This is a genomic window from Nocardia sp. NPDC004168 (assembly GCF_040610355.1).
Classification (GTDB): Bacteria; Actinomycetota; Actinomycetes; order Mycobacteriales; family Mycobacteriaceae; genus Nocardia; species Nocardia sichangensis.
This window is the reverse complement of sequence record NZ_JBEXME010000004.1, coordinates 343,531-401,201: the sequence shown is the minus strand read 5'-3', so window position 1 is coordinate 401,201 and position 57,671 is coordinate 343,531. Positions and strand designations below refer to the sequence as shown.

Sequence of the window (57,671 nt, the reverse complement as noted above, 5' to 3'; positions counted from 1 at the left end):
TCGGCGCCCGCGTCCAGCCCCACCACGAAATCCACCTCGTCGGTGCGCGCGGTGAGCATCAGCACGGCCAGATCCGCGCCGCGGGCGCGCACCTGACGGCAGACCTCCAGCCCGTCCATGCCGGGTAGGCCGAGATCGAGAATGAGCAGGTCGTGCCCGCCTTCCAGAGCCCGCTGCAGCACGGCGGGGCCGAAACTCTCGACAGTCACCGAGTAGCCCTCGCGGCCGAGCGCGCGCGACAACGGGGCCGCGATGGCATCGTCGTCCTCGGCCAGCAGTACAGCGGTCATACGCCCAGGTTACGGGCTCACCGGTAGCTGCGGCGGTCGTCCCAGCGCTCGTCACGCCCGTCCCGATGGCGTTCGACCTCGAACACTTGGTGGTAGAGCAGCGAATGCACCTGCTGGACCGCGGGGATGTCGTCGTATTCCAGCGGCTCCGAGGAGGACGACTCGATGATCAACGTCCCGGTGCCGAGCAACCGATCGAACAGCCCATGCCGGAACTGCACGCTGGAGATCCGGCTCATCGGGATGTCGATGCCGCTGTGGGTGATGACGCCCTGACGCACCAGCACCCGCCGGTCGGTGACGATGAAATGCGTCGACTTCCAGCTGATAACCGGTACGGCGCAACGCCATAGCAGAATCGCCACATACACCACGAGCACCGTGATGAGCAGCGCCGAGGCGGTGGTGCCCGTGGCCTTCTGCGAAATGAGTCCCCCTGTGAAACCCGCGAGAGCGGTGGCGACGATCAGCGTCACGATCGGCCAGAAGAGCATCTTCCAATGCGGGTGGCGATGCAGCAGCAACCGTTCGTCGGGCGCCAGCACATCCTCGGGATAACCCATGTAGGAACAGTACCGCGTCAAGATGCCCGAACGGCTGACACCGCAGCGCGTCATGCTGCACAATCGGCACCCTGCGTGTGACTATTTCCGCGCAGTGGCTCTCTGTATCGCGCAACGCCCGGCTCACCATCATCGCCGATTCCGACCGTGGAGGAACGCGTGACCAAAGACCTGACCCCGCTGCAGATCCTGGCCGAACTCGAACCCGTCGCCGAAGAGAACCTGAATCGGCACCTGTCCATGGCGAAAGACTGGAACCCGCACGATTATGTGCCGTGGAGCCAGGGCCGCAACTTCGCCGCCCTTGGCGGCGTGGATTGGCAACCGGAGCAATCGCACCTCAGTGAGGTCGCCCGGGTCGCGATGATCACCAACCTGCTCACCGAGGACAACCTGCCCTCCTACCACCGGGAGATCGCGCAGAACTTCTCCGAGGACGGACCGTGGGGCACCTGGGTCGACCGCTGGACCGCCGAGGAGAACCGCCACGGCATCGCCATGCGGGACTACCTGGTCGTCACCCGCGCCGTCGATCCGGTCGCCCTGGAGGAGGCCCGGATGATCCACATGAGCAACGGGGTCCGATCGCCGGACGGGTGGGGCGGGTTCCTGGCGAGCGTCGCCTACGTCACCTTCCAGGAACTGGCCACCCGTGTGTCGCATCGCAACACCGGCAAGGCATGCAACGACGCCGTCGCCGATCGCCTGCTCCAGCGCATCGCCGCCGACGAGAACCTGCACATGATCTTCTATCGCTCCCTGTGCGGCGCGGCGCTGGACCTGGTGCCCGACCAGGCGCTGCCCGCGATCACCAGGATCATCACGAACTTCCTGATGCCAGGCGCCGGGATGCCCAACTTCCGCCGCTACGGCGTGCTGATGGCCAAGCACGGCATCTACGACCTGCGCCAGCACCTGGAAGAGGTCATCGAGCCGGTGCTCAAACAGTGGAACGTCTTCGACCGCTCGGACTTCGGGCCGCGCGGCGAGCAGGCGCGCGACGAACTGGGCACGTTCGTGGAGCAGCTGGCCAAAGACGTGATCAAGTTCGAGGAGCAGCGCGATCGCGCACTCGCCCGGGACGCCGCGCGCGACGTCGCCCAGCACGTCTGAGGCCGCCCGGAGAGGCGGTCAGTACTGGGCGCGCAGATGCGTGACATCGCCCGCGGACACCGCTTCGCCACCGATGAGCAGGCGGCCGTAGTCGTCGACGCCCTCGGCGATGCCGGTGAGCTGTCGGCCGCCGGGTAGTTCGGCGCGGACCTCCGTGCCGATGGTGGCGCACCGCTCGCGGTAGGCGGCGGCCAGTTCGTCGGTCGCCCAATCCGCGTCGCGCCACGCGGTGAAGCGACGGGCGAACTCGGTCAACAGCGACCGCACGAGCACCGTGCGGTCGGTCTGCCGCGCACCCGCGATGGTCAGCGACGTGGCGTGCGGCACCGGCAGTTCCTCTTCGGTCAGGCTCACGTTGAGCCCGAGCCCGATCACGACGGCGGGCGCGCCGCCCCCGCTCGCCGCGACCTCGGCCAGGATGCCCGCGACCTTGCGTCCGTCGATCAGCACGTCGTTGGGCCACTTGAGTTCCGCGGCGACGCCCGCCGTGGTCCGCAGCGCGTCGACCACGGCGACGCCGGTGAGCAGCGCCAGCCAGGCGAGCGAGGCGGGGCCGATCCCGGGCAGACGCACCAGCACCGACATCGCCAGTTGCGCCCGGGGCGGGCTGACCCAGGTCCTCGCGTGCCTGCCACGGCCCTGCACTTGGGTTTCCGCCAGCAGAACGACGTGGTCGGCGTCCGGATCGGCCGCCAGCGCGATCAGATCCGCGTTCGTGGACCCGGTCGACTCGACCACGTCGATCCGCGAGAAGAACGACAGTTCCGGCGAGTCGACGGCACTGCGCCGCAACTGCTCTGCATCCAACGGTGGCCTCTGCACACCGGCAGGCTACTCGCCGCGCGGGCGCTACCCGGCCAGGTCGTACCAGGAGACGAGCGGGTCGCGCGCCGCCATGCCCGCGCGGTCGTTCTCCGGCTCGCCCTCGGTGGTCTCGGTCCAGCACTCGGGCTCGCCGTACTTCGGAGCCGTCTCCGTGTTCCGTGTCCACGCCGCGGCGGCAGCGTATTCGGCGAAAGTCCTACCCCATTCCCACATGACGCGCTCCTCCCCTGAGCCGAAAATGTTTCGCCCTCAGGCTATCCGGACCCGACCGGTGGGCGATACTCATTTTCCGCCTCCCCAACGTCGCTACCGACCAGGAAGTTTGCGTCCGAAAATTGATCTAGCTGCGGTTTTCTACTCGCCGGTAGCCCCCGTCTGGGTTAGAGAGACGCACTGGTACTGGTTACACTCCGATGCCATGACGAGTGTCCAGCAGCAGCCCGCATCAGGTCCCGCGGGTTCCCCCGATATCCACACCACCGCCGGGAAGCTGGCTGACCTGCGGAATCGGCTGGAAGAGGCGAAGCACCCGATGGGTGAGGCCGCGGTCGACAAGGTGCACGCGAAGGGCAAGATGACCGCCCGCGAGCGCATCCTCGCCCTGCTGGACGAAGGCTCCTTCGTCGAACTCGACGCCCTGGCCCGCCACCGCAGCGTGAACTTCGGCCTGGAGCACAACCGCCCGCTCGGCGACGGCGTGGTGACCGGTTACGGCACCATCGACGGCCGCGACGTGTGCATCTTCAGCCAGGACGTCACGGTGTTCGGCGGCAGCCTCGGCGAGGTCTACGGCGAGAAGATCGTCAAGGTGATGGATCTGGCCCTGAAGACCGGCCGCCCCCTGATCGGCATCAACGAGGGCGCCGGCGCGCGCATCCAGGAGGGCGTGGTCTCGCTCGGTCTCTACGGCGAGATCTTCCACCGCAACATCCAGGCCTCCGGCGTGATCCCGCAGATCTCGCTGATCATGGGCCCGGCCGCCGGTGGCCACGTGTACTCCCCCGCGCTGACCGACTTCGTCGTGATGGTCGACGGCACCAGCCAGATGTTCGTCACCGGCCCGGACGTCATCAAGACCGTCACGGGCGAGGACGTCACCATGGAGGACCTGGGCGGCGCGCACACGCACATGACCAAGTCCGGTGTGGCGCACTACGTCGCCTCCGGCGAGCAAGACGCCCTGGACTACGTCAAGGACCTGCTGTCCTACCTGCCGAGCAACAACCGGGCCGAGGCGCCGCGCTTCCCGGCCACCGACCCGATCGACGGCGCGATCGAGGACTCGCTCACCGACGAGGATCTCGAGCTGGACACGATCATCCCGGACTCGCCGAACCAGCCCTACGACATGCACGACGTGATCCGTCGCCTGCTCGACGACGACGAGTTCCTCGAGGTGCAGGCCGAGCGCGCGATGAACATCATCGTCGGCTTCGGCCGGATCGACGGCCGCAGCGTCGGCATCGTGGCCAACCAGCCCACCCAGTTCGCGGGCTGCCTGGACATCGACGCCTCGGAGAAGGCCGCGCGCTTCGTGCGCACCTGCGACGCGTTCAACATCCCGATCATCACCCTGGTCGACGTGCCCGGCTTCCTGCCCGGCACCGGGCAGGAGTACAACGGCATCATCCGGCGCGGCGCGAAGCTGCTCTACGCCTATGGTGAGGCCACTGTGGGCAAAATCACGATCATCACACGCAAGGCCTACGGCGGCGCCTACGACGTCATGGGTTCCAAGCACATGGGCGCCGATGTGAACCTCGCCTGGCCGACCGCCCAGATCGCCGTCATGGGCGCTTCGGGCGCCGTCGGCTTCGTCTACCGCAAGCAGCTCCAGCAGGCCGCCAAAGACGGCGGAGACGTCGATGCGCTGCGGCTCGAGCTCCAGAACGAGTACGAGGACACACTCGTGAACCCGTACGTCGCCGCCGAACGAGGCTACGTGGACGCGGTCATTCCGCCGTCGCACACCCGCGGCCAGATCGTCTCCGCGCTGCGACTGCTCGAACGCAAGATGGTCACCCTGCCGCCGAAGAAACACGGCAACATCCCGCTGTGATCGAGCGATACCCTCGATAGGCCGCGCACAAAGGGTGGGGCATCGGCCTCGGTAACACTTACGCTGGCGTGTACCGGCTTGTTGCAGAGAAGCAAAGAGTGCGTCCGAGGACGATTGCTTCATCCATAACTTGTCGGAAAACGGGAACAGCCTGATCAGTTCCGCTGATAAGGGCGAAGAGAGGACCTGGCACTGTGACGACCGTGGCAGAAGAAGATGTGTTGAGCGCCGTCGAACTGGATCTCACAGTCGACCCGATCGCAGACGAGGCCGGTGCGTCCACCGGTTCGACCGCGACAGCGCAATCCGCAGAGGCCACCCCGGAGCCGTTCTTCCGTGTCGTGAAGGGCTCGCCGACCGACGAGGAACTCGCCGCACTGGTGTGCGTCCTGTCCGCCGCCGCGAACAGCGCCGCGCCGGGCGGGCCCGCAGGCCCGCCCGACCTGTGGGGCCACCCGACGCTGATGCATCGCGGCGCTTCCCCGTTCTCCCCGTACTCCTTCCCACAGCTGTCCCACCTGCGCGGGTGACGCGGCTGATCCTGGCCTCCGCGTCCCCGGCCCGCCGGGAGGTGCTCCGCTCGGCGGGCATCGACCCGATCGTCCGGGTCTCCGCCGTGGACGAGGACGCGGTGGCCGCCGCCCTCCCCGAGGGCACCCCTCCGCAGGGGGTCGTGGTGGAGTTGGCGCGCGCCAAAGCGGCGGCCGTCGCCACCGCGGTTCCGGAGTTCGCCGCCGACTGCGTTGTGGTGGCCTGTGATTCCATGCTGCTCGTGGACGGCGAGTTGCAGGGCAAGCCGCACACCCCCGAGGTCGCCCGCGCGCGCTGGGGCGACATGGCCGGACGCAGCGCCGATCTCGTCACCGGGCACTGCGTGCTGCGGATGCGGGACGGTGGGATCATCGCCGAAGCGGTCGACTGCAGCAGCACCACCGTGCATTTCGCCAAGCCCGAGCCGGACGAGCTGGACGCCTACATCGCGACCGGCGAGCCGCTCCAGGTGGCGGGCGCGTTCACCCTCGACGGGCTCGGCGGCTGGTTCGTCGACCGCATCGATGGCGACCCGTCCAGCGTCATCGGCATCGGGCTACCACTGCTGCGCCGACTGCTTGGCGATGTTGGGATCGGCGTTACGCAGCTGTGGGGCCACACGGCCTGACGGCGTGGTGAACGCCTCGGCGTCACCGCCGGGCACCTTCGCGGTCTCCTGGGCCTCGGCGCGCTGCGCCGCGATGAGTTCCAGACGGGCCACGCACAGCTCCGGCTCCACGAACGGATGCATCCGCACATCGATGGTCCCCTGCGCGCCGCCCCGGCGGAGGACGTCTTCGAGCAGCCCGAGGTGCACGCCGCAGACCACTTCGGAATGCGTTCGCGCGAGTTCGCGCAGCGGACACGCGGTCATCCGGATCAGCACCTTCCCCTCGTTCTCCGGGGAAGAGTCGCGCTCGGGCGCGAAACCCAGTTCCGACATCAACGTCATCGTGAGATCCTTGGCGTCCTCCAGCGACTCGACCCGATGGTCACCGACGTCGAGTCTGCTGCCCCAGGCGCGGCCCGCCGCATTCGCCGCCTCCGCCCTGCGCCGGGGATCCGGGCCGAGCTGGTCGGCGAGCACCTGGGCGAGATCCTGGTAGCCCACCGATCGCTGCACCGCGCTGTATCCGATGCGCGGTCGCCCGCGGCCACGCGGCGGCTGCTGGAACTGCCGGACGAGGGATTCCCTGGTGAGCACGTCCAGATGGAACCGGACCGTGGTGACGTGCTGTCCGGTGATTCTGGCCAGTTCCTGGGCGTCGAGAGGCTCGCTGGCGCCACGTAGGATCGCGAGCAGTCGCCGCCGCGGCCAAGAATCGGACATAGCTCACCCCTCCTCCCGGGAGACTTTATCGGATGTAGGTGCCCTTTATTCGGCCCTCATCCGATTTGTGATCTGAAACGAGAGCCACTGTCGCCTCACACCTACCATCGCTGTGAGGCCTCGAACCGCTGCCACCACCGTCCACCCATGCGTGAAGGACCCAAACACCGTGCCCGTCGCTCCGGACCCTCATCCCTCGCTCGGTTCCTACGCACACCCACACCGACTAGTAACCACGGAGTGGCTGTCGGCAAACATAGGCGCGCGGGGACTCAAGATCATCGAGGCCAACGAGGACACGCTGCTCTACGACATCGGGCACGTTCCGGGCGCCACCAAACTGGATTGGCGAAGCGATCTGAACGATCCGGTCACGCGCGACTATATCGACGGAACGCGATTCACCGAACTGATGCGCGCGAAAGGTATAGATCGTGACGACACGGTTGTGATCTACGGGGATCGCGGGAACGCGCAGGCGGCGCACGCGGCATGGGTGTTCACCCTGTTCGGGCACGAGGACGTGCGCCTGCTCGACGGCGGCCGCGCGGCGTGGATCTCCGAAGGGCGCGACACGACCTTCGAACCCGACTACCCGGTGCGCAGCGGCTATCCGGCTGTGCGCAGAGACGACAGCACCCTCCGAGCCTTCCGCGAGGACGTGCTCGCCCACCTCGGCAAACCGGTGCTCGACGTGCGCTCGGCCGAGGAGTACTCCGGCGCGGATGTGCTCCAACCGGCCAACCCCGAGGACGCGGCATTGCGCGGCGGCCATATTCCCAGCGCGTCGAACATCCCGTGGTCCGAGGCGCTCACCGCCGACGGGCGTTTCCGCTCCCGCACCGAACTCGACGACGTCTACCGCGCGTTGGCAGGCGCGGACGAGGTGATCGTCTACAGTCGAGTCGGCGCGCGATCCGCTCACAGCTGGTTCGTCCTGACCTACCTGCTCGGGCGCCACGGCGTACGCAACTACGACGGGTCGTGGACCGAGTGGGGCAACTCGGTGCGCATGCCGATCGCCACGGGGGAAGAACCCGGCGAGGCGCCCGCGCGCGGCGGGTCGCGACGCACGCGGAGCAGGTAGGCGGGGCGCGGTCCCAAACACGGGACGCGTACGTTGTGATCCGCGACCTACTGTTCAGTAGGCCTAGCCGAGTTCGGCGACTGTTGGCAGACTGCCTACACTCGCCCGAGACGTAAGTTTGTCGATTATGGGAGCGGAGCCCGCACAGCGACCCCACCCCCGGCGAAGCGACCAGAAGAATGCACACAGGAGGCTCAGTGCCCAGCCATGCCAGCGCGCGGATCACAAAGGTACTCGTAGCTAACCGAGGCGAGATCGCCGTGCGCGTGATCCGGGCGGCCAAGGATGCCGGTATCGGCAGCGTCGCCGTCTACGCGGAGCCGGATGCCGATGCCCCGTTCGTCAAGCTCGCCGACGAGGCGTTCGCCCTGGGCGGGCAGACCTCGGCCGAGTCGTATCTCGTCTTCGACAAGATCCTCGACGCCGCCGCCAAGTCCGGCGCCGACGCCATCCACCCTGGCTACGGCTTCCTTTCCGAGAACGCCGACTTCGCCCAGGCCGTCATCGACGCCGGGCTGATCTGGATCGGCCCCTCCCCCCAGTCCATCCGCGACCTGGGCGACAAGGTCACCGCGCGGCACATTGCCGAGCGCGCGAAGGCGCCGATGGCCGCGGGCACCAAGGACCCGGTCAAAGACGCGAGCGAGGTCGTCGAATTCGCGAAGAAGTACGGCGTGCCGGTCGCCATCAAGGCGGCGTTCGGCGGCGGTGGCCGCGGCATGAAGGTCGCGCACACCATCGAGGAGATCCCGGAGCTGTACGACTCGGCCGTCCGTGAGGCGACCGCCGCCTTCGGTCGCGGCGAGTGCTTCGTCGAGCAGTACCTGGACAAGGCCCGCCACGTCGAGGCTCAGGTCATCGCCGACAAGCACGGCAACGTCATCGTCGCGGGCACCCGCGACTGCTCGCTGCAGCGGCGCTTCCAGAAGCTCGTCGAGGAGGCCCCCGCGCCGTTCCTGTCCGACGAAGTGCGCGCGAAGATCCACGCCTCGGCCAAGGCCATCTGCAAGGAAGCCGGCTACTACGGCGCGGGCACCGTCGAGTACCTGGTGCAGGGCGAGACGGTCTCCTTCCTCGAGGTGAACACCCGTCTGCAGGTCGAGCACCCGGTCACCGAGGAAACCGCGGGCCTCGACCTGGTGCGCCAGCAGTTCCGCATCGCCAACGGCGAGAAGCTGGAGATCACCGAGGACCCGACGCCGCGCGGCCACTCCTTCGAGTTCCGCATCAACGGCGAGGACGCGGGCCGCAACTTCCTGCCCGCCCCCGGCCCGGTCACCGTCTACAAGGAGCCCACCGGCCCCGGTGTCCGCGTCGACTCCGGCGTGGTCCAGGGCAGCGTGATCGGCGGGCAGTTCGACTCGATGCTGGCCAAGCTGATCGTCACCGGCGAGAACCGTACGCAGGCCCTGGAGCGGGCGCGGCGCGCGCTGGCCGAGTTCGAGGTCGATGGACTGGCCACGGTCATCCCGTTTCACCGGGCCATCGTCGAGGACCCGGCGTTCATCGGCGACGGCGAGAAGTTCGAGGTCTACACCAAGTGGATCGAAACCGAGTGGGTCAACACCATCGAGCCCTTCACCGGCGCGGGCGCCCCGGCCGACGAGGACGAGGAAGCGCCGCGGCAGAAGGTCGTCGTCGAGGTCGGCGGACGCCGGGTCGAGGTCTCGCTGCCGGGTAACTTCACCGTTGGCGCCGGAGCGGGCGGGGCAGCGGGCAACGGCGCGGGCGTGATCCGCAAGAAGCCCAAGCCGCGCAAGCGTGGCGGCGCGGGCGGCGGCGCGGCCTCCGGTGACGCGGTCACCGCTCCGATGCAGGGCACCGTCGTCAAGGTCGCCGTGGAAGAGGGCCAGTCGGTCGAGGCGGGCGATCTGATCGTGGTGCTCGAGGCCATGAAGATGGAGAACCCGGTCAACGCGCACAAGGCGGGTGTGGTCACCGGCCTTTCCGTCGAGGCGGGCGCGGCGATCACGCAGGGCACCGTTCTGGCGGAGATCAAGTAGTACCCGGCGCAGACCGGGAAACGGGCGGGCGCGGACCTGGAGGTTCGCGCCCGCTCCTTTGTTCACGCGGCGGTCCCTCCGTCGTCACGCCGCTGGACCGATACGCATACCGTGGTGTCGTATCGTGATCCGGTGACCAGCTCGACAAGTCTCTCTCCTGTCGCGGAAGTGATCCGCGCGCGTCGTGCCACGGGCGGCCGTGCCGACGGTCACCGCCTGGCGCTGGTGGTGGAGGGAGGCGGCAGCCGGGGCGTGTACTCCAGCGGCATGGTGTCCGCGCTGGAGGAACTCGGACTCGCCGGGATATTCGATGCCGTATACGGCACGTCGGCGGGCGCGATCAACGGCGCCTGGCTGTTGTGCGGGCGCGCGATCCCCGGCATGCGCTCGTGGACCGATCCTGCGATCATGCGCCGTGCCATCGACCCGGCTCGGCTGCTGCGCGGGCGCCCCGCGTTCGATCTGCGGTATCTCGTGCATCAGGTGTACGACGGCATCGAACCGATGGACTTCGAGGCGATCCTCGCCAACTCCACGACGTTCCATCCGATCGCCACCGATATCCGGACCGGGCAGGCGGTCGACCTGCATCCGCACATCACCGACAAGCGGACGCTCATGCGCGCGCTGCGCGCGTCGGCGGGCCTGCCCATTCTGGCCGGACCTCCGGTCGCCCTGGGCGGTTCGGCCTTCTTCGACGGAGGTCTCTCCGAGACCGTGCCGATCCGCACTGCGGTCCGAGCGGGCGCCACCCTCGCCTTGGTCCTGCGTACCCGGCGCGTGGACGAACGGCGCCCGGCCGCGTCGCGCCTGCACCAGCTCGTCGGCGGCGGTTATATGCGCGCGGTGGCCCCCGGCGCGTACCGGGCGTGGCTCGAACGCCCCCGCCAACAGGACATCGAGGATCGCGCGCTCGCCGAACTCGGCGACTCGGTACTGCAAATCCACCCGCCCCTCGGCTCTCCCGACATCGACAGCGCCGCTCGCGACACCACGCTGCTGGCCGCGGGCCTGCGAATCGGCCGCCAAGCCGTCCTCACCGCGCTGTCCGCCGTCCTCCCAGCCGCCTGAGCGGGCTCGCCGCTTCCCATCCACAGCGGGCAAGCCGAAGCATCGCGGACCCGCATACAGGTGGCCGAGCTCGACACCGCGCTCGCCGCGCCGTGCAGCGGAGTCACCCCGGTAGCGAGGTGTTCGGGCGGAGAGCATCCGTTTCCGGATCGGCACCGGCATCGCCGCGCGAAGACGTTCAGCCGAGGGCGACTCGGACGCCGTTGGACAGAACGAAGTCGTGAAGTTCCAAATGGTCGGGAGTGACCGTCGGCGGGAGGTCGAAGACGAGTTGGGTCGTGGCGGATTGCCCGGGGCGCAGCTCGAAGGAGTAGCCGAGGCGCCGTTGGGTGTTCTGCCACATGGTGGCGGTGGCGTTGTGGTCGAACGGCGTGTTCTGCGTGTCCAGCAGGCGCTGGCCCAGCGGCAGGAACCACTTCGATTCGTCGGAGATATTGCGGACGGCCAGCGTGACGATCAGAAACGAACCGGCGGCCGTCTGCAATCCGATGCGTGCCACGCCCGCGTCGACCTTCGTCACGACGAATTCGAATTTGCCGTCGCGAACGGGAGTGCCCATCGGCGCCACGGCAGCCGGATCGGTCATGGGGTCGTCGCGGGACGGTCCGGGTTGTTCCACCGCCACCGCCGCGGGCGGCAGAGTCGGTGCGGGCGTGCCGGAGTCGCCGGTTCTGGTTCCCGCCGCGATCAACGCGACGCAACCGGCCGCGAACGCGAACGGCGCGAGGAACACCACGATCAGCGCGCCGATCAGCTTCGACAGCAAGCTCCGCCGACGTCGGGGGATCGCGGCGCTCGGCCGCTGGGGAACCGACCGCCGACCCGGACGCGGGACCGCCGGGAAGACCTTGCGCGCCTGCGCCCGGTACGGCGGCGCGACCGGGCCGGGCTTCGGGGACAGCACGCGTGCTTGCAGGGCCAGCAATCTGCCCTGCCAACCTGGCTGTCCGCCTCCGGCGGCGTACGGCGCGTTTCGATACCCGCCTGCTGAATATGGCTGCCCCGCAGCGGGGTGACCAGGGACGGCCGACCGACCGGCATATCCCCGCACCGGCGGACCCGATTGCGGAACGTCCTTGCCCGGGGTGGGAATCGGCCCAGGGGTGACCGTGGACCAGTCGAGCCTGGTCGCCACGAGCGTCGGCGTCGGGCCTGGCTGGGGCATGACTTTGGTCGGGGTAGGCGTGCGCCGTGGCGGTGCACTCGGCGCTTCCGAAAAACGCTCTGCCGCAGAGGCTCCAGCTGACGGACGCGGCGAAACGTTCTCTTGCCCAGGGAGACCGCCGTCGCCACCAGCACGGGGCGCTGGCGGCGGCACGGCTCGCGAGTCGGGAACGCCGATCGCCGACCGCGCGGCTGCGGCGAATTCCCCGGCGGTCGCGAATCTTTCGTCCGGCTCCTTGGCCAGACCGCGGGCGATGACGGCATCCAGAGCGGCGGGGACAGCGGCGCACACCGAACCGGCTCGCGGGGGCGTCGCCATCAGATGGGCGTGCATCTGCTGTGCGGGGTCGGTGTCGCCGTAGGGCCGGGAGCCGGTCAGGCACTCGTAGAGCACGCAGGCCAGCGAGTAGACGTCGGCGCGTCCGTCCACCTTCCCGGTGAACCGCTCCGGAGCCATGTACGCCAGGGTGCCGATCGCCATGCCCGTGGTGGTCACGGCGGTCTGGCCGAGCCCGTGCGCGATGCCGAAGTCGATCAAGTAGGTGAAGCCGCTGGGGTGCACGACGACGTTCGACGGTTTGACGTCGCGGTGCACCAGCCCGCGCCGGTGCGCCACATCGAGCGCCGCGGCGACGTGGCCGATGACGCCGACCGCGACGGCCGGTGGCAGCGCTCCCTCGGCCAGCAGTTTGCCCGCCAGATCCGTGCCCTCGACGAACTGCATGTCGATGTAGAGCCGGCCGTCGATCTCGCCGAACCGGTGGATCCGGGGTACGTGCGGATCGCGCAGTTGCGCCACCGCTTCGGCTTCACGCTCGAATCGCTTGCGATATCCCGCGGCGGCGGCGAGTTCGGCAGGCAGGAGCTTCAACGCCACCCGCCGCGCGGCCACCGTGTCGTAGGCGAGCCACACTTGCCCCATACCGCCCTTGCCGAGCAGTCGCTCCAGCCGGTAGCCCCCGAATCGCACCTCCCCCATCGCGAACCTCCAGTCAGCGTTGACATCTGGCCGATCCGGCCTCCCCGCGGCGCGGAACGAAAATCAGCAGGTCACCGCGCGAATGCCGTAAGAATGGCCTTCTTCGGAGCGTAACCCCGCCCCGCGTCACACACCACTGTGGGCTCGACGACAGTCCGGCAACGGCCCCCTACTTGCCCGGTTTGGGCTTGTCCCTGCCATGTCCCTGGTTCGCGTGATCCGGCTTGCCCCGGTCGTGCTTGTCGCCGGAATCCTGTTGCCCGGGTCCGTTCGAGTCGTCGGCGTTCCGCACGGCGACACCGCCGGAGGCGGGCGACGCGGGAAGCCAGCTGGGGCGGCCCGCCGACGGAGTACAGGTGAGCACCAGGCCGTCCACAACGACGCTGTGCACGTCGACCGCCGGATCGCACGGCTGGCCCGCGCCGGGCAGGACCACGATGGGCGCCGAGATCGGCGCAGGGGCGGCCGGGGCTTGCGACGGCGGGTTCGACGGTGTCCCGTGGTCCTGGTTCGACGACGGCAGCGGCGTTGTCGCCGGTCCCGCGTCGGCCACGTCCGGCCGTCCCAGCCACAACGCCCCGGCGACCGCCGCGGCGAGCGCCCCGAACGACGCCAGCGCCAGGCGCGGTCCGAGGGACGTACGCGCACCGGACGAGACACCGGTCGTGGGCGAGACACCGGTCCGGGGCGAGACGCCGGAGGTGGCCACCGCACGGAGCGGCGGCAGTACGACGGTCGGCACCGCGGAGGCGAGTTCGACCGTGTTCGCGTCCCGGCCGGTCAGCGCCACGTGCGCGGCCGAAGCCAGTTCCCCCGCACTGGACCAGCGCTGGTCCGGGTCCTTCGCCATGCCGCGCGCGATCACCGCGTCCAGTGCGGGCGGGAGGGCCGGATTCAGCGCCGATGCCGACGGCGGGGCTTGCATGAGGTGGGCGCGCAACAGGCGTGGCGGCTCGCCGTCGTCGAACGGCCGGTACCCGGTCAGGCACTCGAACAGCACACAGGCCAGCGAGTACTGATCCGAACGTGGGCCCGCAGCCCGGTCGAACCGCTCCGGCGCCATGTAGGCCAGCGTGCCCACCACGTTGCCGGTGGCGGTGAGCGCGGGCTGGTCGCTGCGGTGCGCGGTGCCGAAGTCGATCAGATAGACCGTGCCGCCGGGCGTCACCATGATGTTCGACGGCTTCACGTCGCGGTGCACCAGGCCGGCACGGTGCGCGATGTCGAGCGCGGCGGCCGTCTGCGCGACGATCTCGATCGCCCGCTCTGGGTCCAGTCGCCCCGAACGCCGCAGCAGCGCGGCCACGTCGCAGCCCTCGATGAACTCCATATCGATGTACAGGCGGCCGTCGAGCTCGCCGAACGAATGGATCGGCACCAGGTGCGGCCCGCGCACCTGGGTGGCTAGCCGAGCCTCCCTGGTGAACCGCTGCCGGAATTTCGGGTCCGCCGCGTACGCGGTGGGCAGCAGCTTCAACGCGACCACACGGTCGGTCGTGGTGTCGTGCGCAAGCCAGACCTCGCCCATGCCGCCGCTGCCCAGCAACCGATCGAGGCGGTAATGGCCGAACCATAGCTCGCCCATATCGATAGAACCTCCCGCTAGCCTCTTCCTCATGATCGAGCTACCCGAAATCCGGTTCGTTACCGCGAAACGCGCAAAAGCGACGTGGCGGCCATCCGATCATGTCGCAGCGAGGCCGTTCGGCGTCGCGGAATTCGGCGGAGTGCCCGCCGACGACTCGCGCGGCGGAACGGCCGAACGCTGATGGAGCCGATCGAAATCAACGCGGGCGCCTGGTATCTGCGCGCCCTGCGCGCCGACGACCGCATCGACGACCGCCCCGCCCTGGCCGCGGGCGGCATCACCGAACCGGACTACGTGGCCCGGCGCGGTGCGGGCTGGGCGGAGGAGACGCACTTCTCCTGGGCGGTCTGCGAACCGACCACAGCCGAGCTGGTCGCCGAAATCGGGGTGACGCCCGAGGCCGACGGCACCGCGAAGGTGAGCGGATGGGCGCGCCCCGGCTACGAGGCCGCTTTGGACGCCGGGCTGACGTCCGTTCAGCGCTTCGTCGAAGGCGGTCTGGGGTTGCGTCCGGTCAGGTCCTGACCGCTGCGCAGGCCGGGCCGAGGTCAGCGCATGACGCCGGTGTGGCCCGTGGAGTAGCGGCCCGGCTGCGGCCAGATCGTGAGTCCATGTGGCCCTTTCCCTACCGGGATGCGAGCCAGCAGATTCCAGTTGACGATGTCGATGGCGTACACCTCGTCGTGGTGTCGGCCGGACGCCCAGAAGACGCGACCGTCCGCGGAGATGTTGCCCATATCGGGACTGCCGCCGCCGGGCACGAACCACTTGCGCACGAGCCCGTTCGCCGCGAAGTCCCACACCGAGACGCTGCCTTCGTGCCGGTTGGTGATGAGCATCTGCGCGGAATCGCGGGTGATGTAGAGGCCGTGGGCGCCCTTGCCGGTCGGCACGAATCCGGTGTTCTCGAAAGTGTGCGCGTCGAACAGGTAGATGCCGTCGGCGGTCATGTCGGCGACGAAGAAAGTGTGGCCGTCCGGGGACAGCTTCACGTCCTGCGGCATGCCCGAGCGACCGCCGGGCAGATCGACCAGCTTGACGACTTTGCGCTCGGCCACGTCGAAAACCAGCATGCGGCCGCTGAATTCGCACGAGACCAGGGCGAAACGGCCGTCGGCCGTGAAGTCCATGTGGTCGACTCCAGCGCAGTCGGGCACCGCCATGGCATGCGTCTTCTGCCAGGTTCGCGGATCGTAGAAATCCAGCGACTTGTCCGCCTCCGCGACCACGAGCGCGTACCGGCCGTCCGGCGTGTAGTACATGTTGTAGGGATCGCGCACAGGAAACGGTTCGCCCGGCTTGCCCGTCCTCGGGTCGATCGGCAACAGGCTGCCCGCGCCGATCGGCAGATCGTTGGTGACGTAGAGCGTCTGCAGGTCGTACGACGGGACGACGTGTTGTGGTTCCGAGCCGCCCGCCGCATAGGTGTCGATCACTCGAAAGGTCTCGGGATCGATCACCGAGACCGTATTCGACTTGCTGTTGGGCACGTAGACGAGCGGGCGGTGGTCGGCCACGGTGGGGCTGAGCTCTCGGTCGGCCACGTACACGTCGGTGGCTGAGAGCGGCGGCGGCATCCCCGGCAGCGGATCGGTCATGTGCGGTGGGAGCACGCCTGTAGTGGGGGCCGCCGCGGCGGCCGGGGTCGCGACGGTGATCTGGGCGGTCCGGCTCTGCTCGTCGCCCACCGTGCCGGGGTCACCGGCCGCGCAGCCGGCCGGAGCCGACAGCAGCAGCATGGAGACGACGAGGTGGGGCGCGCAACGCCGAAACATCCGCTGTCGGTTCACCTGCTGCACCTTGTCGGAGCGTGGTGAAGACGAGATGACATGGGTGCGAAGCCTAGGAGCCGAATCCGGAATTCCGGCGCACCCGCGCCGGAGTGCACCGGAATGTCCGGATCGAACCTCCGTGCGTTATTCGAGGCTGGTCAGCACCCGATCCAGCGCGTCGACGGCCTCGTCCAGTTCGGCGCCGGTGACCGTCAGCGGAGGACGGAACCGGATGCCCCGCTCGCCGGTGCCGAGGATCAGCACGTGCTCGCGCTCACGCAGCGCGGTGAGTACCTCGTCGCGCAGCCGGGAGGACGACAGGGTGATCGCGCACATCAGGCCGCGCCCGCGCGGCTCGCTGACATCGGCGTGCCGGGCGCCGAGCGCGCCGAGCCGTTCGAGCAGGTGCGCCCCCAACGGCCGGGAGCGTTCGATCAGCGCGTCCTGCTCCAGCACCTCCAGGGTGCGCCTGCTGCGCACCATGTCGGCCAGGTTGCCGCCCCAGGTCGAGTTGAGCCGGGAGCTGACCGCGAAGACGTTGTCGGGCACCTCGTCCACCCGCCCGCCCGCCATGACGCCGCACACCTGGGTCCGCTTACCGAACGCCACGACGTCCGGCGCCAAGCCGAGTTGCTGATAGGCCCAGGCCGTTCCCGTCATGCCTACGCCGGTCTGCACCTCGTCCAGCACGAACAGCGCGTCGTTCTCGTGACACAACCGTTGCACGGCCTGCAGGAACTGTGGACGCAGATGCCGGTCGCCGCCCTCGCCCTGGATCGGCTCGGCGATGAAACACGCTATGTCGTGCGGGCTTTCCTCGAATGCCCGCCGCACCTGGGTCAGCGCGGAGGCCTCCGCCTCCTCGACGTCGAACGCGTCGGTGAGATAAGGCGACTTGACGCGCGGCCAGTCGAATTTAGGGAAGCGCGCGGTCTTCACCGGATCGGTATTGGTGAGCGACATGGTGTAACCGGTGCGGCCGTGGAACGCGCCGGTCAGGTGCAGCACTTTGGCGCCGAGTTCCGCTGGGCGGCCGTGTGCTTCGTTGTGCCTGCTCTTCCAGTCGAACGCGATCTTGAGGGCATTCTCCACCGCGAGTCCGCCGCCATCGATGAAGAACAGATGCGGTAGCCGCGGATCGCCGAGCACCCGTACGAACGTCTCGACGAAGCGGGCCATCTCGACGGTGTACACATCGGAGTTGCTCGGCTTGTTCACCGCCGCGGTGAGCAGCTCGGCCCGGAACTGGGCGTCCTCGGCCAGAGCGGGGTGGTTCATGCCCAGCGCGTTGGACGCGAAGAAGCCGAACATGTCCAGGTAGGGGCTGCCGTCGCGTTCGTCGACGAGGCGGCAGCCACGGGAACGGGTGAGGTCGAGGACGAAGTCGAAGCCGTCGGCCAGGATGCTCGCCGACAAGATCTCGTGCACCCGGGCGGCGGGGGTGACCGCCGGGCGGGTGCGTTCCAGTTCGATGGTCACGCCCTGAGGGTACGTAAAAATTTACGGAACCTCTACAACATGGCGGATTAATTACACCAAATCGTCACTTGTCATAGAATGTCTGAAGGATGATGGTGCTCCTGGTGCGCACATTGGCGGTGGCTCTGATCTCTTGGAGCAACTGCTCGAGGTGCCGCGGGGACGCCACGCGCACCAGCAGGATGTAGCTCTCCTCACCGGCCACCGAATGGCAGGCCTCGATGCCGGGGATGTGCTGCAACACCGCCGGCGCGTCATCGGGTTGCGACGGGTCGAGAGGAGTGATCGCGACGAATGCCGACAGCAGCTGGCCGAGGGCTTCCGGATCGACGTGCGCGGTGTACCCGCGGATCACACCGCGCGCCTCTAATCGGCGGACCCGTGACTGCACCGCGGACACCGACAGACTCGCCTTTTCGGCCAGGTTCGACAGAGTGGCCCGTCCATCGGCCATCAGTTCACGAATCAGCAGGCGATCGATGTCATCGAGTACGGGTCTTGCCGGTGTATCCGCCATCAGCGAAGGCTAACTCAGGCAGCCCGCCTCGTGTCCGGAACCTGACCTCCACCCTCCCGCTATGTGGGACAGACACGCCGCGACGCGGCCGAAAGGTATGGCGGAACAACAGATGACCGATGTACTCGACGACCAGGCCACCCAGCGACTCGCCGCCCGCGCGGAAGCGGTGCTGCGCCAATTGGGCGCGCCGCCACCGGAACCCGGCGATCTGCCCGCACGCACTCCGATCACCGGAGGGCAGCTGACTACCGTGCGATCCAGCTCGCTCGACGAGGTCGACGCCGCGATCGGCCGGGCCGCTACCGCCTTCCGCGCCTGGCGCGGTGTTCCGGCGCCCGTCCGGGCCGGGGTTGTGCGCAGCCTCGGTCGGCTGCTCACCGCGCACAAGAGCGACCTGGCCGAGCTCGTCACGCTCGAGGCGGGCAAGATCCCCGCCGAGGCCGCGGGTGAGGTGCAGGAGATGATCGACGTCTGCGAATTCGCCGTCGGCCTGTCCCGGCAGCTGTACGGCCACACCATGCCCTCGGAGCGTCCTGGCCACCGGTTGATGGAGACCTGGCATCCGCTCGGCGTGGTCGGGGTGATCTCGGCGTTCAACTTCCCGGTCGCGGTCTGGGCATGGAATACGGCGATCGCGCTGGTCTGCGGCGACACCGTGGTGTGGAAGCCGTCGGAGACGACGCCGCTGACGGCGCTGGCCTGTCACGCGCTGCTGCGGCGAGCGGCCCGCGAAGTGGACGCGGACCCCGAGATCCATCAGTTGATCCAGGGTGCGAGCGCCGTCGGCTCCCGCTTGGTCGACGACGAGCGGGTAGCGCTGGTGAGCGCGACCGGCTCGGTGCGGATGGGTCGGCTGGTGGCGCCACGGGTGGCCGAGCGGCTCGGGCGCTGCCTGCTGGAACTGGGCGGCAACAACGGCGCGATCGTCACCGCGTCCGCGGACCTCGACCTCGCGGCGCGAGCCATCGTGTTCGCGGCGGCGGGCACGGCCGGGCAGCGCTGCACGACACTGCGCAGGCTGATCGTGCACCGAAGCGTGGCCGGCCCGCTGCTGGACCGACTCGAACGGGCCTACCGGCAACTGTCCGTCGGCGATCCGTTCGACGACGGGGTGCTGGTCGGGCCGCTGATCGACGGCAAGGCATACACCGGAATGCGCGCGGCGCTCGACAAGGCCGTGACCGACGGTGGCGAACTGGTCTGCGGCGGCGAGCGAGTCGATGGGTTCGGTGACGACGCCTACTACGTGCGGCCCGCCATCGTGCGCATGCCCGCCCAGACCGCGGTGGTGCGGGAGGAGACCTTCGCGCCGATCCTCTACGTGCTCACCTATGACGACTTCGATCGCGCGATCGCCCTGCACAACGAAGTGCCGCAGGGCCTTTCGTCCGCCGTCTTCACCACAGACCAGCGCGAGGCCGAACGCTTCCTCGCCGCCGACGGATCTGACTGCGGGATCGCCAATGTCAACATCGGTACCTCGGGCGCCGAGATCGGCGGCGCCTTCGGCGGCGAGAAGCAGACCGGCGGCGGCCGCGAATCCGGCTCGGACTCCTGGAAGTCGTACATGCGCCGAGCCACCAATACCGTGAACTACTCCACCGAACTCCCCCTCGCCCAAGGCATCGAGTTCGGCTGAACGCCACACCCCTCCCCGGCTGCCACATCTGCGGCGGCTGCCACATCCTGACCGGCTCGGCTGCCATGCGGGTGCCATAAACCGCATGGGCCGACGTTTCCCGAGCCCAGCGGGGGCACTATGGGATCCGCTGTGGGTGGGCAGCCCGGTTCGGACGCCACCCGGCCACCGGGCGGTAGCGCGCCCGAAGTCATTCAGGAGGGGAACTATGCGATCCATCATCCGCGCGGCCGCGGCACCGTTGGCCGGCTTCGCCATTCTGCTGTCCGGCATACCGTTCGCGGCGGCGGCTTCCGCCGTCGTTCCGGGCGCGAGTTCCGCCGTCGTCCTGAGCGAGCGGCCCGCGACGGTGACCGAGATCGACTTCGACGCGGTGGCGGGGCGCCGCCCCCACTACATCGCGGGATACACCGATCACGCACGCCAGCGAATGGCCGAGCGCCGGATCAACGAGGATCAGGTCGAGTCCGCCATCTACAGCCACTACGAGGGGCAATGGCAGCCCGAGCACCGCACCTGGCTGGTGACCTGGGGCGGAGTCTCCGTGGCGATCAACGAGGACGCCTACATCGTCACGGTGATGTAGCGGTCTTCCGAGCCGGCAACTGCCGATGACAGCCCGCATGTGTGTGGCGCTCGCGGCACCACTGTGGGCGGAAAACCTCTACATCGCATAGACGATCGGAGAAGCAATGACGACCTTTCGTACCTCCGCGACCGCAGCCTTGTTCGCGACGTGGTCACTCATCGCCGTCGCGAGCGCCCAAGCGGTCGCCGCACCGCTCGAGGACACGACGTCACCCGCCACGGCGGTCATCTTCCAAGGCGATGCCCCGGCAGCGCCGTCCGGATTCGAATTCGCGGCCAAGCGGTTCACCGACAGCGAGGACCGCGCCGCCGCCCGGGATCTCGGTTACGCTGAGGCCAAGGTGGGCAGAAGTCACGGGTGTTTGATCTTCAAGCACGCGAAGAAGAATTTGTACATTTCGCAGGACGTCGACGGCCACAACGGGGGGCGGTGGAAGATGGCGAGTTCCCCGGAAAGGCTCGCCTCGAAGGACACCCGGATGGGGACGTACGACGAAAACCTCAACCGGATTGGTGACTGACTTGGATCGTCCGAACGACCGGATCCCAGCTGCTCCGGCCGCCGCCGGAACGTGGCAAATACGCTTCGAACCGGGGATCACGAAGGAGAACGTCGAGCGTATCGCGGATTACGCGGTCGCAGAGGGCATGGCCCCCGCGGACTCGGCGGCTTTCCTCCGGACGGGGCGAGACCCGCGGTTCTGGTTTTCGTGCGTCCTCGACAGCACCGAAGTGGATGCTTGCCGCCAGGTCTTGCGCAAGGTGGTGAACAACGAGCCGACGGCCGACCAGGACTTGGCACCGATCCGCGGGCTCATCCAACGGTTCGACGACTGGTTGCGAGACCTGGCGTATCCGCGCGAGGAAATCTATGACGCGGACGACAGTTTCTTCGACTTCGACTGACACGATTGGAGCACCATCATGGCCGAGCCCGCAGCGCAACGGTGGCAGATCCTCTTCCCGGACGGCCTGACCGAAGGGCAGGTGGCCCGGTTGGCCCGGTTCGCGGCCGACAACGGCATCGACGAGCCGATGCACGGCATCGACGACCGGGCGACGTTCCGCTATGACTACGACCGGGCGACGGTCGAGCTGTACCGCCACATCTTCCAGAAAGTCCTCGACGGCGCCGCACTCACCGCGAGCAATCAGCTCGTTCTCATCGACTTCCTGGCGGAACTCGACGACTGGCGCACGGCGTCCATCGCACCGGACTGACTCGCCCGCCCCGCGGGCGCTGACCGCGCTCGTCGGCACCGGCGAGCGCAGGATCGAGATCGAATGACGGTGATCATCGCTGCGCAGCCGCGTCAGGAACAAGACGATGCCCCGGCGGTGCGCGCGTGGCACCCACTGACGCGCATCGCATTCCGCTTCTGTTTCGGCTATTTCGCTCTCTACTGCTTGTGCACCCAGGTGATCAGCCCCTTGCTCGGGTTCGTGAGCAGACCGTCCGCGGGACTGAGCGCAGGACTGCTGCCCGCTCCCCTCGTGGACTGGGCCGCCGCGCATGTCTTCGGCGTGCACGAACCGCTGCTGCACGAAGCGACCGCGAGTAGCGACCGGACCTACGACTGGGTGCTGCTGTGCTGTCTGTTGGTCATCGCTGCCGCGGCCACCCTCGTCTGGTCCGTTCTGGATCGCCACCGAGCTGCCTACCCGGCGCTGCTCGTCTGGTTCCGGCTGTTTCTGCGGTTCACGCTTGCGGGGCAGCTGATGCTGTACGGCACAGCGAAAGTGTTGTTGACGCAGATGCCGTCACCACCGTTGACCACGCTGGTGACGCCGTTCGGCGAGCTGACGCCGATGGGGTTGCTCTGGTCGTCGGTCGGCGCCGCACCTGCCTACGAGATCATGATCGGCAGTTTCGAAGCCATCGGCGGCATGCTGCTCGTGCTGCCGCGTACGACGACCCTCGGCGCGCTGCTCGGCACCATCGGCTTGACCCAGGTCTTCGTGCTGAATCTGACCTACGACGTACCGGTCAAGTCGATGTCGTTACATCTGTTGTCGATGAGTGTCTTCCTGCTGGCGCCAGACCTCGGCAGGCTGCTGAACGTGCTCTTGTCCCATCGACCGGTCGGGCTGTCGACCCTGCCTGCACTGTTCGAGACCCGCCGGTTGAACCGCATGGCATTGCTCGGACAGATACTGCTGGGGCTGTGGATCGCGATCCCCATTGCGCAGGACTGTATGGCCGCGTGGAGCGAACATGGCGAAGGGCGACCGAGGCCTCCGATGTACGGAATATGGCAGGTGGATCGGCTGGTATCGGACGGCCGTGAGGTGCCGCCGCTCGTCACCGATGACCGACGCTGGCGCCGCGTGTTCTTCGAATACCCCGGCGAGTTCAAGGTGCAGCGTATGGACGACTCCATCACCGTCTACCGAGCAACCGTCGACGTGGCCAACCATCGGTTGGATCTGAGCCGGTACGACTCGCCGAACGTCATCTCGACGCTGACGCTCGAAATCCCGACAGCGGACAGCGCGCGATTGTCCGGCACGCTCGAGGGTCACCGCGTGGAGATCGGGCTTCGGCATCTCGACACAGGCACATTTCCATTGCTGAGCCGCCGGTTCCACTGGGTGCAGGATTACCCGTACAACCCGAACAGCCGCTGAGCCACCCGGCTTCCTAGCCCGCGAACTTGCAAAGCGCCAGCGCGCGGCTGCGCAGGGCGCCGAGACTGATCTTGTCGCCCCCGGCACCGTTCGCGCGAAGGGGTTCGATACTGGCCAGCCCGGCTTGTTCTGCTCTTTCGTTGAGCGCGTACGCCTTTCCGTCCGGAGCGACGAACACCGCAACCTCGCCCGCGCGGCATTCGATGGTGCCGTGCGCGATCGTGAACGGCCACAGGTAGCCGAGGTTCTCACTGGCCACCGCTTGGCTGTTGGATGTCGGCTCGGGCACCGGAACCGGATTCGGATGATCCGGGTCCTTGGCCCCCGAACCGCCACCACACGCCGCGACGGCCAATACACCGCAGGAAACCACACCGATCACTAGACGCCGAATCATCGTCCCCTCCTCCGAGCACAGTGGAATTCTTCTATCCATAACGTTGCGCACTGCCATCTTTCGGTTCATGAGCGGCGATGGCAGCCGCGGCGAATAAGGTCGAGAACAGGCCCCACCCGACCCAGGAGAGTTATTGTCCGTTCACCGGCCGTCCCGGATCGATATCGTGTGCGCGACGTTCAACCGTTCCACGGCGATCCGGGCAACGATAGACAGCGTACTGGCGCAGACCGTCGCCGACTGGACGCTGCTCGTCGTCTCGGACGGCTCCACCGACGACACCGACGACGTCGTCCGCGCCTATCGCGACCCGCGGATACAACTGCTGCGCGTCGGCCCCTACGGGCACCCCGGAGGGCCGCGCAATGCGGGGGTCGCGGCAGCGACGGCGCCGTATGTCGCGTACCTGGACCACGATGATCGGTGGTCACCGACCCACCTCGCGACACTGCTCGGGCTGCTCGACGGCGGCGCCGCACTCGCCGCCACCGGCTGCATGCGGGTCGACGAGTCCGACGCGGAGCTGGATCGCAGTGGCTTCACCGATCTGATCTGGCATCCCGAATTGCAAACCACCAATGCCATGTTCGAGCCGACGCGCGTCGGTCACGTGCGAAAGCTGCTGGCGGAGGTCGGTTACTGGACGACCGAACACGCCGGATACGAGGACTGGGATCTGTGGTTTCGCTCGGCCCGGCACGGCTTCGACTTCGCGGTCGCCGCCGAGCGCACCGCGCTCCTCACGGTCGGCCCGCACACGAGGCGCAACGGACTTCGCCCGCCGCAGGCGGTCGTACTGCAGTGGGTGGACAGCCAGGCCGAGGCCGAAGCGGTTCTGCAGGCCATCGGAACGGACGAACACCGCAGTGCCGCCCGCGCGATTCATCTCACCGAACTCCGCGATTGGTATGCGGCTCTTGCTGATTCCAGCCGCTACCGCACGGCAGAGGGCATAATCCGCGACGAGGTCGACGACAAGCTACGCGAGTTCTTCATTCAACAGGGGAAACACTGTCTGCTGGAGGAGCTGGCTAGCACGGCCGTGGGCGGCCGATACGCCATCCTGCTTCCGCTGTGGTGCGCCACCGACCAGCACGCACAAGCGATCGGTGGTGTGCTGCGTGCCCGGTTCCCACGTCAGCACGCTTACCTGAGGACACTCACCGGCGGCGCGACGGCGTGATCACGGCGTCCCCGCCCTGGCGGTTCGCAGCAGAGCGATATAGCCGTCGTCCAAGGTCGGAGCAACCGGACGCGAGCCGGGCGGCGGCGTCGGTCCGACGATCCGGTACTCCGGTCCCTCGGCGGTGCTGGTGACGTTCACCACGGTGAAGTCGCCGCGCGGCTCGTGGGAGGCGCGCACCAAATGCGTCCGGCCCTCGGCCAGGGCAACCAATCCGGGCGTCGTGCCGTGATAGGCCATCCGGCCTTCGGTCAGCACGGCCGCCATCGGGCAACTGTGCGCCACGTCGTCGAGGATGTGGGTGGAGAGGACGACGATCCGATCGCCGCCGAGCCGGCCGAGCAGAGCGCGAAAGCGAATCCGCTCCTCGGGGTCGAGTCCGGCCGTCGGTTCGTCCACGATGATCAGCTTCGGGTCCCCGAGCAGTGTCTGCGCGATACCGAGTCGGCGTTTCATGCCACCGGAATACCGGCCGATCCGTTGCGCACCGGCCGAATCCAATCCGACCCGCTCCAGCAAGCTGTCGATCTGGGACCACCGGTTCCGTTTGTCGTCGATGCCTTTGAGCAGAGCGACGTAGTCGAGGAACTCTCGTCCGGTCAAGTCCGCGTAGAGCGTGAGCTCTTGCGGCAGATAACCGAGCAGCCGCTTCGCGGCGGTGCGTCCCGCGGTGGTGGACAGGTCGTGGCCGCAGACCGATACCGTCCCCGAGGTCGGCCGAATGGTTCCGGTCAGGATCCGGATCAGGGTGGTCTTGCCTGCTCCGTTGGTGCCGAGCAGTCCGGTCATGCCCTCGAGGACGGTCAGGTCTATCTCGTGCAAGGCGACCGTGCCGCCTCGATAGACCTTGGTGACGTTGCGCAGGGTGATGGTCATCCGAACTCCATTCCAGCTCAACGGTTCTCGGCCAGCAGCAGATGGCCGACGAGAAAGGCGAGTGCCGTGGTCGCGAGGGTGATTCCGAGCGCGGCGACTCCATGGAGGAAACCGGGCGCCGGATGCAGCCAGCCGCCGTCCTGACGGGCCAGCGTGACGTCCAGCCATTGCGCCGCTTGGTAGTCGCCGAGCGGGGACAGCACTGTCCTGGCCACCGTCGGGAGAGGGATCAGTGGCGTCAGCACCGTAGCCCAGTACCAGAACGGTAAGAGCAGCACGCGGACGACGGTGCTGGGCAGCAGCAGGCTCGCGACGTTGGCCAGGACGGTGAGCAGCAGCGATCCCGGCGCCACGATCGTCAGCAGTCCGACTGCCGCCGCAACCGACAGCTCCGGCTCGCCGGTGGTGATAGTCAGCCACGCGCCCATGGCCGACAAGACGAGCGCGCTGGGAATCGACGCGACCAGCCATGGCCCGAGAAGGACACCGAGAGACCTGATCCCACCGCCTGCTGGGGTGGACCCGAACAATTCACGCAGACCGGGTCTGCGCTGCCCGGCCAAGCGGTCGGCCAGCGCGATGGCGATGCCGAGGGAACCGAGGAAATTGATCAGCAGAGCGGTGTCACCGATCGCGGCCATCTCCCCGCTTCGGTTCCGGCCGTGCGGAAAGCCGCCGAGTACCATGATCAACGCGGTGAGCGGGAGCAGCGACAACCACAACACCCGCTGCCGGAGTGCGAGCGTCGCCTCGTAGCGGATGGTCGCGCCCAGCCCCAGGAAGGCGCTCATCGGTGTGCTCCGCGCAACTGTGCCTCGCTGTCGGTGACGCGCAGGAGGGTCGGCCGGACGCACGACGCCGCGAGGGCGAGCAGTAGCACCGCCTGAGTGTGCCGCGCGACCTCGCTCAGCAGCAATAGTTTGACCAACCACACCGTCGTGACGACGGCGGAGGCTCCACTGGTGGAACCGAAACCGGCGCCGACCCAAGTCGCGATGCTGATCAGCGCGAGCGCGAAGACCAGATTGCCCGCCAGGACGGCGGGCCCATCGGTGATCATCGCGGACAGGCCGCTCAGCACCACGGCGCAGGCCGTCGTACCGAGGACGAGTGCGACCCGCCGCCCGACGGTCACCGGGTACGGCGTCGGCACACTCAGCTGCACCTCGATCGACCGCTCTCGCCCTACGGCTGTCGCACAAGCCAGTCCCGCCACCAGCGGGATGGCTTCGAACGCGGCGCTCCACAACACTTCGTCGGCGCCGAACACGGCCGACGCGAGGGCGATCAACGCGGCCACCAGCAGCGGAAGGGCCAGCACACCTCCCCCGCAGCGGCGAGCTTCGTACAGCCAGATCGGATTCACATCGTGGTGGTAGCGGGTCGGCGCGAATGGGTTCATCCGACCACCGCGTCGTATCGCGGCCTGCTCATCCCGACCGCGGCGACAACCAGCAGCAGCGCCGCGAGCACGAGCGATGCCGTCGAGGTGGACCACAGTGGCTCGATCAGCGCGCCGATTCGTCGCGCCGGACCGGCATCCGAGGACGCGGCGGCGCCGAGCAGCCATACGACTGCCCCGGCCACGGCCCCGATCTGCGCGGAACTCCAGACCGCGCAGACGACACCGACCGCCGAGGCGAACATCGCCGGACCGAGCCAGCCCGCGATCATGGCCGAGACGTCCGACGCCGCGCCCAGGCGGTTCGCCAGCACGGAGGTGAACAGCGCGAGCGCGGTGTCGGCGAGCAGAACCAGCACCAGCCTGCACGCGAACACCACGGCGGGCGGGATGGGCAGAGTGCTGAACAACTCCAGCCGCGGATCCGATCGCGATCGGCACGCGGTCAGGGTTCCGGCCTGGAACACCAGGGTTACCGCAAGGCCGAACACGGTCGGCGCGGACTCGCTTCGCTTCGTCAGCACGGCCCCGACGACGCACCCCACGAAGCCGAGCACGCTCAGCACGAGCAGCGCGCGCGGCAATAGGCGCAGCTGTGCGCGCACCAGCGCCGCGGCCACCGACAGCGCCCCGGGCCATCCGAGGGCCCGCGCTCGCCTCGGCGTGGACCACGGCATGCCGAGGGCATCGCCGAGCAGCGCATCGAAGGAAGGGGTGCGGAACACACCGGCCGATGCGGCGGAGACCTGCCGCGCGGCGACTGCCACGTTCTGCCAGCCCTCGGCGCGGGCCTGACAATCAGGACAGGCGCTCAGGTGCGCGGCGGCGGCATCGTCGCGTCCACCGACCAACTGGTCATCCGAAAGATGCGGCCCCCATGAGATCGGGGAAGTCACTTCTCACCTCCATATCGGGTGGACAGGTCGGCGGTGGTGCCGGCCAACGCCAGCGCCAACCGCTTACGGGCATGGGACATCCGGCTCTTCACCGTGCCGACCGGGATACCGAGGATCGCGGCGACGTCCGGATAGGACAGGTCGTCGACCAGGACGAGCAGCAACACCTCACGCAGATGCTCGGGCAGTTCGCGGATTCCCGCGACGAGATCGCCCCTGGCGGCATTGGCCAGGACGATGTCTTCGACGGTGCCGGTCCGGTCGGACAGTTCCGCGGTCTCGTCCAGGTCGACCGTCACCAGCACGGACTTGCGCAAGTAGTTGTGGGCCTGACGCTTCGCGACGCCGAACAGCCAGCCGCGCGCCGACGACTCGCCGCGGAAGCTGTCCGCCGAGCGCCAGACGGCGAGCCAAGTCTCCTGCAGGATCTCCTCGGCGACCCCGCTCTGCGTCGTCATCCTGCGAACCAACCGCAGCATCGTCGGCGCGTGCCGCTCGTAGAGCACGCGCAAACATGCCTGGTCCCCCCTTGCCACCGCGGCCAGCAGCGCTTCGTCCGAGTCCACACCCACTTGTGTAGCGGTCGGGTTCCGAATGGTTCAACCGCGGCGGGGGCGACATCCGCGCGGCGGTGCCCGGCGCATGTTGGCAGCCCACGGCGCGGCTGCCAGATACCGATCGCGACGTTGTACCGCCGCAGGGGCGCTGCTTTTCTCGATACCCGGGGGGACAGCACCGGCCGCAGGGCCCGGTGGGATCGCTGGGCCTCCCTCGGCCGAGTCGTTCGATCGGCCGGGCACTCGCCTCAGAAGGGAGAACACCGTGAGTACGGCGTCCGTGGAACCGGTGGAGACAGTGGAAACCGTCGACCTGTTCGATCTCGACATCCGTGTGGGTGTCGGCAACATCCAGGGCAACGCGGCGGTCACCAGCTGGTCGTACTGCACCCCCGGCTGCACCAGCTCGGGTGGCGGCAGCGGCTGCAGCCACTGCTGTTGATCCGGAGGTCCGGGTCGAGCACCGCCGCTCGGCCCGGACACCCCACATCGTCGAACACTTCGAAGGAATTGGGCTGGTGTCGGATTCGATCTTCCGCGCATGGGACGTCTTCCTGCTCCGGGCTCCGCTGCGCGTCGGGGGCAGCGGTTTGCCGACGACAGGCAGCCACCTCGACATCGTGCGAGCCGCGGTGGCGGACCACGAGCTGCGCGCCGCGATCATGCTGGCGACGCCGAGTCTCGGCCGCCTGCTCGATCGCGTCCACCGTGGAGAGCACGCGGAGATCAAGGCGAGCCAGTTGCGTCGCGCCGCCCTGGCGGTGCTGCGCTACGACATCAGAACACGCACGCGACCGACTCCGTTCGGGGTTTTCTCCGGTGTGGCGGGCGGGCGCTTCGGCTCGTCGGCAAAGCTCGATCGCGGCACCGCCCACCGCACCAGGACGCACCTCGACATGCAGTGGCTCCTCGGTGTCGTGCACGACTTGCAGGACCTTCCGGAGTTGTTGCCCCGCTTGAGTGTTCGTGCCCACCCCGCGCTGACCCGCCGCGGCGAGCGGGTCGTGCTCGATTGTCCCTCCCCGCTGGGTGCGCCACTGGACGGAGCGACCCGATCGGTCGTCTCGATACGCGACTCGCCCGTGGTGGAGGTGGTGCTCAACGCGGCCGCGCGCACCGTCGCGGTAGGTGAGCTCACCGCGACGACCGCGACGCGGTTCGGCGCCCCGCCGACACGTGTCGCCGAATTGATCCGAACGCTGGTGGAGCAGGAATTCCTGCTTACCGATCTGCGGCCGCCGCTGGACGGCGGCGATCCGCTGTGCCATGTGATCGAGGTTCTCGCCGAGATCGACCAGCCTGCGGCGCCGATCGCGAACGCGTTGCGCGCACTGCGCGACATCGACGAGCACCGGCGGTCGAGCGACCGGCTACCACTGGGTCCCGGTACCGCACGGCTGATCGAGACAGCCGACTTGGCGCGCGAATTCCACGCCCACGAGACGCCACTGCACATCGACACCGCCTTGGATGTCGAGGTTCAGCTCCCCGACGACGTACGCACCGAAGTCGAGCGGGCGGCGGCGCTGATGTGGCGGATGTCGACACCCAAGCTCGGGCTCGCAGCGCTGCGGGACTATCACGAAAAGTTCCTGGAGCGCTACGGTACCGATCGGATCATCGGCATCCGTGAACTCCTCGATCCCGCCCGGGGCCTGGGTGCGCCCGCCGGATACAGCTGGCCGAACAGTGAAGAGGAGGCGGAGCGGGCGATCGACCGTGACGCGTCCCGGATTCGGTTGTTGCACCGCCTGATCGGCACCGCCCTGCGTGATGGCGCCCGTGAGATCGAGCTGTCCGACGAGCTGCTCGACGAGCTGATTCCCGGCGACGAGCCAGCCGCCGACGTACCGAACTCGTGCGAGATCACCTTCCACGTCATCGCACGATCGCTGGACGCGTTGTCCGCCGGTGACTTCCGTGTCGTGGTAGCCCCGAGTCCAGGCTCGCACCACGCCGGAGCGACCCTGGCCCGGTTCGCGGACCTGCTGCCGCCGGACCTCCGCGCGGACGTCGCGGCGGAGTCCGGCGCGATTCCGGTCCATGTCACGAATGCGGCCCGGGTCGATCTGTCCTTCATGCCCCGGTCCGGCAAGGCCGCGAACCTCGCGCATTCCACGGCGCACAGCGGTGTCCGGATCAGCGTCGGTCTGCCCGATGCTCCCGGTATCGACGAAATCCCGCTCGCCGACGTGGCCATCGGCGCGACGACGGAGCGAATATGCGCGATACATTTGCCTACCGGCCGCGAGATCGTTCCAGTGCTCAACACCATGATCAGCCCGATGACGCAAGCGCCCAACGTCTCCCGGCTGCTCTGGGAGATCGGGCTCGAAGGCCAACGGTTGTGGGAGCCGTGGACCTGGGCCGGCTTGTCGGAGCTGCCGTTCGTGCCGCGCGTCCGGCACCGCCGCCTCGTCCTCGCGCCCGCGGTATGGCGTATGGACGCGCTGATCGATGTGCCCGAATCGGAATTCGCCGCCGCGGTCGATCAGTGGCGCCGCGAATGGCGGGTGCCGGATCGAATCCTGGCCGTACAGATGGATCAACGGCTGCTGTTCGACCTGACCGATCCGGCGCATCTGGAACTGCTGTGGGACGAGCTGCGCAAGGACCCGGCCATCGTCGCCCACGAGGTGCCCGGCGACGACGACTTCACCGACGGAATCCACGGACACGCGATGGAGGTGGTCGTCCCACTGTCGCGCCGCGATGCACGACCGGCCCGATCGCCGCACGGCGGGTACCTGGAACCGGACCGCCGACCGGCCGGACTCGGAAGCGACTGGCTGTCTCTCGCGTTGTACCTGCCGGCGTCGCGCCAGAGCGACTTCCTCCGCGTTCACTTGCCGGAACTGGTCGAGCAGGCACGCGGGCATGGTTGCGACCGCTGGTTCTTCATCCGGTACACCGACCCCGACGGGCCGCATCTACGGGTTCGCTTCCACGGCGTGCCGGACGAGATCTGGGGCGCCGTCGTACGCCCGCTCGGCCGGCGACTCGACGACTTGCACCGCGGCGGTCTGATCCGAGCTCATCGCCTCGACCAGTACGACGCCGAAACCGAACGATACGGCGGTGCGGCGGCGATGGCCGCAGCCGAGCGGGTGTTCGAAGCCGACAGCGAGGCCGCGATCCGCTTCCTGGATCTGGTCGAGGAGCCTACGTGCACCCATTCGCTCGACGCATTCGCGGCGGTTTCCGTCGCTGCGATCGCTGACGCTTTCGGGTTGCCAGAGGCGGACCCGGCAGGTCACGGCGCCCGGAGCGACGACGCGGCGATGGCCTGGCTGTCGCTGACGGGCTCACGCAAGACCCTGCCCGGCACATACCGGGTGGATGCGCAGCGCTGGCGCGGGATCGTCGACCCTTACGGCGGGTGGAGCACGCTGCGCGCCGACCCGCACGGGGCGGCGGCGCTCGAAGCACTCCGGCCACGAGACGCGGCCGTCGGCGAACTGCGCCTCGCGTCAGCGGGCAGCAGGACACGGCCCCACCGGCTCATCGGCAGCCTGATGCACATGACCTGCAATCGGCTCTTCGGTGGGGACAGCGATCGGGAGCGGGCAGCCGTCGCCATCGCCCGCGGAGCGGTGCAGGACAACTTCAACAGGAGGAACTACGCGCGATGAGCAACGTCGATCAGCGGCAGGTCGGCTCGGTGGCCGAGCGGGCCGCCGAAATAGTGTCGCTCGTTGCCGCCCGTCTCCGCGACCCCGCCGCCGTCGCCGGCATAGCCGGCCATCCGGACAACCGCGATCCCATTTACGGCGCCGGCATGTGGGGCCCGACGACCTTGTCCAACGGCCTGCCGGGTACGGCGCTGTTCTACGCGGAGTTGGCCGCGAGAATTCCCGATTGGTTCAGCGTCACTCATCGGCATGTGCAAGCGGCGGGGGCCGTGCTGCCCGATCAACCGAGCCGGGGCCTGTACGCGGGACCGGCTTCCTTGCTGGCGGCCACCCAGACCTGCCGCGACCACTATCCCGGTCTGCGGCGCAGGCTCGCCGCGTGGCTCGCCGCTGATCAACTGACCCGGCTGCGGCAGTGCCGAGCCGCGCCGGGACCCGGCATCTCCTGGGAGTGCTACGACATCGTCAACGGCTTGTCCGGCACGGCACGGCTGCTGCTCGATTCGGTCGAGGATCCCGTCGAGAACGACACGCAGGTCGAGCACGCCCTGAGGGAGACGCTCGGTTACCTGGTGACCATCAGCCGGCCGATCACCGTCGATGGCCATGAAGTACCTGGCTGGTGGGTCCCCGCAGCACGGCAAGCAGTCGAGCAGGACCGCCGCAACTACCCGCGTGGTGACTTCAATCTAGGTCTCGCGCATGGAATTCCAGGGCCGGTCATGATCATGTCGCTGGCCCTGCGCCGTGGCCACGAGGTGCCGGGACTGCGAGAGGCTCTGGTGCGAATGGTCACGTGGTTGATCCGGTGGATACGCACCGACGACCAGGGCACGTACTGGCCCTGCCGAGTCGGATTCGATGACGAAGTCGCCGCCGCACCGCCGCGCAGCCTGTTCACGCGGACCGCCTGGTGCTACGGCGCGCCGGGAGTCGCGGCGGCGGTACACCATGCGGGCGAAACCCTCGACATCGCCGAGTGGCGCCTGCACGCTGTCCGTGCTCTACACGATGCCCTCGCCAGGGACGAATCGCGCTGGACCCTCGCGGGGCCGACGGTATGCCACGGTTACGCGGGCTTGCTGCAGATCGTCCATCGAATCGGCACGGCAGAGCGGGACGACGTGCTGCTCGGCGCGAAAACCCGTCTCGCCTCCACCATTTTGGCCATGGCGGATGCCGACGCGCCATTCGGCTTCCGGCATCCGATGCGGTATCCGCGGTCGGCGCCGGGGCCTACGGAGTTCAAGTTGTTGGATGTCGCCGGGATCCTCGAGGGCTCCGCGGGGGTGGCGTGCGCGCTGTTGTCGGTGATTCCGGACGGGATGCTCGGCACTGCGGCCGAGGCTCCCGCGCGTCCGTGGGATCGCGTCCTGGCATTGAGCTGAAAGGTGCACTTCCGATGACGGTCAACGCCTTCGAACTCACCGAGATCGTCGTGCGGTACGGCGCCACGTCGGCCGTCGACTCGGTGTCGCTGAGTTCGGCCCCCGGCCGCCTGACCGCGCTGCTGGGGCCGAACGGTGCGGGCAAATCCAGCCTGCTCAATGTGCTGTCCACCGCGGCCCGGCCCGTATCCGGGTCCGTGCGTATCTTCGGCAACGATGCGCGCACCGCTCCGATGCGTGCCCGCGCGCAGCTGGGTCTGGTGTTCCAGGAACGAACGCTGGACAAAGAACTCACCATCGAGCAGAACCTGTGGTTTCACGCCCGGCTCTTCGGTATGCGCCGCGTCGACGCCGCGGCACAGATCGATCGGCTGCTCGCTTTGTTGGATCTGACCGAGCAACGGCGCGCCACCGTCGAACGCTTGTCCGGCGGAACCGCTCGGCGGGTCGAACTGGCGCGCGCCCTCTTGCATCGTCCCGGTCTGCTCATCCTGGACGAGCCGACAACGGGACTCGATCCGCGTTCTCGCCGGGTCTTCTGGCGCGATCTGCTTCGCATGCGCGACGAACTCGGTATCACCACGATCTATTCCACGCATTACCTCGACGAAGCCGAGTACGCGGACGAAATCGTGATCATGGCCGGTGGAAGGATCGGCCGATCGGGATCGCCGGTAGACCTCAAAGACGATTTGCACGTCTCCTGTGTGCGGCTGCGGACCCACGACGACGCCGCGGCCGGTGAGCAATTACGCGCGGCCGGGTTCGAGGTGGTCACCGGGCTCACGACGCTGGAGATCCGGTGCGCCGAGCCGGATCGGCGGGTCGCCGACATCGTGCGCGTGCTCCAGCTGCCGATTCTGAGTGTCACCGTGCACAACCCGTCGATGGACGACGTCTACGCCGCCGCGACTACACATACCAGGAAGGACATGCCGTGACCGCATCGCAGGCGACGACCGACCATCGGCCGGAACGCGTCATGGTCGGCAGCATCAGGGCCGTTGCGGTGATCGCGTACCGGGACCTGCAACGCCAGATCCGTCGTCCGGGACTACTGATCAGCAATGCCGCCCAGTTGCTGTTCTTCATCGTCATCTATGCCGTTGGTTTCGACGCCATGGTCGGCAACGTGGGCACGGTCTCCTTCAGCGCCTATATCCTGCCCGGCATCATCGCCATCCAAGTGGCGACGATCGGAATCGCCACCGGATTGTCGTACGCCTGGGATCGAGAGTTCGGCGTCCTGCGCGAGATGACCGTCGCGCCGGTGCCCCGGATGTGTCTGCCGATGGGCAAAGTCGCCGGCACCGGGGTGGTTGTCGGGGCGCAGAGTTCGCTGTTGCTGTTGTGCGCGCCGGTATTCGGATTGTCACCGACAGCTGCGCAGATCGCGGCGGCCGCGGCGATCTACCTGTTCGGGTCGGCGGTCTTCAGCCTGCTCGGATTGTTCCTGGCCACCGCGCTGCGGCAGATCCAGACGTTGCAGGCCGGCGTCCAGATCACGATGCTGCCGATGCTGTTTCTCTCGGGCTCGGTGTTCCAACCCGCCGGGGTGCCGTCCTGGCTCTCGGTGTTGATTCGCCTCAATCCGCTGACCTATCTGGTCGACATGGGCAGACAGGTATTGGTCGGCGGGCCAGGCTTCGCTTCGATGGGCGTGGACGCGCTGGTCCTGGTGTGCCTGGCGCTGTTCTTCACCGCCGCGATCCGCATCAGGATCGGGCGATGATGCCGGCGACCGGCCTGCACCCCGCCGAGGACCAGCGCGGCCGGGTCCACGGCTTTCCGCTATGGCCCGCAGTGGCCGCGGTCGATCACGAAGCGAGTACTCCGATACTGGAAGCGGCACTGGACTGGCTCGCCGCGAACCTACGCTGGTTCGATCCAGCACAGTGGGATCGTTTTCTGCCGGCCCGGCAGTTCCCAGAGGGCGCTGCGCTCGAACTGCTCGTGCTGTGCCGTGTGCTGTGTCGTGGGCGATGGCGCGATCACCCGCTCGTCGACGGCGCGACCGGGCTGGCGCGCACGCTGGTGGAAGCGGCCGCCTTCCACGACGCACTGGGGCGTGCGGACGACAAGTTCACGTATCGCGCCTACTTGGTGGCCTTGCTCGCTGACCTCGGCTTCCCGATACCAAGTGCTGCGCAACGGGTGCGCACGGTACTCGAAACGGGATGCGGTGGCCGGGACGGCGCTTGGCACCCGCCGCTGTCCCGTCTGGAGCTGCGGTATGCGCTCGAGCTCGGCCGGTTCCCGCATACTCTGCCGCCGATGGACGAGTTGGTCGGGGCGACCATTGCCGCCGCGGAGCCCGACCCGATCTGGCTGCGCGACGACGAGGTCTACGCGCTCACCCACGTTGTCTTCTATGCCACGGATTTCGCAGCGCGGCCGCTGCGTACCGCACCGGCGCTCGTAGCCACGATGCGGACCCTGCTGGGGACTTATCTCGCGGCCGGGGACATGGATTTGGCGGGCGAGCTGATGCTGTGCCTATTGGCGGTCACGCAGGACGACAGCGCGATCACCGCGCACGGATGGCAAACACTGACTCGCCGCAGGCTGGCCGACGGTGCGGTGCCGGGTCCCCTGTTCGACCCGATCCGACTGTCGGGACTGAGCGGCCCGGTCGCCGAGGCATACACGTTCGGAACATGCCATCACACGACAATGGTTGCGGCGATGGCCGCAGCGGAGCGAGAACGGCATCGTGCACGATGAGATCCACTGATTCCGGTCCGGCGCTCGCCGACCGGTCTTTGGCGGCTGCGCGGAAGTGGTTGGCGGCCAGGACATCAAGGGAGCATCCGGCCGACCGAATACCGGAGCGCAACGCGCAACGGCCCGGTTCGCCGCCTCGAGAACCGCTGACCATGTTGTGCTCCGATCCGACGCGCTGGCGTGCGCTGGCCGCGGTCGACGCCGCAGCTGCCTCGGGCGCATCCGCGGCCGAATGGGCCGCCGTCCTGGACTCACTTCTGGTGCTGGCGATCCGCCGCTACGACCTCGATGCGCTTGCCACCTTGCTGCTGGGCTGCGCCGAGTTCGGACTGACCCAGCAGCCGATTCCCGCGCGGGCAGTGGGCTTCCTGCTAGCGCAGCAACAGGTCGACGGCGGATTCGGATTCGTGCCCGGGACCGAGGAGCCCGCCGACACGGCGATCCGAATCGCCCTCACCCGGCGTTGCGTGCAAGTGCTTCAGCGGATCTGCGAACCGCACGATTCGAGGATGCGGAAGAACCCCTCCTCGAGATCACCGTCGCCCGCGATCCCCTGAACGGTGCCCTCGTAGCGCGTCTTTCCGGCGACCAGAACGGCGACCCGGTCACACACCTGAGCGATCTCCGACAACTGGTGGCTCGAGATGAAGACCGTTGTTCCGTTGGCGGCCAGAGAACGAATGAGTTCCCGCATCTCTCGGATGCCCACCGGGTCGAGGCCGTTGGTCGGCTCATCGAGCAGTAGGAGTTTCGGTCGCGCCAGCAAAGCGATCGCGATACCCAGACGCCAGCGCATTCCGAGGGAGTATGCCTGCACCTTGCGGGTTCGGACCTCGGTCAACTGCACGACGGCCAAGGTCTCCTCGATCCACTCCTCGGGCACACCGCGCAGTCGGGCGTGAATGCGCAGATGCGTCACCGCGTCCAGTTTCGGCCACAATCCCGGTGTCTCGATCAATGCGCCGACATCGACCAGCAGCGTCCGATCATAGGGTCGGCCGAACAACTGGATGACGCCGCTGGTCGGCCGCTGAAGCCCCAGAACGGTTTTCATCAAGGTGGACTTGCCCGCGCCGTTCGGGCCGAGCAGCCCGTAGACCTCTCCCGTGCGGACCGACAGATCGACGCCGTCGAGAGCGTGGTGTTTTCCGTAGTGCTTGTGCAGCTGCGCCACTTCCAAAGCAAACACGGTCAGATCTCCTTGCGCGTCATGTGGAGCGAGCCAAGAGCCAGAACCAGCACCGCGAGTCCGATCGAGAGCGCGATGGCCGGCAGTATGACACCGTGGTCCCGGACCGGACTGTCGGCCGGTAGGGGAACGCCGTTGGGGCCGATCCCGGCCAAGGGCAGGATCACGCGCATGGGCCAGGCGAACGGCACCGCCATCCACCAGCTCTTGTCCGCGATGAGCATGCCCGACATCATGCCGACGACACCGGTCGTGATGGTGGGGCCCAGGCCCCAAACCACCGAGACGACCAGGGCCACTGCCGCGGTACCGAGCCCGGCCAGCCAAGGCAGGTAGGACGCGGCGACGATAGTCGCGACGCTGGTCCCGAACCGGCCGCTCAATGCTGCCCCGACGCTGAGCAGCAACGCGAGCAGCGTAGTGGACACCGCGGTCAGCACGGCCAGCCCGAGATACTTGGCGAGCAGGTACTTGTTGCGCGGCACCGCGTACGAGAAGAGCAACCGCCAGGCGTCCTGATCAGCTCGCACCGAGAGGGCGGCCAGCAATGCGGCCGTCATGGGGATCAGGACGCCCCAGCCTTCGAGAACCACGTCGCGAAACACCGTCCAGGTATGGCCCGACCGGCCTTCTGGCGAGGCCAACGACATGGGATACAGCGGAACGGTGATGACGACAGGTACCAGGATGGCGAACCAGCCGATGAAGCCGCGACGCATCCTCGCCAGTTCTGTCGCGGTGACGGCCCACAAACTCGGCTGGTCTCGCCGTGGGCGAAGGTCGGGCCCGTAGCGTGCCACGGTGGCGGCCATATCTCTCCTCGAGTCGTTCGGTTCCATCGAGGTTGTAGCTGTCGAACGCGATGCGGTTCACGTCCGGCGCGACCGGGTCACTCGCCTTCCCCCGCGCGGGCCCTCCTCTTCAACGCCGCGCCGAGCTGGACGTTCGCGTTCAGCAACTCGATGCCGATGAGTTCGCCGTCGTCACCGAAGTCGAGGGCGGCGACGATCTCGCCGCTGTCCTCGTCGCGTACGCGCAGGGTGCGGGCAGCGTGACGCGGCCCCTTGTTGTTCTGCCGAAGCGCAAGATAGGCGATGTTGTGCTGTTCGTCCCAGGTCAGGTAGTCGAGATAGTCGAGTTGCATATCGTATTCCTTGTCGTCGTTACTTCTGGAAAAGCAAAATTCAGGTGGCGCTTCGTCACAGAACGACTCGCTGCTCTGGTGGAAGGAACAGTCGATCTCGCGGTGTGACGTCGAAGGCCGAGTAGAACTCCGATACGTTGCGGACAACTTGATTGGCTCGGAACTCACTCGGTGCGTGGCTGTTCGCGGCCAGCGCCGCGGCGGCGAACTGTTGTGTCTGTTTTACCCGCCAGCACCGCGCCCACGATAAGAACAGTGTGCGAAAGTCCGGCACGGTGCCCCGGCGGAGCGCGGCCCGTCGGTAGGCGGCGACCGCAACCTGGAGACCGCGTAGATCCGCCATGTTCTCGCTGACGGTCAGCCGCCCGTTCACCCGGTGTGTGGCATCGAAACCCTCGGGAACGAGGCTGTCGTACTGATCGACCAATTGCTTGGTCCTAGCGTCGAACGCGGCGCGGTCCTCGGCAGTCCACCACTCGCGCAGCCTGCCGTCGCCGTCGTATCGAGCGCCTTGGTCATCGAAGGCATGGCCGATCTCGTGCCCGATGATCGCACCGATCGCGCCGTAGTTGACCGCCGGATCCGCGTCCTTGTCAAAGTATGGCGCCTGCAGGAAGGCGGCGGGAAAGACGGCTTGGTTCGTCGATCGGTTGTAGAAGGCATTGACGGTTTGCGCGGTGGTTGTCCACTCGCCCTTGTCGACCGCAGTGGCAAGTCGGTCGAACTCCCGCCGCCTGGCGAGATCGCGGATGCTGCGCAGCGAATCTATCAACTTGTCCGGATCGACCAACGCGCCCGCACAGTCCGGTCGGTGCCGCGGGGAGCCGATCATCATCGTGATCTTGTCGAGTTTGGCGACGGCGGCCGAACGCGTGGACTGCGACATCCATAGCGAGTCGAGCAATGCCACACGGTAGACCGCGAACAGATCGTCGACCAGCTCGCGCAGCGCCGCCTCGGCCGCGGCCGAAAAATGCTTCGCCACATAGAGTTTTTCCAGCTGGTCGCCTAACTCGGCGTTCACCGTGGCGACCGCTCGTTGCCAGGGTTCGGCCGGCCGGCCCGCACCGCCGAGGAACTTGCGGCGAAACTCGAAATTGACGTCGGAGATTCCGGAGGGCAGGAAACGAGAGAACTCCTGGAGCAGACTCAATCGTAGGTAGTCACGCCAGTGCGCGATATCCGTATCGGCCCACAGCCGGCCGACCGCGGTGATGAAGTCGGGCTGCCGCACCACGACATGGGCGAACAGTTCCGGTGGCCGCGACGTTCGTCCGGCGCGCCACGCATCGAAGTCGAAATCATCTGCCAGACCGCATACTTCGGACCAGCGCATCGGGTTGTAGGTAGCCGTGGCGTCCTGGTCTCGCACCGCGTCCCAGTGAGCGACGGCGAGCTGCCGCTCGAGTTCGAACACTCGGTCGGACATGCCCGCCGGATCCGCGAAATTCGCGACGGCCGCGACTCGCGCCAAGAATGCCCGGTACGCGTCACGGTGCGCGCCGAGATCGGAGTTCCGGTAGTACCGGCTGTCCATCCCGAGACCGGACTGCGCGAGGGTGGCGACATATCGGCGGGCATCCCTGGCATCGATGTCGACATACAGAGAGATGACTCCCGGAATCGGCAGCATGCCCATGACGCGGGCCAACTCGGATCTGGACGCGGCCGCGTCGATCGCCGCGAAGAGGTCGGCGAGCGGCGTCGTGCCGAGGCGTTCGACAGCCGCGGTGTTCAGGCAGGCCGCGTACAGGTCGCGCACCTGCTGCTCGGGCGTACCGAGCCCGGGTTCGCGGATTTCCTGGATGACGGTCGAGAGTTGTTGTTCGACGCGCCGCATCACTTCGGTTATCGGGCTGCTCACCGATTGATCAGGAGGCAGCCGGTAGTCGCGCAACCACCTCCCGTTGACATGCCGGTAGAGGTCGTCCTGCGGACGGACAGTCTCGTCGAGCCCATCCGGGCCGGGCACGCCGGGTGGTGCGGCCGGACGGCAAGCAGACGGAACAGCCACGGCGGCAACCACTCCGAACGTGCGCAATGCGATACGACGGCTCACTTTTGCGGGCGAATTCGACAGCACCGTCGCTACCGATCAGCCGCGCAGCACGGTGAGCGGAAAGGACACGTCCGCTCGATGTTCCGGACCGACCAATTCTGCCCGGCTGCCCACGCCCAAGGTGTCGTACAGGCTGCGGATGCGTCGATACATCGACCGCTCCGAAAGATAGTTCAGGCGCGCGATCTCGGCGACGGTCATCGACGTGCGCAGCATGCGCAGCAGCCGGGTGTCCGACTCGGTCAGACCATCTCGGCCGGACTGATCCGCGCCGGTGGCCGGTGTAGCGGACCGGCCGCGCAGGCGTTGCCGTGCCGGTTCGTTCGGTTCGCGGCCGGTCACCGCACCGAGCACCGCCGGGAGCGGCTTCCCCGGTGCCGAGCGCGTGCGGTCGAGGAGTTGCGCGCGAACGAGGTCGGCCTGACGCTCGACGGATATCGCGACGTTGATCACGAAGTTGGCGCCGGAGCGTATCGCGGCATAGGTCGAGTAACCACCGACGTCATCGGTGACCGCGACGATGAGCCCCATGGCGTGCCGGGCGCGAACCGACCGCAGGCTTTCGGCTTGGGTTTCACTGTTGACGGGTAGCACGATCGGGGCGCCGCCGGCGTCCCTGCGCATGGCCAGTTGGTCGTAGTCGGCGAACTCAAACTCGAAATGCGGCCCGAACACGCTCCCCCACGACCCATCCGCGGGATCCAGATAGTCGCGCAAGCCCGGATGGACGAATGCGACACGCCCGGTTGCTTGTTCGGAATCCCTACTGGTTCGAACGGCGTTCAAGAAAGCCCCCTTCACTTCGATCAGCGCGCTTTCGCGCGCCTCTTACCTATCCGCCGGCGCTACGCGCAGGACGGGCAGTACTCGAGCCCCCGACCGAGCGGCAAGCCTTCGACCCTGTACCTCGAGTACCGTCACAATAGGCGCGATGGTGCTTCGGCGCAGCCACGCCGGTCGCCGGGACCACCACCACACCGCGGCCCATCGGCCGGATCCTGCGGCCGCGCCGCTAACGCATCACGCTCTTGCAGCGGGCCACCCGGGCTCGTGCCACCGACCGCACGCTGGACGTCACGATCCACTCCTCGTCTCGCAATCTGCGTCGGATACTTCTCGTCACATGGTTGGACGCGGCGTCGGCGCATTCGGTTCCACCCGTGCGCAAAAGATTGCCCAGGCCTCGCCGCGTCACCCGCAACATGCCCTCTCACCAGCACGATTGGGCTATTCGCGCCCACCATGTGTACTGTTGGAAAAGCCGACGCGGGGTGGAGCAGCTCGGTAGCTCGCTGGGCTCATAACCCAGAGGTCGCAGGTTCAAATCCTGTCCCCGCTACTGCGGAACGGTCCGGAGCACACGCTCCGGGCCGTTTCTCTTTTGCCGGGTCGAGTCGCGACCATGGTCCACGCACAGCGGGTCGTCCGAGCACTACACCTCGTAGAACGCCGTGGCTTCCGGATCCGGCGAGGTCTCAGCGATGCACGGAGAGCCGGCGGTCCAGCGAGGTGGTCGGCGAGGATCCGACGCTGGGCGCATCGCGTAGACCCTTGCCGCTGACGTCGGGAACCCCGACAGTCGAAGTGCAGATTCTTTGACTGCTGATGTCGCTTACTCCGACGTGCGCAATCCTACGATACGGTTCGACGCTTGCCTGTTCCGTAGCTCACATCCGAATCTCCGGCAGAATGACCAGCCGTCGATCGCGGTTGCGAATCGGCGGTTAAAAGATGGTTACGGCACCGTCCTGGGTTGGTGACGTCCGAGTTGTCATGTCACGATACTTTCGAGTCACCTGGACAAATCATCCCGAAGTGTTTTCCCGCAGGCAACCCCCGGTTCCCATCACCGCACCCGCCTTGTCTCCTTCGGCGTGTTCGTAATGATTCGATCGCCAATGTCGGCCATCTCTGCGTGCAACGACAACAATCTGTGAGGAAAGTTCCGCGTGAGTGATTTCTGGAATGTGAGCTCGTCTTTGGCGTGTCTCAGCGTCGGCATTTCATTGTTCGGCGTCATCGCGTACCTGGCGGGGATACTGGAAGGGGACACCCGGCCGCGCATCGCGTCGTGGGCGGCCTGGTGCACCGCGAACACGGTGTTCGCGGTGGTGGCGTACCTCGAGGGCGGCTATCTGGCCGCAGCCATCAACGCCGCCGCGGCGGCGATGAACGCGGCGGTCATCGTCGTCGGCATCACCCGCGGGTCCGGCCTGCGGCCGGAAGACAATATCGATTGGGCCTGCCTGGTCTCCTCGATCGCATGCGTGCTGGTGACGGTCGGCGTACAGGAAAAGGCATTCGGCGCGCTGTTCGCGATATGCGCCAATCTCATCGCCACCATTCCAACGCTCCGGCATGTGTGGTCCAAACCGCACGAGGAAACGTGGCAAACGTTCGCGGCGAACGCACTCGCGAACGGCCTCGGCCTGCTCGGCGTGCTCCTGGTGAGCGGGTTCGAATTCGTTTCGATCGCCGGTCCGATGATTTCCACGGCGGGCAATGCCGGTTTGGTCGCCCTTACCGTCGGTCGTGCTCGATTCGCCGCCGTCGCGGTCGTCCCGGTGAAAGTCGGCTGATCTCGCATGCGATCGGTCACTTCCAATATCGGCGACTGCTTCACCGATCCGGGCGAACTCACCGAGGGACAAGCCCGGCGCGCTCTCGAAATCCACGTCATCTGTTCCTCGCGCTGCCTCGTCCTGCGACGGGCCGAGCGAGTGCTGGGAGTAGATGACCCGACCGACGCGCCACCAGGCGGTCGTTGACCGCCGACCGGCAGGTTGCGCCCGACGCCCGCCTTTCGGCGGACGCGTCGGGCGCAGCCGCGCAGGTACGCCAGCGCGGCGTCTCCTACCGCTATCCTTCGATCTCAGCGACCCGATGACCAGCTGATTCGTTCCGGGCAAGAGTTCTACCGACGCCGCTACGGCCGCGACGCCGAACGCTTGCCACGAAGGCGAAGGAGAGCGCTGTGCGGCGCAGGGCGATGCTCGAGGGGTGTGTGGCGGCGGTTGCCGCACCGATGTTCGCCGCCTGCGGCCTGCTGAAAAGCGACGCGCAACCGGCGGACGAGTTGGCTTTCGACCCGGACGAATTCACGGTGCGGAAGAAGACCGTCGCCACCTTCGAGCGGGACAAGAACGTGACCTACCGGTTCTACGACAGCGTTGTCTACGTGGCGAAACCGGTGAACAAGACGTATCAGAGCTTGAACGTCAGCGTTCCCGTCGAGATCGACGGGAACACCGTCGACGCGAGCAAGGCTCCGATTCTCTTGAGCAACTCCATCGGCGGCTATCTGTCGTCGGCGGCCGAGGGCGGCAAGCCGGACGACGGCGGCGATCGGGACAGGAACCGCGAGCTCGCCCTCGCGGCGGGTTATGTCGTCGTCGAGCCCGGTGCGCGCGGGCGCGACCTGGTCGCCCCGGACGGCACGTACTACGGCGTGGCGCCCGCCGCCATCGTGGATCTCAAGGCCGCGGTCCGATACTTGCGGCACAACTCCGGCCGGGTTCCGGGAAACACCGACCGGATCGTCGCCACCGGGGTCAGCGCGGGCGGCGCGCTGTCCGCGCTGCTGGCTGCCTCCGCCGACAACCGGATGTACGACCGGTATCTCGCCGAACTCGGCGCGGCGGACGCGAGCGACGCCGTTTTCGCCGCCGCTTCTTACTGTCCCGTGACCGATCTCGACCACGCGGACATGGCCTACGAGTGGAATTGGGGCGCCAACCCGCTGCGCTCCGGCGAACTGGACGCGACGGCCTCGCGCGAACTGAGCACCGCGTTCGTGGACTATCAGGCATCGTTGGAACTGCAAGGGGCGGACGGATTCGGGCCGATCACGGCCGACAACTACGGCAACTACCTCGTGCGGACCTACCTCGAACCGGCGGCGACCAGGTATTTGAGCGCTTTGCAGGACTCCGAGCGTTCGAGCTACCTGGCGGCCAACACGTGGATCACCTGGTCGGGCGACCGGGCGGAGTTCACCTGGCCGAACTTCCTCGCGCACGTGGGCGAGCGGAAGAAGGGCGTGCCCGCGTTCGACGCCTTCGACCTGTCCTCTCCGGAGAACAACCTGTTCGGCGCCGGCACCGTCAAGGCCAGGCACTTCACCCCGTTCAGCCTGCGGCGAGCGACGGGCGACCCGGGCGCGCAACTCGACAGCGACCTGCCCGAGAAGATCAGCATGATGAACCCCATGTTCTTTCTCCGCCAACGCAATCCCGCCCGGGCGAAGCACTGGTGGATTCGCGTCGGCACCAAGGACACCGATGCGTCGCTGACCATCGTGGGCAATCTCGCCGCGAGCCTGGCGAATCTGGGCGACCAGGTCGACGCCGCGATGTATTGGGACGCGGGGCACGGCAGCAACGAGGACGCCGCGGATTTCGTCGCGTGGATCGGCAAGGTGACCGGCTACACCGGCTGAGGCGTTCGCCGACGGGTGGCCTTTCCACGAGCTCGCCGGGTCACAGGTGGCACACCGGACTCGGTTCGCGGCGAAGACCTGCTGAGGCGTTGGTCCCGGCAACGCCCGCGCGGCGCTCCGACCGGCCACCGGCGTCGGAGCCCACTAACAGCGCGGCGGCTCGATGCCGAGCTCCCGCAGACGTTCGATGTAGACCGCCACGCCGGCGAGTTTGATCTCCTCGTATCCGCGCACCACGTCGGCGAGCGCGGCCGCCCGCACGGCGCGGTCGTAGCCCGACCGGTCCAGCCCCTCGGCGAGGTCTGTCACCATCGCGGTGTAGTGAGAGCGCAACTCACGTTCCACGCGTCGCACGTGCGCGTATCCGAACGGGTCGAATCTCGTGCCGCGCAGCCGCTTTCCCTTGGCCAGCAAGCGCAGGGCGAAGTGGCTGCCCGGCCCCATTCCGATCTTGTCCTTCCGTCCCAGCGCACGCAGGACCGGCGGGTGCAGCCGATAGGTGAGGTTCGCCCCCTCGGGCACCTGCGCGGCGACCTCGGCCAGGAACGACGGATCGGTGAGCCGTCGTGCCACCTCGTACTCGTCCTTGTATGCCGTGAACTTGTACAGTCCGCGCGCGACCTGCTCGCTGAACTCGGTACGGTCGGTCACCTCGCGCTCGGCAGCCCAGACTCGTTGCATCGTGGCCACGTAGTCGCGCGCCATCGCAACGCTCTGGAAGCCGATCAGCTCGACGGCCCGCAGCTCGACCAGCCGCCGCGTCTCGCCCGTCGCGGTCAGCTCGTCGAACAGGTCCGCTGGCACCGGTACCGGAGTGCGTTCGGCCGTGCGACGCGTGGTGGCGGCGGCGAACTCCTCCGGCCGAGCTATCGCGACCCGGCCCCAGCGGAAGGCCGCGAGGTTGGCGTCCACGGCCACGCCGTTGATCTCGATGGCCTCCTCGATCGCCGTGCCCGGCAGCCGCATGCCACCGAGTTCGTAGGCTGCGCCCACCAGGAGGAAGTTCGCGGCGGCAGTGTTGCCGAAAAGCGCCTCCGCGGCGGCGAGAGCATCGAAGGACCGCACCGAGCGTGAGACCTGTTCCAATCGCCGCAGCAACGTCGCCTCGCCGGGGTAGGTGACGGACCGGTCGTAGACCATGTCCCCGGTCGGGGTCTCGCTGGTGGAGGCGACCGAGACGGTCGTCTCGGCGCAGCCGTAGGCCAGGTTCTTGTTGTCGGTGGCGGCCAGCAGGTCGAACGCCACGATGCAGTCGGCCGAGGCCGGGGCCAGCCGGTTGGCCGGCTCCAGCGCCCCGACGGCGAAACGCAGATGCGAGACCACCGGCCCGGCCTTCTGGCTCATGCCGATCTGGTCCAGGCTCGCCACCTCGTACCCGGCGCGCATCGCGGCGGTCGCCAGGACCTGGTTCACGGTGACGATGCCGGTGCCGCCGATACCGGCGAGAAAGACGTTCTGCGTGGTCGTCGGCGGTTCGTGCATCAGGTCCGGCAGCCGCGGCGGCTGCGGCGCGCGAACGGCTCGGCGCGGCTTCCGCGCGGCCGGGTCGGGCAGTTCGACCGTGACGAACGCGGGGCAGTCGCCCTTCAGGCAGCTGTAGTCGGTGTTGCACGAGGTCTGGTCGATCCGCGTCTTTCGCCCGAACTCGGTGTCCACCGGCTGCACCGACAGGCAGTTGCTCTGCACCCCGCAGTCGCCGCAGCCTTCGCACACCGCCTCGTTGACGACCACCCGGGTGCGGCGCACCGGCAGGGCGCCCCGCTTGCGCTGCCGCCGCGCGTCGGCCGCGCAGTGCTGGTCGTAGATCAGCACGGTGACGCCGGGGATCTCGCGCAGTGTGCGTTGCGCTTCGTCGAGGCGGTCGCGGTGCCATAGGAGGGCGCCGGGAGCGAGATCGCGCTTGCGGTAGCGCTCGGGCTCGTCCGCGCAGACGATGATCCGCCGGACGCCCTCGACGGCGAGTTTGTGGGTGAGCATCGGCACCGTGAGCGCGCCCTCGGCGTGCTGCGCGCCGGTCATCGCGACCACATCGTTGTGCAGCAGCTTGAAGGTGATGTTCACGCCAGCGGCGACGCACGCCTGCACGGCGAGCTGGCCGGAGTGGAAATACGTTCCGTCACCGATGTTCTGGAACAGGTGCGGCACGTCCGTGAACGGCGCTTGACCGATCCACTGCGCGCCTTCGCCGCCCATCTGGGTCAGCCCGGTGACCTTGCTGTCGGCGCGGCCGGACATGGTCACCAGGGTGTGGCAGCCGATGCCGCCGCCCGCCAGTGAGCCCTCCGGAACGGCGGTGGAACGATTGTGCGGGCAACCGCTGCAGAAGTAGGCCGCGCGCTTGGCGGGCAGCACCGACAGCGACAGCGGCTGCGGCAGCGGACGTTTCAGTTCGAGGTGCCCGTCGAGCAGGCGGCGCAGCGGTGCGGCGACGCGCCCGGAGGTCAGTTCGCCGTCGGCGCCGAACAGCGGGCGGTCCGCCTCGTCGCGCTTGCCGAGGATTTCCGGCGCGCCCGCGACCCCGTACAGGATGTCGCGGATCTGGGTTTCGATGAAGGCGGTCTTGTCCTCGACGACGATCAGCTGGTCGAGCCCGGCGGCGAACTCGCCGACCCGGTCGGGCGCGAGGGGAAACGGCATTCCGATGCGCAGCAGGCGGATCCCCGCGCTGTACAGCGCTTCGTCGTCGGCGCCGAGGTCGATCAGCGCTTGGCGGACCGCGTCGAAGGTGGTCCCGGTGGCGGCGATGCCGATCGTGGCGCGGGCCGGGTTCACCTCGATCACGTCCAGGCCGTTGCGCGTGCTGTAGGCGCGCACCATCTCCCAGCGGGGACCGTAGAGGTCCGCTTCGGCGAGCAAGCTGTCGGCGGGCGCGGCCATCGGACGCTGCCGGTAGTGGAACCGCTGACCTTCCCAGTCGATTTCGGGCACCACGATGTCGATGTCACCAACCGAACCGTCCACGGTCCACGCGCCGTCGGCGACGTCGGCGACGATCTTCAGCGCCACGAGGCAACCCGAGGCGCGCGACAGGGCGACGCCGTGCAGGCCCATGGTGATGATCTCGCGGGCGTTGCGCGGGAACAGCACCGGAATGTTCATCGCGGCCAAGGAGCGCTCGCTCACCGCGGGCACGGTGGAGGACTTGGCCGCCGGATCGTCGCCGACCAGCAGCAGGACGCCGCCGCGCGGATGCACGCCGTACATGTTGGCGTGGCGCAGCGCGTCGGTCGCGCGGTCCAGGCCGGGGCCTTTGCCGTACCAGACACCGACGACGCCGTCGTGGGTCGCCGCGCCCGCGGGCAGCTCCGCCTGGCTGCCCCACACGGAGGTCGCGGCCAGTTCCTCGTTCAATCCCGGGACGAACGAGATGTCGTGCTCGGCGAGCACCTCCGGCATGCCGGACAGCATCTTGTCGACGCCGCCGAGCGGACTGCCCTGGTACCCGGACACGAACGTGCCCACTCGCCGCCCGGCGCGCAGATCACGCACATGCTGCTCCACCAGCTGCCGCGCGATGGCCTGCACGCCGGTGAGGACAACGGTCCCCGAGCCGACGCGGTAACGGTCGGCGAGGTCGTAGGGAGCTGCGATCAGATCGCGGTCGGCGAGCTCGGTCATCCGGATCCACCCGTCCGCTCGGCGCCGATCCGGCGCTTCGCATTGTTGAGCACTTGGTGCCGATATCGTGTCTCCGAAGATCTGAACGCACAACCTTTGAATACTAAGTTGAGCAATCTGCTCAATTCGACGTGTCATAGATGGGCACCGGCTAAGCACTGTGCGAGGTCGCTGTGACGACGCGCACACTCTCGCGTCGAGGCGTCCGGTCATTTCCGCGAGCCGCACCGGTGCCACACCGCGCATCCTCCGCCGCGCCCGCGCCTACCTGTGTGAAGGTGGAGAGGTGGCACTGCGCAGGATGGGTACGGCGATCGTCGCCGCCATCACGTTCGGAACGCTGACCGCGTGCGGGCAGCAGGCGGACCCGGCCGTGCCCGCCACTCCGGAGCGCACCGCGGAAGCGGCGGCGGGGATGCGGGCCGATCCGGGTCCCCGGCGATACGCGGGCGGGACGATGGTCGTCATCCCGCATGCCGCGGACCTGGAATCCAGTTCCGCCTTACCCTTCTCGGAGTACGACGTCGAGGACGGGACGGACAAGCTCGGGATCCACATCCCCGGCCCGGTCGGCTGCCCGAGCATAGGATTCACCGCGCGGGTGGAGGAATCGGCCGACCTGGTGAGCGTGCGATTGATCCATGGCCTGCATCGCGGCATGCCGCCGTGTCAGGGCGCGAACCCGGAGCAGAAGCGCGAGTACGGCGTGGTCGTCGTCGACCTGCAACGCCCGCTGGGCGGACGGGCGGTGCTCAGCTTCACATGAGCCGGATCGGCGCGCGACCGGGTAGGCCACCTCCGTTAGTGATCTTGTCGAATGGCGGGCCGCGGGCTTTGTGACTTGTCCGGTTCGCCTGTTCCGGAGCGGCGTCCGGAGAATGTCGGGCGCTATCTTCGCAGCGGATGGTGCCGCCTTCGCGGCTACCGGCGGTCCCGGAGTCGAAGGAGGTGCGGCAGTCCGCGATGATCGACTCAGGGTGCCCACGGCGGCGGTTCCTTCTGCTCCGCCCCGCAGTGAAGGTTCGCTGCGGTTCTCGTGTAGTGCCGGTGCGTCCGAAGCACCGACGTCGCGGCGTGCCCGCCGCGGGGCGGTGGGTCGGTGACGGCTGACTTTCGAAGGAAACCCGTGTCCAGAGTTCCGTTCAGGATCGCGATCTTGCTGGTGAGCATCGTCTCGCTCGGCCTGCTCGGCCTGCCCGCTACTGCGCAACCCCTCTATCCCACTCCCGATCCCGATCCCTTCTACACCGCGCCGCCCGACCTGGGGGCGCTCACCCCGGGCGACGTCGTACGGAGCCGCAGGATCGACACCGGTATGTATGTCGGGACCGAGGGCTGGCAAGTCGCGTTCCGCTCCACCAATTCGCAGGGCAAGCCCGTTATGGGCATCACAACGGTCCTGATGCCCGCCGGGGTGAAGAATCCGCCGCTGGTCTCCTACCAGGCGCTGATCAATTCCCTCGGCACCCAGTGCAATCCGTCGCGCTCGCTGTTCAACGGCGAACTACAGGACGCGGTCGGCGCGATGCTGCCCATCGGACGCGGATGGGCGATCTCGCTGCCGGACTATCTGGGCCCCACCTCCGCCTACGGCGCCGCGCGCCTGGCCGGAATGATGACCCTCGACAGCGTGAAGGCCGTCCGCAAGGTCGCCGAACTGGGGCTGTCCGACTCGCCCGTCGCCATCGCGGGCTACTCCGGCGGCGGCATGGCCACCGCGTGGGCCGCCGCCATGCAACCCACCTACGCGCCGGATCTGAAACTCACCACCGCCGTGGCCGGTGGCATCCCCGCCGACCTGGAGGAGATGGCGATGGCGCTCGGCTTCGAGCCGCACCCCGGATTCGGCCTCGCATTCGCCGCCGCCATGGGGCTGGAGCGGGAGTACCCGGACCGGCTGCCGATCTCCGATCAACTCAACGAGAACGGTTTGTGGTTCCGGGAATTCACCCACGACGCCTGCCGCCGATTCCTGCTCTTCCACGGCGCCTTCCGCAGCGCGGAGCAGATGGCGGCGTCCAAGAGCCTGATGGACAGCCCGGAGGCGCACGCCGTCCTGCGGGAGAACAGCCTGAAGTACTTCGACGGCGTTCCGACTGTGCCGACCTACATGTGGCAGGGCCGCTTCGACACCCTCACCTTCTACAACCCGGTCGCCGAGGTCGCCGACCGGTACTGCAAGGCGGGTGCGCGGTTGACGTTCCATACCGTCGACATCTCCGAGCACCTGACCGCGGCCGCCGCCGGATTCGCGGACGCGTGGAACTACGTCGAGGCCAGGTTCCGCGGCGAACCCGCACCGACCAGCTGCTGAACCCAGAAGACAAGCGGGCCCGGGAGTGCTTCTCCCGGGCCGCTTTTCGTTGCATCAGCTGATGGAACGCACCTCTTTCTCGTACTGCGCGCGGACCTTCTCGTCGGCCGGGTGCAACGCGCGATCCCCGTCGAACAGGCCCCGGATCAGGCGCACCGCGCGTTCCGGCGCGGCCGCCAATGCGATGTCGAGCGGGCCGAGGTAATTCGGCACGGCCACCTCGGCTTTGCGGGTGACGCAGGTGCGCACGATCGCGCCGGCGACGTCTTCCGGGTCGACGGTCGGCATGCCGTGGCCGAGTGTCAATCCCGAGGAAAGGCGGGTTCGCACGGCCGACGGCAGGACGCAGCTGACACTGACGCCATGCCCGGCGAATTCCAGGCGGGTCGCCGCCGAGAGACCGACCGCGGCGAACTTGCTCGCGTTGTACACGGCCAGCCCCGGAATCGGGACCTTGCCCGCCAGCGAGGCGACGTTGACGACATGGCCGCGACCACGCTCGATCATGCCCGGCGCGACGGCGCGCATGCCGTGGATGAGACCCCAGACGTTGATATCCAGCGTGGCCTGACCGACCACGTCCGGTTCGTCCAGGAACGCGCCCGCAGGCATGACACCGGCGTTGTTGACCAGCACGTCGATTCCGCCGACCGCAGCGGCCACCGCGTCCCATTGCCCGCGCGAACGCACGTCGAGTTCGAACGCACTCGCCCCGATCGCGGCGGCCGTCTCCTCGGCGGCGGGTTTGTCCACGTCGGCGATTACGACCCGAGATCCTTTCGCGGCGAATAATTCCGCGGTGGCCCGGCCGATTCCCCGCCCGCCTCCGGTGATCAGGACTGTCGCCTCGCGCAGGTCGATCGCGGGGTAACCGGATCCGAGGATTCTCATACGAATGCTCCTTGTTCGAGCGTGCGACGGGTACTGCGCAGGCTGTGTTCGAAGGTGGCGAGACGGCGGCGGCCGTCCATGAAGTTCGGTCCCGCCACCGCGAGGTCGTCGGCGGTCGCGCCAACGAACAGCACCTTCGTGCCCGCGGCGCGCAGTCGTACGATCTCGGTGCGGAGCTTGTCGCTCATCCGGTTGCGCAGCTGCCGTTCCAGCAGGTGCCCAGGGCCGGTCGCCGGGATCCGGGCCGCGGAGGCCATCGGAGCCAGCACGAGGAGTTCGTCCAAGTTCTCGGCGACGAGCAGGTCCACCGAGGCCGTGGAGCCCGCGCCGCCGTCGACGAAGCGGCGGCCCCCGATGGTGACCGGAGGGAACCAGCCGGGCACGGCCCACGATGCCCGCAGTGCCGCGCCGATGGTCGCGGCGGGCGCACCGGGCGCGCCGAACGCGACGCGCTCGCCCGTCGCGTAGTCCATCGCCACCAGCCGGGTCGCCGGATGCGGCACCCAGTCGCGGCCGGGGTTCAGTCGTTCGGCCAGCCGTTGCAGCCAGCCCGGGTCGCCACCGCCGACCGGCAGCAGTCCGCTGCCCGCGGCCAACAGCGCCTGGCCCGGCTCCTGGCGACGCAGCGGCAGTCGGGGCGAGCCGAGCCGCGGGCGCGGCAGCGGCGGAAACCGGCCTGGCTCGGCGGCGCGGTGCTCGCGCAGGATCGGGTCGGTCGCGGTGCCGCGCTGCAACGCGACCAGGTCGTCCACCGAAACGCCACTGCCGAGCATCGTCACCGTCTCCGCACCCGCGGACGTGCCGAGCAGCACGTCCGCCTCACGCGGATCCCAGTCGAGCACATCCCGGGCGGCGGCGAGGGCGGCGACGATCCAGGCCGCCCCCACGGTGCCACCGCATCCGATGGCCAGGCCGCGCCGCTGCGACCCTTTGTTGTTACCCATAGTCTCAGACACTAGCCCGGCTCGGCCCGAAAGCCACCCCCTCGAGCGGTCGGTATCCCGGCTCAGGCCGTGAAGTGCAGCGTCCATTCGCCGCGATAGTGCAGGCGGGTGACGCTGCCGGGCGGGATATCGATGCGCCAGAACGATTTCGGTGGAGCGTCCAGCGTCACCAGCAGCGCGGCCCGGACGACCGCCGGGTGGGTGACCGCGATCGTGGACACCGACCGCGCGGCGACCTCGGCCATCCAGAGCCTGGTCCGTTCGATCACGTCCAGCACGGACTCGCCGCCGTGCCCGCGGAACGCCGGGTCGGTCAACCAGGCGTACAGCTCATCCTGGGGCACCGACATAAGTTCGCCGCCGCGCCACGCGCCCGCGTCCAGGTCGCGCAGCCGGTTGTCCTCCTCATCCGGCAGCAGCCCCAGCAACGCGGCGGTCTCCACCGTCCGGCGTTCCGGGCCGGTGAGCACGCGCGCGGCGGTGAGCGGCCCGCATCCGGCCACCGCCCGCCTGCCCGCCTCGGTGAGCGATTCGTCCACCGGGAACCGTGCCTTCCGCATCGCCTCGGTCATCCCATGGCTGACCAGGTCGAGTCTGAGCACTTTTTGCACCTGTCGAAGCGTACGGCCCGGCGTCGGCGGCCGTTGTTCGATTGCTCCCGCTTCGCTCGCGAAACGGTACGGGCGTGCTTGTCGGTGGGCCGGTGCACACTTGAATCCATGGCCCCGTTCTCCCGCGCGACCCAGGAGTGGTTCGACGGCGCGTTCCCCGCGCCGACCTCCGCTCAGCTGGGGGCGTGGAAGGCGATCGCGGCGGGCGAGCACACTCTGGTCGTCGCGCCCACGGGGTCCGGCAAGACGCTCTCGGCGTTCCTGTGGGCGATAGACCAGCTGGCCGGCCGGGAACGGCGGCCGGAGCGGGCGGGCACTTCCGTGCTGTACGTGTCCCCGCTGAAGGCGCTGGCGGTGGACGTGGAACGCAATCTGCGAGCGCCGCTGGTCGGCGTCACGCAGACGGCGAAACGCCTGGGACTGGAGCCGCCGGAGATCACCGTCGGGGTCCGTTCCGGCGACACCAGCGCGTCCGATCGGCGGTCCATGCTGCGCACCCCGCCGGACATCCTGATCACCACGCCGGAGTCGCTGTTCCTCATGCTCACCTCGGCGGCCCGCGAGACGCTGCGGGACGTGCGCACGGTGATCGTGGACGAGGTGCACGCGATCGCCGGTTCCAAGCGCGGTTCGCACCTGGCGCTGTCGCTGGCCCGGCTGGATCTGCTGACCGAGCGGCCCGCCCAGCGCATCGGGCTGTCGGCGACCGTCCGGCCGCCGGAGGAAGTCGGCCGGTTCCTGGTCGGCAACGCGCCGATCACCCTGGTCGCGCCGCCCGCGCCCAAGACGTTCGACCTGTCGGTGCGCGTGCCGGTGGCGGACATGACCGAGCCCGGCGACTCCGACCAGCCTGGATCGATCTGGCCCCACGTGGACGAGGCGATCGTCGAACTCGTGCTGGAGCACCGGTCCTCGATCGTGTTCGCGAACTCCCGCAGGCTGGCCGAGCGGCTCACCGCCCGGCTGAACGAGGCCTACGCGGCGCGGCTGGGCGAGCCGGTGGAGACCGAGCACAAGCCGCCCGCCCAGCTCGGCCCGTCCACCGAGGTGATCCACGGCGCGGGGCCCCTGCTGGCGCGCGCGCACCACGGTTCGGTCAGCAAGGAGCAGCGAGCGCTGATCGAAGACGATCTCAAGAGCGGGCGGCTGCGCTGCGTCGTCGCGACCAGCAGCCTGGAACTCGGCATCGACATGGGCGCGGTCGACCTGGTGGTCCAGGTGGAGGCGCCGCCCTCGGTGGCCAGCGGATTGCAGCGGATCGGGCGGGCCGGGCACCAGGTCGGCGAAATCTCCCGCGGGGTGATCTTCCCCAAACACCGCACCGACGTCATCCATTGCGCGGTGGCGTCGCGGCGGATGACGGCCGGACAGATCGAGGCGATCCAGATCCCGGCGCATCCGTTGGACATCCTCGCGCAGCAGACCGTCGCCGCGTGCGCGCTGGACCCGATCGACGTCGACGCGTGGTTCGACGTCGTGCGCGGCACCGGCAGCTACGCGTCGCTGCCGCGCTCGGCCTACGAATCGGTGCTGGACCTGCTCTCGGGGCGGTATCCGTCCGACGAGTTCGCCGAACTGCGTCCCCGGCTGGTCTGGGATCGCGACGCGGGCACGCTCACCGGGCGGCCCGGCGCGCAACGGCTGGCCGTGACCTCGGGCGGAGCGATCCCCGATCGCGGCATGTTCGCGGTGTACATGGTGGGCGAGAAGGCCTCCCGGGTCGGGGAACTCGACGAGGAGATGGTCTACGAGTCCCGGGTCGGCGACGTGTTCGCGCTCGGGGCGACGAGCTGGCGGATCGAGGAGATCACCTTCGATCGGGTGCTGGTCACGCCCGCGTTCGGACAGCCGGGGCGGTTGCCGTTCTGGCACGGCGACGGGCTCGGTCGGCCCGCCGAACTCGGCGCTGCGCTCGGTGAATTCGTGCGCACGGTCGCACAGGACCTCGCCGCCGAGGCGTCCACGGGTGCCGGGAAGACCGCACGGCGCGATGCGGGCACACCTCCGAAGGCGTCGAAACAGACTCGCGCGCAGGCGGATTCGATACCCAACGGCACGGGTCGCGCGCCCGCGGTACCGGAGCGCGTCGCGGATGTCATGCTTTCCGCCGGTCTCGACGACAACGCGACCGCCAACCTGCTCACACTCCTGGACGAACAGCGCACCGCGACCGGACATCTGCCCACCGACCGCACGCTGGTGGTGGAGCGGTTCCGTGACGAACTGGGCGACTGGCGGCTGGTGCTGCACTCCCCCTACGGTCTTCCGGTCCACGCCCCCTGGGCGCTGGCCATCGGGGCGCGGCTGCGCGAACGGTTCGGTGTGGACGCCGCGCCGAACGCCTCCGACGACGGCATCGTCGTGCGGCTGCCCGATACCACCGACGATCCGCCCGGCGCCGAACTGTTCGTCTTCGATTCCGACGAGATCGATGACATCGTCACCGAGCAGGTGGGCGGCTCGGCGCTGTTCGCCTCGAGGTTCCGCGAATGCGCCGCCCGCGCATTGTTGCTGCCGCGCCGCGACCCGGGCAAGCGAGCGCCGCTGTGGCAGCAGCGGCAGCGCTCGGCCCAGTTGCTGGACGTAGCGCGCAAGTTCCCCGAATTCCCGATCCTGTTGGAGACGGTGCGCGAATGCCTGCGCGACGTCTACGACCTGCCGTCGCTGCGCGACCTGCTCGGACAGGTGGGGCGGCGCCGGATACGGCTGGTCGAGGTGGAGACCGCGACGCCGTCACCGTTCGCCAACGCCCTGCTGTTCGACTACATCGGGCAGTTCATGTACGACGGCGACAGCCCGCTGGCCGAGCGGCGCGCCGCCGCGCTCTCGCTCGATTCCGGTCTGCTCGCCGAGTTGCTCGGCCGGGTCGAGCTGCGCGAACTGCTCGACGCCGCGGTCATCGAGCAAACCGAGCGAGAACTGCAGCGGCTCACTCCGGAGCGGCACGCGCGCGACGCCGAGGGCTTGGCGGATCTGCTGCGGCTGCTCGGGCCGCTCACCGCCGCCGAAGCCGCCGAGCGCTCCGACGAGGATCCCGTCGCCTGGTTCGAAAGCCTCGTGTCCGCACGCCGTGCGCTGGAGGTCTCCTTCGCGGGGCGCAGCTGGTGGGTCGCGGTGGAGGACGCGGCCCGGCTGCGCGACGCGCTCGGGGTTCCGCTGCCGATCGGCACACCATCGGCGTTCATCGAGCCGGTGGCCGATCCGCTCGGCGATCTGGTCGGCCGCTACGCCCGCACGCACGGTCCGTTCGGCACGGAGGCGGTGGCGGCCCGGTTCGGGCTCGGCACCGCGGTCGCCGCCACCGCACTACACCGGCTCGCCATCGAAAAACGGGTGGTCGAGGGGGAGTTCACGCCCGGAGCCGCCGGGGCGGAGTGGTGCGACGCGCAGATGCTGCGCCGGCTGCGCCGCAGATCGCTCGCCGCCGCCAGGCACGAGGTCGAGCCGGTCTCGACCGCCGCGTTCGGGCGCTTTCTCCCGTCCTGGCAGCACGTCGGCAGCGGCGAACTGCGCGGCGTCGACGGCGTGGCGGCCGTCGTGGAACAGCTCGCGGGCGTGCCGATCCCGGCGTCCGCCTGGGAATCGCTCGTCCTGCCCGCGCGGGTGCGTGATTACACCCCGGCCATGCTCGACGAGCTCATGGCGACGGGTGAGGTGATCTGGTCCGGGCACGGCGCCATCACCGCCAAGGACGGCTGGATCGCCCTGCATCCGGCCGAGCAGGCGCCGTTCACCCTCGCGCCGCCGGACGAGGTCGATCTCACCGATGTCCAATTACGCCTGCTCGCCGCGCTCGGCGCGACCTTCGTGCCATGGACGCCACCCGGCCCCGCGGAAACCGTGCCGGATCGACCGCCCGTGCCGTTGGACGAGCCGGATCCGCCGACCGGCAGTGCGTCCGACGGTCACGGCGCGCGCAGGCGATCCGCCGAGACGGCCGGTGGCGCCACACCGAACGAGTCGGACAACGGCCGACGTGGCCGACGATCACCGGTCGGCTCGGAAGACGCGGCCGGTGCGGGACATTCGATCTCCGGCGCTCCCGCGGAACGACTGATACCCGTGCCGCAGGGCGGCGGCGCGTACTTCTTCCGGCAACTCTCGGACGCCACCGGCCTGCTCGACGACACCGCTGCGGCCGCAGCACTGTGGGAATTGGTTTGGGCCGGAATGGTTTCC

At 68.3% G+C, this 57,671-nt stretch carries 52 protein-coding genes and 1 tRNA gene (2 of these 53 only partly in view); 28 read left to right on the top strand and 25 right to left on the bottom strand.

From position 1 onward, the window contains the following. Nucleotides 1-290 carry the start of a response regulator transcription factor gene (locus tag ABZW96_RS11245; protein ID WP_040865082.1) on the bottom strand. It extends 388 nt beyond the left edge of the window, so 290 of the gene's 678 nt are visible here — the first part of the coding sequence; it begins with the start codon at nucleotides 288-290; its stop codon lies beyond the left edge, outside the window. A gap of 17 nt (nucleotides 291-307) precedes the next feature. Next, nucleotides 308-853 (bottom strand): PH domain-containing protein, encoded by a 546-nt coding sequence (locus ABZW96_RS11240; RefSeq protein WP_355073554.1) that lies wholly within the window; start codon nucleotides 851-853, stop codon nucleotides 308-310. Between the two features lie 159 nt (nucleotides 854-1,012). Here ABZW96_RS11240 and ABZW96_RS11235 point away from each other — a divergent pair, with 159 nt between their 5' ends. Further along, nucleotides 1,013-1,966 (top strand): acyl-ACP desaturase, encoded by a 954-nt coding sequence (locus ABZW96_RS11235; RefSeq protein ID WP_355073552.1) that lies wholly within the window; start codon nucleotides 1,013-1,015, stop codon nucleotides 1,964-1,966. A gap of 18 nt (nucleotides 1,967-1,984) precedes the next feature. Here the strand turns inward: ABZW96_RS11235 and ABZW96_RS11230 are convergent, their stop codons facing one another. Continuing rightward, nucleotides 1,985-2,788 carry a biotin--[acetyl-CoA-carboxylase] ligase gene (locus tag ABZW96_RS11230; RefSeq protein ID WP_355073550.1) on the bottom strand — a complete coding sequence of 268 codons (804 nt, stop codon included), beginning with the start codon at nucleotides 2,786-2,788 and terminating at the stop codon, nucleotides 1,985-1,987. Nucleotides 2,789-2,815: 27 nt separating this feature from the next. Continuing rightward, entirely contained in the window at nucleotides 2,816-3,004 is a 189-nt protein-coding gene (locus ABZW96_RS11225; protein ID WP_355073548.1) for a hypothetical protein, read from the bottom strand. A 205-nt stretch (nucleotides 3,005-3,209) separates the two neighbouring features. Here ABZW96_RS11225 and ABZW96_RS11220 point away from each other — a divergent pair, with 205 nt between their 5' ends. From ABZW96_RS11220 to ABZW96_RS11210, 3 genes are all read left to right on the top strand, one after another. Then, nucleotides 3,210-4,850, top strand: coding sequence for an acyl-CoA carboxylase subunit beta (locus ABZW96_RS11220; protein WP_355073546.1), 1,641 nt, complete (start codon nucleotides 3,210-3,212; stop codon nucleotides 4,848-4,850). 194 nt (nucleotides 4,851-5,044) lie between these two features. Continuing rightward, nucleotides 5,045-5,380 carry an acyl-CoA carboxylase subunit epsilon gene (locus ABZW96_RS11215; RefSeq protein WP_355073544.1) on the top strand — a complete coding sequence of 112 codons (336 nt, stop codon included), beginning with the start codon at nucleotides 5,045-5,047 and terminating at the stop codon, nucleotides 5,378-5,380. Further along, complete coding sequence (locus ABZW96_RS11210) at nucleotides 5,377-6,009, top strand: Maf family nucleotide pyrophosphatase (protein WP_355073542.1); 633 nt, start codon at nucleotides 5,377-5,379, stop codon at nucleotides 6,007-6,009. Before ABZW96_RS11215 ends, ABZW96_RS11210 begins: the two co-directional genes overlap by 4 nt. Here the strand turns inward: ABZW96_RS11210 and ABZW96_RS11205 are convergent. Continuing rightward, nucleotides 5,938-6,711, bottom strand: a complete 774-nt coding sequence (locus ABZW96_RS11205) for a transcriptional regulator (protein ID WP_355073540.1) — start codon at nucleotides 6,709-6,711, stop codon at nucleotides 5,938-5,940. The two genes, ABZW96_RS11210 and ABZW96_RS11205, sit on opposite strands and share 72 nt — an antisense overlap. Before the next feature lie 169 nt (nucleotides 6,712-6,880). Between ABZW96_RS11205 and ABZW96_RS11200 the strand changes: the two genes are divergently transcribed. The 3 genes from ABZW96_RS11200 (at nucleotide 6,881) to ABZW96_RS11190 (ending at nucleotide 10,872) form a co-directional block, all read left to right on the top strand. Then, nucleotides 6,881-7,798 carry a sulfurtransferase gene (locus ABZW96_RS11200; protein WP_355073538.1) on the top strand — a complete coding sequence of 306 codons (918 nt, stop codon included), beginning with the start codon at nucleotides 6,881-6,883 and terminating at the stop codon, nucleotides 7,796-7,798. A 197-nt stretch (nucleotides 7,799-7,995) separates the two neighbouring features. Continuing rightward, nucleotides 7,996-9,801, top strand: a complete 1,806-nt coding sequence (locus ABZW96_RS11195; RefSeq protein ID WP_355073536.1) for an acetyl/propionyl/methylcrotonyl-CoA carboxylase subunit alpha — start codon at nucleotides 7,996-7,998, stop codon at nucleotides 9,799-9,801. Nucleotides 9,802-9,933: 132 nt separating this feature from the next. Then, nucleotides 9,934-10,872 carry a patatin family protein gene (locus ABZW96_RS11190; RefSeq protein WP_355073534.1) on the top strand — a complete coding sequence of 313 codons (939 nt, stop codon included), beginning with the start codon at nucleotides 9,934-9,936 and terminating at the stop codon, nucleotides 10,870-10,872. Between the two features lie 178 nt (nucleotides 10,873-11,050). Here ABZW96_RS11190 and ABZW96_RS11185 read toward each other — a convergent pair whose 3' ends face one another. Then, nucleotides 11,051-13,015, bottom strand: coding sequence for a protein kinase (locus ABZW96_RS11185; RefSeq protein WP_355073532.1), 1,965 nt, complete (start codon nucleotides 13,013-13,015; stop codon nucleotides 11,051-11,053). 169 nt (nucleotides 13,016-13,184) lie between these two features. Beyond that, nucleotides 13,185-14,600: a serine/threonine-protein kinase gene (locus tag ABZW96_RS11180; protein WP_355073530.1), complete on the bottom strand. Its 1,416-nt coding sequence runs from the start codon at nucleotides 14,598-14,600 to the stop codon at nucleotides 13,185-13,187. Between the two features lie 183 nt (nucleotides 14,601-14,783). Here ABZW96_RS11180 and ABZW96_RS11175 point away from each other — a divergent pair, with 183 nt between their 5' ends. Further along, nucleotides 14,784-15,128, top strand: a complete 345-nt coding sequence (locus ABZW96_RS11175; RefSeq protein WP_355073528.1) for a hypothetical protein — start codon at nucleotides 14,784-14,786, stop codon at nucleotides 15,126-15,128. Nucleotides 15,129-15,151: 23 nt separating this feature from the next. On the opposite strand, the gene ABZW96_RS11170 is transcribed toward ABZW96_RS11175, so the two are convergent. From ABZW96_RS11170 to ABZW96_RS11160, 3 genes are all read right to left on the bottom strand, one after another. Then, the gene (locus ABZW96_RS11170) at nucleotides 15,152-16,393 is read right to left on the bottom strand and encodes a YncE family protein (RefSeq protein WP_355073526.1); all 1,242 of its coding nucleotides are present in this window, start codon (nucleotides 16,391-16,393) and stop codon (nucleotides 15,152-15,154) included. A 126-nt stretch (nucleotides 16,394-16,519) separates the two neighbouring features. Then, complete coding sequence (lat, locus tag ABZW96_RS11165; RefSeq protein WP_355073524.1) at nucleotides 16,520-17,854, bottom strand: L-lysine 6-transaminase; 1,335 nt, start codon at nucleotides 17,852-17,854, stop codon at nucleotides 16,520-16,522. Between the two features lie 64 nt (nucleotides 17,855-17,918). Next, nucleotides 17,919-18,371 carry an Lrp/AsnC family transcriptional regulator gene (locus ABZW96_RS11160; RefSeq protein ID WP_355073522.1) on the bottom strand — a complete coding sequence of 151 codons (453 nt, stop codon included), beginning with the start codon at nucleotides 18,369-18,371 and terminating at the stop codon, nucleotides 17,919-17,921. 112 nt (nucleotides 18,372-18,483) lie between these two features. On the opposite strand from ABZW96_RS11160, the gene ABZW96_RS11155 reads away from it, so the two are divergent. The 6 genes from ABZW96_RS11155 (at nucleotide 18,484) to ABZW96_RS11130 (ending at nucleotide 23,229) form a co-directional block, all read left to right on the top strand. Next, nucleotides 18,484-20,013, top strand: a complete 1,530-nt coding sequence (locus ABZW96_RS11155; protein ID WP_355073520.1) for an aldehyde dehydrogenase family protein — start codon at nucleotides 18,484-18,486, stop codon at nucleotides 20,011-20,013. 208 nt (nucleotides 20,014-20,221) lie between these two features. Next, entirely contained in the window at nucleotides 20,222-20,599 is a 378-nt protein-coding gene (locus ABZW96_RS11150; RefSeq protein WP_355073518.1) for a DUF4258 domain-containing protein, read from the top strand. Nucleotides 20,600-20,705: 106 nt separating this feature from the next. Further along, complete coding sequence (locus tag ABZW96_RS11145; protein ID WP_355073516.1) at nucleotides 20,706-21,122, top strand: toxin C-terminal domain-containing protein; 417 nt, start codon at nucleotides 20,706-20,708, stop codon at nucleotides 21,120-21,122. Nucleotide 21,123: 1 nt separating this feature from the next. Further along, nucleotides 21,124-21,507 carry a hypothetical protein gene (locus ABZW96_RS11140; protein ID WP_355073514.1) on the top strand — a complete coding sequence of 128 codons (384 nt, stop codon included), beginning with the start codon at nucleotides 21,124-21,126 and terminating at the stop codon, nucleotides 21,505-21,507. Nucleotides 21,508-21,525: 18 nt separating this feature from the next. Then, nucleotides 21,526-21,822: a hypothetical protein gene (locus ABZW96_RS11135; protein WP_355073512.1), complete on the top strand. Its 297-nt coding sequence runs from the start codon at nucleotides 21,526-21,528 to the stop codon at nucleotides 21,820-21,822. Between the two features lie 63 nt (nucleotides 21,823-21,885). Next, complete coding sequence (locus ABZW96_RS11130; protein WP_355073510.1) at nucleotides 21,886-23,229, top strand: DoxX family protein; 1,344 nt, start codon at nucleotides 21,886-21,888, stop codon at nucleotides 23,227-23,229. 13 nt (nucleotides 23,230-23,242) lie between these two features. Here the strand turns inward: ABZW96_RS11130 and ABZW96_RS11125 are convergent, their stop codons facing one another. Then, nucleotides 23,243-23,626, bottom strand: a complete 384-nt coding sequence (locus ABZW96_RS11125) for a DUF2511 domain-containing protein (RefSeq protein ID WP_355073508.1) — start codon at nucleotides 23,624-23,626, stop codon at nucleotides 23,243-23,245. 133 nt (nucleotides 23,627-23,759) lie between these two features. Between ABZW96_RS11125 and ABZW96_RS11120 the strand changes: the two genes are divergently transcribed. Further along, nucleotides 23,760-24,809 carry a glycosyltransferase family A protein gene (locus ABZW96_RS11120; protein ID WP_355073506.1) on the top strand — a complete coding sequence of 350 codons (1,050 nt, stop codon included), beginning with the start codon at nucleotides 23,760-23,762 and terminating at the stop codon, nucleotides 24,807-24,809. Here the strand turns inward: ABZW96_RS11120 and ABZW96_RS11115 are convergent, their stop codons facing one another. Genes ABZW96_RS11115 through ABZW96_RS11095 form a run of 5 tightly spaced genes read right to left on the bottom strand, consistent with a single transcriptional unit; the run spans nucleotide 24,810 to nucleotide 28,549 of the window. After that, a complete protein-coding gene (locus tag ABZW96_RS11115) occupies nucleotides 24,810-25,685 on the bottom strand; it encodes an ATP-binding cassette domain-containing protein (protein ID WP_355073504.1) in 876 nt (291 codons plus the stop codon). Between the two features lie 17 nt (nucleotides 25,686-25,702). Beyond that, nucleotides 25,703-26,476: a hypothetical protein gene (locus tag ABZW96_RS11110; RefSeq protein WP_355073502.1), complete on the bottom strand. Its 774-nt coding sequence runs from the start codon at nucleotides 26,474-26,476 to the stop codon at nucleotides 25,703-25,705. Beyond that, nucleotides 26,473-27,087 carry a hypothetical protein gene (locus tag ABZW96_RS11105; protein WP_355073500.1) on the bottom strand — a complete coding sequence of 205 codons (615 nt, stop codon included), beginning with the start codon at nucleotides 27,085-27,087 and terminating at the stop codon, nucleotides 26,473-26,475. Before ABZW96_RS11105 ends, ABZW96_RS11110 begins: the two co-directional genes overlap by 4 nt. Further along, entirely contained in the window at nucleotides 27,084-27,983 is a 900-nt protein-coding gene (locus ABZW96_RS11100; protein WP_355073498.1) for a hypothetical protein, read from the bottom strand. Before ABZW96_RS11100 ends, ABZW96_RS11105 begins: the two co-directional genes overlap by 4 nt. Beyond that, on the bottom strand, nucleotides 27,980-28,549 hold the full coding sequence (locus ABZW96_RS11095; protein WP_355073496.1) for an RNA polymerase sigma factor: 570 nt from the start codon (nucleotides 28,547-28,549) through the stop codon (nucleotides 27,980-27,982). The genes ABZW96_RS11100 and ABZW96_RS11095 overlap by 4 nt, the downstream gene beginning before the upstream one ends. 256 nt (nucleotides 28,550-28,805) lie before the next feature. Between ABZW96_RS11095 and ABZW96_RS11090 the strand changes: the two genes are divergently transcribed. The 7 genes from ABZW96_RS11090 (at nucleotide 28,806) to ABZW96_RS11060 (ending at nucleotide 36,841) form a co-directional block, all read left to right on the top strand. After that, the gene (locus ABZW96_RS11090) at nucleotides 28,806-28,982 is read left to right on the top strand and encodes a gallidermin/nisin family lantibiotic (RefSeq protein ID WP_281875328.1); all 177 of its coding nucleotides are present in this window, start codon (nucleotides 28,806-28,808) and stop codon (nucleotides 28,980-28,982) included. Between the two features lie 76 nt (nucleotides 28,983-29,058). Continuing rightward, on the top strand, nucleotides 29,059-32,172 hold the full coding sequence (locus ABZW96_RS11085; RefSeq protein WP_355073494.1) for a lantibiotic dehydratase: 3,114 nt from the start codon (nucleotides 29,059-29,061) through the stop codon (nucleotides 32,170-32,172). After that, complete coding sequence (locus tag ABZW96_RS11080) at nucleotides 32,169-33,560, top strand: lanthionine synthetase C family protein (RefSeq protein WP_355073492.1); 1,392 nt, start codon at nucleotides 32,169-32,171, stop codon at nucleotides 33,558-33,560. Before ABZW96_RS11085 ends, ABZW96_RS11080 begins: the two co-directional genes overlap by 4 nt. Before the next feature lie 14 nt (nucleotides 33,561-33,574). Beyond that, a complete protein-coding gene (locus ABZW96_RS11075) occupies nucleotides 33,575-34,501 on the top strand; it encodes an ABC transporter ATP-binding protein (RefSeq protein WP_355073490.1) in 927 nt (308 codons plus the stop codon). Beyond that, nucleotides 34,498-35,292 carry an ABC transporter permease gene (locus tag ABZW96_RS11070; protein WP_355073488.1) on the top strand — a complete coding sequence of 265 codons (795 nt, stop codon included), beginning with the start codon at nucleotides 34,498-34,500 and terminating at the stop codon, nucleotides 35,290-35,292. Before ABZW96_RS11075 ends, ABZW96_RS11070 begins: the two co-directional genes overlap by 4 nt. Next, nucleotides 35,289-36,284, top strand: a complete 996-nt coding sequence (locus ABZW96_RS11065) for a hypothetical protein (protein ID WP_355073486.1) — start codon at nucleotides 35,289-35,291, stop codon at nucleotides 36,282-36,284. The genes ABZW96_RS11070 and ABZW96_RS11065 overlap by 4 nt, the downstream gene beginning before the upstream one ends. After that, nucleotides 36,281-36,841: a hypothetical protein gene (locus ABZW96_RS11060; RefSeq protein WP_355073484.1), complete on the top strand. Its 561-nt coding sequence runs from the start codon at nucleotides 36,281-36,283 to the stop codon at nucleotides 36,839-36,841. The genes ABZW96_RS11065 and ABZW96_RS11060 overlap by 4 nt, the downstream gene beginning before the upstream one ends. Here the strand turns inward: ABZW96_RS11060 and ABZW96_RS11055 are convergent. The 5 genes from ABZW96_RS11055 to ABZW96_RS11035 all read right to left on the bottom strand — a co-directional run bounded on the left by ABZW96_RS11055 (nucleotide 36,763) and on the right by ABZW96_RS11035 (nucleotide 41,393). Then, nucleotides 36,763-37,473: an ATP-binding cassette domain-containing protein gene (locus ABZW96_RS11055; RefSeq protein WP_355073482.1), complete on the bottom strand. Its 711-nt coding sequence runs from the start codon at nucleotides 37,471-37,473 to the stop codon at nucleotides 36,763-36,765. The two genes, ABZW96_RS11060 and ABZW96_RS11055, sit on opposite strands and share 79 nt — an antisense overlap. A gap of 2 nt (nucleotides 37,474-37,475) precedes the next feature. Beyond that, complete coding sequence (locus tag ABZW96_RS11050) at nucleotides 37,476-38,285, bottom strand: ABC transporter permease (RefSeq protein ID WP_355073480.1); 810 nt, start codon at nucleotides 38,283-38,285, stop codon at nucleotides 37,476-37,478. Nucleotides 38,286-38,362: 77 nt separating this feature from the next. Then, complete coding sequence (locus ABZW96_RS11045; RefSeq protein WP_355073478.1) at nucleotides 38,363-38,617, bottom strand: DUF2283 domain-containing protein; 255 nt, start codon at nucleotides 38,615-38,617, stop codon at nucleotides 38,363-38,365. A 55-nt stretch (nucleotides 38,618-38,672) separates the two neighbouring features. Continuing rightward, nucleotides 38,673-40,631 (bottom strand): M13 family metallopeptidase, encoded by a 1,959-nt coding sequence (locus ABZW96_RS11040; protein WP_355073476.1) that lies wholly within the window; start codon nucleotides 40,629-40,631, stop codon nucleotides 38,673-38,675. 81 nt (nucleotides 40,632-40,712) lie between these two features. Then, nucleotides 40,713-41,393 carry a hypothetical protein gene (locus ABZW96_RS11035; RefSeq protein ID WP_355073474.1) on the bottom strand — a complete coding sequence of 227 codons (681 nt, stop codon included), beginning with the start codon at nucleotides 41,391-41,393 and terminating at the stop codon, nucleotides 40,713-40,715. A 548-nt stretch (nucleotides 41,394-41,941) separates the two neighbouring features. On the opposite strand from ABZW96_RS11035, the gene ABZW96_RS11030 reads away from it, so the two are divergent. From ABZW96_RS11030 to ABZW96_RS11020, 3 genes are all read left to right on the top strand, one after another. Beyond that, nucleotides 41,942-42,015, top strand: a tRNA-Met gene (locus ABZW96_RS11030). 610 nt (nucleotides 42,016-42,625) lie between these two features. After that, nucleotides 42,626-43,255, top strand: a complete 630-nt coding sequence (locus tag ABZW96_RS11025; protein WP_355073472.1) for a hypothetical protein — start codon at nucleotides 42,626-42,628, stop codon at nucleotides 43,253-43,255. 395 nt (nucleotides 43,256-43,650) lie between these two features. Further along, the gene (locus ABZW96_RS11020; RefSeq protein ID WP_355073470.1) at nucleotides 43,651-45,114 is read left to right on the top strand and encodes a subtype B tannase; all 1,464 of its coding nucleotides are present in this window, start codon (nucleotides 43,651-43,653) and stop codon (nucleotides 45,112-45,114) included. Nucleotides 45,115-45,258: 144 nt separating this feature from the next. Here the strand turns inward: ABZW96_RS11020 and ABZW96_RS11015 are convergent, their stop codons facing one another. After that, nucleotides 45,259-48,732: an indolepyruvate ferredoxin oxidoreductase family protein gene (locus ABZW96_RS11015; RefSeq protein ID WP_355073769.1), complete on the bottom strand. Its 3,474-nt coding sequence runs from the start codon at nucleotides 48,730-48,732 to the stop codon at nucleotides 45,259-45,261. 286 nt (nucleotides 48,733-49,018) lie between these two features. On the opposite strand from ABZW96_RS11015, the gene ABZW96_RS11010 reads away from it, so the two are divergent. Continuing rightward, on the top strand, nucleotides 49,019-49,498 hold the full coding sequence (locus ABZW96_RS11010) for a hypothetical protein (protein WP_355073468.1): 480 nt from the start codon (nucleotides 49,019-49,021) through the stop codon (nucleotides 49,496-49,498). 390 nt (nucleotides 49,499-49,888) lie between these two features. Then, nucleotides 49,889-51,046: a lipase family protein gene (locus tag ABZW96_RS11005; protein WP_355073767.1), complete on the top strand. Its 1,158-nt coding sequence runs from the start codon at nucleotides 49,889-49,891 to the stop codon at nucleotides 51,044-51,046. Between the two features lie 54 nt (nucleotides 51,047-51,100). Here ABZW96_RS11005 and ABZW96_RS11000 read toward each other — a convergent pair whose 3' ends face one another. The 3 genes from ABZW96_RS11000 to ABZW96_RS10990 form a co-directional block, all read right to left on the bottom strand. Then, nucleotides 51,101-51,937, bottom strand: coding sequence for an SDR family oxidoreductase (locus ABZW96_RS11000; protein WP_355073466.1), 837 nt, complete (start codon nucleotides 51,935-51,937; stop codon nucleotides 51,101-51,103). Continuing rightward, complete coding sequence (locus tag ABZW96_RS10995) at nucleotides 51,934-52,881, bottom strand: patatin-like phospholipase family protein (protein ID WP_355073464.1); 948 nt, start codon at nucleotides 52,879-52,881, stop codon at nucleotides 51,934-51,936. The genes ABZW96_RS11000 and ABZW96_RS10995 overlap by 4 nt, the downstream gene beginning before the upstream one ends. Before the next feature lie 62 nt (nucleotides 52,882-52,943). Further along, entirely contained in the window at nucleotides 52,944-53,492 is a 549-nt protein-coding gene (locus ABZW96_RS10990; RefSeq protein ID WP_039796212.1) for a histidine phosphatase family protein, read from the bottom strand. A gap of 108 nt (nucleotides 53,493-53,600) precedes the next feature. On the opposite strand from ABZW96_RS10990, the gene ABZW96_RS10985 reads away from it, so the two are divergent. Beyond that, nucleotides 53,601-57,671 carry the 5' portion of an ATP-dependent helicase gene (locus ABZW96_RS10985; protein WP_355073461.1) on the top strand. The gene runs 822 nt beyond the window's last position, so 4,071 of the gene's 4,893 nt are visible here — the first part of the coding sequence; the start codon lies at nucleotides 53,601-53,603; its stop codon lies off the right edge, out of view.

Bases quoted from the DNA above. Each gene is read 5' to 3' on its own strand.
- ABZW96_RS11240 (WP_355073554.1), bottom strand. From the start codon at position 853: ATGGGTTATCCCGAGGATGTGCTGGCGCCCGACGAACGGTTGCTGCTG.
- ABZW96_RS11225 (WP_355073548.1), bottom strand. From the start codon at position 3,004: ATGTGGGAATGGGGTAGGACTTTCGCCGAATACGCTGCCGCCGCGGCG.
- ABZW96_RS11220 (WP_355073546.1), top strand. From the start codon at position 3,210: ATGACGAGTGTCCAGCAGCAGCCCGCATCAGGTCCCGCGGGTTCCCCC.
- ABZW96_RS11205 (WP_355073540.1), bottom strand. From the start codon at position 6,711: ATGTCCGATTCTTGGCCGCGGCGGCGACTGCTCGCGATCCTACGTGGC.
- ABZW96_RS11185 (WP_355073532.1), bottom strand. From the start codon at position 13,015: ATGGGGGAGGTGCGATTCGGGGGCTACCGGCTGGAGCGACTGCTCGGC.
- ABZW96_RS11180 (WP_355073530.1), bottom strand. From the start codon at position 14,600: ATGGGCGAGCTATGGTTCGGCCATTACCGCCTCGATCGGTTGCTGGGC.
- ABZW96_RS11175 (WP_355073528.1), top strand. From the start codon at position 14,784: ATGGAGCCGATCGAAATCAACGCGGGCGCCTGGTATCTGCGCGCCCTG.
- ABZW96_RS11160 (WP_355073522.1), bottom strand. From the start codon at position 18,371: ATGGCGGATACACCGGCAAGACCCGTACTCGATGACATCGATCGCCTG.
- ABZW96_RS11155 (WP_355073520.1), top strand. From the start codon at position 18,484: ATGACCGATGTACTCGACGACCAGGCCACCCAGCGACTCGCCGCCCGC.
- ABZW96_RS11150 (WP_355073518.1), top strand. From the start codon at position 20,222: ATGCGATCCATCATCCGCGCGGCCGCGGCACCGTTGGCCGGCTTCGCC.
- ABZW96_RS11145 (WP_355073516.1), top strand. From the start codon at position 20,706: ATGACGACCTTTCGTACCTCCGCGACCGCAGCCTTGTTCGCGACGTGG.
- ABZW96_RS11135 (WP_355073512.1), top strand. From the start codon at position 21,526: ATGGCCGAGCCCGCAGCGCAACGGTGGCAGATCCTCTTCCCGGACGGC.
- ABZW96_RS11130 (WP_355073510.1), top strand. From the start codon at position 21,886: ATGACGGTGATCATCGCTGCGCAGCCGCGTCAGGAACAAGACGATGCC.
- ABZW96_RS11125 (WP_355073508.1), bottom strand. From the start codon at position 23,626: ATGATTCGGCGTCTAGTGATCGGTGTGGTTTCCTGCGGTGTATTGGCC.
- ABZW96_RS11115 (WP_355073504.1), bottom strand. From the start codon at position 25,685: ATGACCATCACCCTGCGCAACGTCACCAAGGTCTATCGAGGCGGCACG.
- ABZW96_RS11110 (WP_355073502.1), bottom strand. From the start codon at position 26,476: ATGAGCGCCTTCCTGGGGCTGGGCGCGACCATCCGCTACGAGGCGACG.
- ABZW96_RS11105 (WP_355073500.1), bottom strand. From the start codon at position 27,087: ATGAACCCATTCGCGCCGACCCGCTACCACCACGATGTGAATCCGATC.
- ABZW96_RS11080 (WP_355073492.1), top strand. From the start codon at position 32,169: ATGAGCAACGTCGATCAGCGGCAGGTCGGCTCGGTGGCCGAGCGGGCC.
- ABZW96_RS11075 (WP_355073490.1), top strand. From the start codon at position 33,575: ATGACGGTCAACGCCTTCGAACTCACCGAGATCGTCGTGCGGTACGGC.
- ABZW96_RS11065 (WP_355073486.1), top strand. From the start codon at position 35,289: ATGATGCCGGCGACCGGCCTGCACCCCGCCGAGGACCAGCGCGGCCGG.
- ABZW96_RS11060 (WP_355073484.1), top strand. From the start codon at position 36,281: ATGAGATCCACTGATTCCGGTCCGGCGCTCGCCGACCGGTCTTTGGCG.
- ABZW96_RS11050 (WP_355073480.1), bottom strand. From the start codon at position 38,285: ATGGCCGCCACCGTGGCACGCTACGGGCCCGACCTTCGCCCACGGCGA.
- ABZW96_RS11045 (WP_355073478.1), bottom strand. From the start codon at position 38,617: ATGCAACTCGACTATCTCGACTACCTGACCTGGGACGAACAGCACAAC.
- ABZW96_RS11015 (WP_355073769.1), bottom strand. From the start codon at position 48,732: ATGACCGAGCTCGCCGACCGCGATCTGATCGCAGCTCCCTACGACCTC.
- ABZW96_RS11000 (WP_355073466.1), bottom strand. From the start codon at position 51,937: ATGAGAATCCTCGGATCCGGTTACCCCGCGATCGACCTGCGCGAGGCG.
- ABZW96_RS10995 (WP_355073464.1), bottom strand. From the start codon at position 52,881: ATGGGTAACAACAAAGGGTCGCAGCGGCGCGGCCTGGCCATCGGATGC.